Origin of the sequence: Nocardia acidivorans NBRC 108247, from assembly GCF_001625085.1 — a bacterium.
In the GTDB taxonomy this organism is placed as follows: Bacteria; Actinomycetota; Actinomycetes; order Mycobacteriales; family Mycobacteriaceae; genus Nocardia; species Nocardia acidivorans.
In genome coordinates, this window is record NZ_BDAW01000062.1 from 1 (window position 1) to 56988 (window position 56988).

Consider the following 56988-nt stretch of genomic DNA (forward strand, 5'->3'; position numbering starts at 1 on the left):
CCACCGTGCGGCGCAGCCGCGGGTCGGCGGCGACGAGATAGCGCAGACTGGGCGACAATTCGGGCCCGCCGAGCACGATGAGGCCGTCCCGGTCCAGATCCAGCGGACGCCCGGGCAGGAATCGCTGGACGGTCGCGGTGAAGCCGAGTTCGCGCAACAGCTCCACCAGCCGATGCGGCGCCGCGGCGTCCGGCGCACCCACCAGGGCGATGGCCCGGGTTGTGCTGCGCACGTCCGGGGTGAGAATTGTGAGCGGCCCGTGCCCGAAGAAGAGTCCCTCCGGCACCGGTCCCTGCGTGCTCACCTGATGGATGCGGGCCCGGGAAAGTCCGGCGGCCGCACCGATTCTGGCGAACGTCCAGCCCTCGGCGTGAAGTTCGCGAATTACGGCGCGGCGGATTCGCGTCAGCTCATTGATCTGCTGCTGCGCCGCCGCCACGCCGTCGGTGGCGGCTTTGAGGCGCTCGACCTTGTCTTCGATCGCGAACACCCGTGCCACCTCGTCGGCCGACATGAGCGCAGTCTAGATACCTGAACAGCCACGGGTGTCTAGACCGCTTGACGAAGCTGCTCTAGGTCGCGTCCGGATCGACCGGCGGACGTTCGTTGCGCTCCAGCGGTTTCTGCGGTTTCGGCATGGATAGATCCTCGAAACCGCTGCTCGCGGAGGTGATCGGCTTGTCGAAGCTACCGGTCAGAAATGAATCGTCGCCATTGAGAAGATGTTTGGTAACCAAAGATTTGGGATTCATACCGCGCAGTTCGTTCAACTGCTCCAGCGGCTTACGGATCTCGTCGAACTCCGGACCCAGCTCATCCTTCAACTGCTGGGTCGCCCCACTGGCGTAATCGCGCACCTGGCGCAGACTCTGCGTAGTCCAGCGCACGGCCCCGGGCAAACGCTCGGGACCGAGAATCACAAGGGCGGCGACGAGCAGAATAAGCAACTCGCCCCAGCTGATATTGCTGAACACGCTGTTTATTCTGCCCTACGCTTCGCTCCGGGCGGGTTTGCGGCCCCGAAGTCCCGCTTCTTCCGTCCCTCTGCTGCGCTCCTGGGCTCCACTCAGTCCAGAAGCGGGACGGCCGCAAACCATTGAGGTCATGTCTAATCCGATTCCAGAGTGACTGGGACATCGACTTCGCGGCCATCGCGGATAAGTCGCACATTCACGGTTCGGCCGATCTCGTTGGACTGCACCGCGACCGTCAATTCCTCCGGGCCCGATACATCGCGATCGCCGACCTTCACGATCACGTCGCCTTCCACGATGCCCGCCTTGGCGGCCGGGCTACCGGCCTGCACATCGGCTACCGCGGCACCGCTCATCACGTCATTGGCGACGATCTTGGTTTTGGCGCTCACGCCCAATCGGGGATGGTGCACCTGGCCGTCGTGGATCAGCGCCTGGGAAATCCGCTTCACCTGATCCACCGGAATCGCGAAGCCCAGACCCACCGAACCGCCGCTCTCGGACTTGATAGCGGAGTTGATGCCGATCAACCGGCCCTGCATATCCACGAGCGCGCCACCGGAGTTGCCGTGATTGATCGCGGCATCTGTCTGCACCGCGTCCAGGGTGGCATTGGTATCGGTGCCCTCACCGCCCACCTTCACCGGGCGATGCAGCGCCGAGACGATACCCGAGGTGACGGTCTTCTCCAGGCCCAGCGGCGAACCGATGGCCAGCACATCGTCGCCGACCTTCACCTCGTCGGAATTACCGAGCTGAATCACCGACAGGTTCTTCACATCGACCTTCAGCACCGCCAGATCGGATTTGATATCGCGACCGACAATGCTGGTCGGCACCCGGGTGCCGTCCGAGAAGACCACCTGCAGTTGGGCTTTGCCGCTCTTGTCATTCGCGGCCAGTGAGATCACGTGATTATTGGTGACGATGTACCCCGCGCCGTCGATCACCACACCCGAACCGGTGGAACCCGAATCGCCGACCCAGGCGCGCACGGTCACCATCGCGGGCATGACCGCGTCCACGACCTTGGAGATCTGGCCGTGCGCCACATTGGTGGAATCGGTCGACTGCAACGCCACCTTGCGCGAGGTCAGCGCGGAGGTGGATTCGGCGGTGAGCCGCCCCACCAAACCACCGGCCAGGCCGATCACCAGCGCCACACCGGCCAGGACCGCCAGCGCCTTGGGCGCGACCCGGCTGCCGAAGAGCACCTCGCGCGCGGAGAGCTGACGCCCCGGTGCGAGCGGCTGCGGCTGCGGGGTCTGCACGGCCGGGGTGCCAAGGCGGGCAGCGGAATTCGGATCCCGCCAGGGATCGGCAGGCGCGGCGCTCGCGGTGGCCTCGGCCTTGGCCTCGGGATCGCGCTGCAGAATCTCGTTCGAACCCGCCGGGCGACCGAACGCCTCGGCCAGCACCGCGTCGGGCGGGCGGTTCCGCACCAGCGGACCATCCTGCGCGGCGGCGGCAGCGGCGGCGGCCGTGCGCGGGGAGAATGAACCACTCTGCCCACCCGGGCGGCGGAAGGCGCGCGCGGTATGGGTGTCCACATGCGGCCGATAAACCGGTCGCGGCCCCAGGACCGGTGCGTCCGACGGCCTCAGGTTCCCCCGATCGGCCGCCGAATCCGAAGCCTGCGCAGAATTCGGCAGGTTGTTCGCCGCGGGCCCCTCACCCGGAACCGGGCCCGTGTTCTTCGATTCGGTGGTCACGCGATGAACTCTACTTGCGCCACCAGGATGTCCACCGTCTGCTGTCGAACGAATCTTGGCGCAGCCCGACGAAACTCGCGCCACGAGCGAGCGTGCCGCGCTCGGAATTCAGCGTTTCCGCTCCGGGGAGTTCCGAGAGCGGGATACGGCTGAGTGAATCGTGCAGGCGCAGGGGCGCGGAAATCTGATCGGAGGACTGCCGCAGCGCAATACGAGCCTGCTGCTGGGCGTCCACCTCCGCCGCGCATTCCGCGCAGACGGAGAGATGATGCGCGGCACGCAGATACGCGTTCATCCGCAATTCGCCGTCCACATAGGCGGCAATGGCCTCACTGGCCAGATGCTCGGTGGGGGCGAAACGAGGCGGACGCGGCGTTCTGTCCTCGCCACTCATAAGCTGCACACCCTTCCGGACCACCTCGGCTGCATCGGGATTGCCGGTGTACGGGCCCATTGCCCGCCCGCTCACCTGGCGTTCTCGGCGGCGGCGAAACGCCGCTCCACTCCATTATGCGCAAGGTGTTCTTTGAGTGCCTGACGTCCACGGTGGATCCGGCTGCGCACGGTGCCCAGTTTGACCCCGAGCGTCGCGCCGATCTCCTCGTAGGACAGACCCTCGATATCGCAGAGCACCACCGCGGCGCGGAACTCCGGGGCCAGCGAATCCAGTGCGGCCTGCAGCTCAGGGTCCAGATTGGCGTCGTGGTAGACCTGCTCGGGACCGGGACCCTCGGACGGCACCCGGTCGTAGTCCTCGGGCAGCGCCTCCATACGAATCCGATTGCGGCGCCGCACCATGTCCAGGAACAGATTCGTGGTGATGCGGTGCAGCCAGCCCTCGAAGGTGCCGGGCTGGTAGTTCTGCAGGGAGCGGAAGACCCGGATGAAGGTTTCCTGGGTCAGATCCTCGGCGTCCTGCTGATCGCCGGTGAGACGGTAGGCCAGGCGGTACACGCGGTCGGCGTGTTCCCGGACCAGTTCGTCCCAGCTGGGCATCATGGTGCGGTCACCGGTGGCATCGAAGGCAGCGGTGCCGCGCAGGGCATCCGCGTCGAGATCTTCGTCCGACACGGTGGTGCCGTCCAAAGAGATGTCCTGCACGGGCAGGATGGCGGGTTCACGCGCCTCGTCGACCATGTGGATGGGATTACCTCCTACTCGGGACCTCGATCCCGGTTTTCGTGTACAACCGACCTGGTGGGTCATGTTGTTCCCGATCGCCGCGGCCGAAGGTCGCTGGCCTGACTTGGCAATACTCTTGCCGGTCCCGATGTGGTGGTCATATGCACCGGCTGAGGGACACCTGAGAAAAATCGCCACACCGGCCGGTCACCGCCGGGCTTTCGGCGTCCCGCGCCATTAGCCTCATAGCCGTGAGCCAGACTCCCGCGGCATCGAACCTGCAGCGCAACCTCGCCTACGTGGAGGAATCCGTCGCCGAGGACGAGATTCTCCTCGGCGCGCGCGAACGCGCCCTCGAACTCGGCGCTGCCCCCGTACCCCCTTCGGTGGGGGCGCTGCTGAGCATGTACGCCCAATTGCTGGGCGCGCGGGCGGTGGTGGAGGTCGGCACCGGGGCCGGGGTGAGCGGACTGTGGCTGCTGGACGGTATGCGCGAAGACGGCACGCTCACCACCATCGACTCCGAACCCGAACATCAACGCGCCGCGCGCGAGGCGTTCCGCTCGGCCGAGATCGCGCCCGCGCGCACCCGGCTGATCAACGGCCGGGCGCTGGATGTGTTGCCGCGCTTGGCCGATGGGGCTTACGACCTGGTCTTCATCGATGCCGCGCCGCTCGAGCATCCGCAGTACGTGGCGCAGGCGGTGCGATTACTCCGCGAGGGCGGGGCAATCCTGCTGTACAACGCGCTGCTCGGCGGGCGGGTGCCCGATCCCGCGCAGCGCGATCCCCAGACCCAGGCCGTGCGTGCGGCAACCCGTGCCATCGCCGAGGATCCGGCGCTGACGAGTGTGCTGATTCCGGTCGGTGACGGGCTGCTCTGCGCCTCCAGGGGGTAGTTGATTCGCGGAATGTCCGCAGCGCGAATGCATTGCGGAATCAGCTTTCCGTGAGCGGAAAATCCGCGTAGGCGGCCGCGCGGAATTCGGCTATTTCTTTCTGCTTCTTTCGATGCGGGGTCTTGTCATTCGATTGAACGAGTGTTTAATCTGTTGAACATGCGTTCAACCTCGGAGGATCTGACCACCCGGGCCCGGATTCGCGATGCCGCGATAGCGACCTTCGGGGAGCAGGGTTTCGGGGTGGGGGTGCGGGCCATCGCCGCCGCAGCGGGAGTGTCGCCCGGTCTGGTCAACCACCACTTCGGTTCCAAGGAGGGGCTGCGCGCGGCCTGCGATGAGCATGTCCGGGAGGTGGTGCGGGCCGCGAAAGTCGAGTTCGCACAGCGCCCTTCGCCGAACAGCCTGCTGGAGCAGCTGGCCGAGATCGAGGACTTCGCACCGCATATGGCCTATCTGCTGCGCAGCTTCCAGGCCGGCGGCGCGCTGCTGACGAGCTTCTTCGAGCATATGGTCGAGGATGTCGAGCAGTACCTGCTGGCGGGGATCGCCTCCGGAACCTACCGCCCGCCAAGGGATTTGAAGGCCACCGCCAGATACATCGCCACCACCAACGGCGGCGGCATGGTGATGTTCCTGCAGCTGTACGCGGCCCAGCACGAGGGCCGGATCGACTATCGAAAAGCCTTGCGCGAGTACGCCGATCAAATGATGCTGCCCGCCCTGGAGATCTACACCAATGGGTTGCTCACCGACTCCATGATGTTGGACACCCTCACACAGGAGACTCCATGAACGCTCCGGCCAACCCGGCCATCTCGGTCCGGGATCTGCACAAGAACTTCGGCCAGGTGCACGCGCTCGACGGCCTCGACCTGGAGGTCGCGCAGGGGGAGGTGCACGGCTTCCTGGGTCCGAACGGCGCGGGGAAGTCGACCACCATTCGGATACTGCTCGGCATCCTGTCCCGCACCTCGGGCACGGCCCGGGTGCTCGGGCGCGATCCGTGGACCGATGCGGTCGCCCTGCATCGCGATATCGCCTATGTCCCAGGCGATGTCACTCTGTGGCCGTCACTGAGCGGCGGTGAGACCATCGATCTGCTGGCGCGGATGCGCGGCGGGCTGGACCAGCGGCGCCGCGCCGATCTGATCGAGCGGTTCGAGCTCGATCCGAAGAAGAAGGCGCGCACCTACTCCAAGGGCAATCGGCAGAAGGTCGCGCTGGTCTCGGCCTTCTCCTCCAATGCCTCGTTGTACCTGCTGGACGAACCCACCTCGGGCCTGGATCCGTTGATGGAGCAGACATTTCGCGAATGCGTGCACGAGGCGTCGCAGCGCGGCTGCACGATGCTGCTCTCCAGCCACATCCTCTCGGAGGTGGAGGCGCTGTGCCAGCGGGTCACCATCATCCGCGCGGGTCGCACGGTGGAGTCCGGCACGCTGGCCTCGATGCGGCATCTGAGCCGCACCTCCATCACCGCCGAAATGATCGGCGACCCGGGCGATCTCGGCCGGATTCCGGGTGTGGCCGATATCGGCTTCGAAGATCACACGCTGCACTGCCAGGTCGACAGCGAACATCTCGGCGAGCTCATCAAGGTGCTCGGTGATGCCGGGGTGCGCAGTCTGGTCAGTGCGCCGCCGACGTTGGAAGAGCTTTTCCTGCGCCACTATTCGATCAATGGCGAGGACGCCGCCGAGTCCGGCCGGGACGCCGCCGCGTTGCAGAAGGCCGCGAAATGACCGCCATCACCGCACCACGCGTGGTTGAAAAGCCGCTGCGCTCAACAGAATTCACCGGAACCCGGCAGATGCTCCGGCTGTATCTGCGGCGCGATCGCCTGGTGCTGCCGCTGTGGATACTGCTGCTGTCGCTGCCGCTGGGCAGCGTCTACGTCAACGGCATCGCCAGCGTGTACCCGAGCGAAGCCGACCGGGCGAGCTTCGCCGAATCCATCCTGGCCAGTCCGGCCCAACTGGCCATGTACGGGCCGGTGTACAACACCAGCGTCGGTGCGGTCGGGATCTGGAAGGCGGGGATGTTCTACACCCTCATCGCCATCGCCACGATCCTCACCCTGCTTCGGCACACCCGCGCCGAAGAGGAGACGGGCCGTGGGGAATTGGTGGCCGCCACCCGAGTCGGGCGGTACGCGGGGCTCATCGTCGGCTACGGCGGTGCGCTGGCCACCGGATTGATCGGCTTCCTGAGCCTGTCCGGGAGCAAACTCGGCGGTGACGACGCGCGCGCCGGATCGCTGGCCTTCGGCCTGGCGCTGGCCGGAGCGGGCGCGGTCTTCGCCGCCGTGGCCGCGGTCTGCGCGCAATTGACGACCGGTGCGCGGCTGGCCCGCGGTATCGCCTTCGCGGTGCTCGGCGTGACGTACACGCTGCGCGCCATCGGTGACGCCCGCGCGGGCGACGGGCCCATCAGCCCGCTGGTATGGCTCTCGCCGCAGGGCTGGTCGCTGCAGGTGCGGCCGTTCGCGGGAAATCATTTCGGAGTCCTGGGGCTTCATCTGGCCGCGGTCGTACTGCTCACCGTGCTCGCGTATTCGCTACTGCGACAACGGGATCTGGGTGCGGGCCAGATCGCCGAGCGGCCGGGTGCTGCCGTCGCCGGACCCGCACTGAGCGGTCCGTTCGGGCTCGCCTGGCGTTTGCAGCGCGGCACCCTGGTCGCCTGGACGGTGGGTCTGGGACTGTACGGGTTGATCCTGGGCAGCGTGGTGCACGGGATCGGCGATGAACTGGGCAGCAGTCGCTCCGTCAAGGATCTCATCACCCGGATGGGCGGTTCGGCCTCGCTGGAGAATTCGGTGATCACCTACGCCTTCACCATGATCGGCGTGGCCGCCGCCGCGTACTCGGTCTCGGCGGCGCTGGCGCTGCACTCGGAGGAGAGCACAGAGCACGCCGAGACGCTGCTCACCGGTGCGGTATCGCGAATCCGCTGGGCCGCTTCGCATTTGTTCTTTGCGCTCGCGGGACCGTCGCTGGCACTTCTGGTTTCGGGTCTGCTCGGCGGAATCGTGTACGGGCGGGCTGCAGGTGACGTCGGTGGCAAACTCCCCGATGTGCTCGGGGCCGCGCTCATCCAGCTGCCCGCGGTGTGGATCTTCACCGGAGTGACGGTGGCGCTCTTCGGTCTCGTCCCGCGCTGGACCCCGGTGGCGTGGGGTGTGCTGACCGCCGCCATCGCGGTCTTCCTGCTCGGTGCGATCTCCGGCGCCCCGCAATGGCTTCGCGACCTCCAACCGTTCGAACATCCGCCCAAGGTTCCCGGCCACGCGTTCGAGCTCGCACCCGTGCTGATTCTGCTGGTCATAGCCGCCGTGCTGATCGTGGTGGGGCTCATCGGATTCCGTCGGCGCGACCTGCGCTGAGCCATCCCCGCGGGGCCGCGAACCGTTGCGAACGGTTTGCGGCCCTTTTGTTTTCCGGCAAGGGGCAGTGCTGAGGCAGTCGCAGAGGTGGATTCGAGTCCCGGGCAGGTGGTAGACGAGAAGGGGGAACCGAAACAAAGGAGGCGGAGCATGGAAGGTTTGATGCTCGGCATACATCTGCCGGCAGGCTGGTTGTGGCCCGCGCTGATCATCTTCGGACTGGTCGTGTTCGGGGCGCTGCTGGTGCTGCTGCTCGTGAGCGGTGCCAGATTCGATGAATCGCATGTGGTGCCGTCCACCCCGGGGCCGTGCGAGCCATTCTGCATCGCGCGCACCGTGGCCCCGGCCTCTTCGAACTGAGCCCCGGCCTCTTCGAACTGAGCCCCGGCCTCTTCGAACTGAGCCCCGGCCTCTTCGAACTGAGCCCCGGCCTACTCGAACTGAACGGCACTGCGACACGGGAGGATTACAACGGGGCGACCGCGGATACTCCAGGGAAAAGTGCTATGAGCGAGGTTTTCCATGAGTCAGCGGACTCCGGCGGTGGTCGGTCTGTACCTGCGTGAGTCCGGACGATGGCGGCGCATTGCCGAATTCCGGCTGACCGCCGACGGGCACGCCGGTTTCCGCGTGGTCGATCCGGTCGAGGGGCTGGTGGCGCGGGTCTGGTACCACCGGGGCATCGACATCATCGGCCAGGAACGCACCGTGCTGCCCGAGGACGGTGCGGCGTATATGCGAGCGCTGTTGCAGCCCTTCGGATTCCGGGACTACCGGTTCCGGGACGACACGCATTCGCATCGGCATGCGGCAACGATGCTCCCGCACGGCGGGCACGGTGCCCGCCGCCCCTGCCGGCCCGCCTTGGACGCCAAGATCATTCGCTTCTGAGGGTTCTCCGCCATCGGGTGCTCCGTCGTCCCGGCGCGCTTGTGGCCGGGATCCATACCCGCATCGCTACAAACTATTGGCAAGCAGCATGTACTGTGCCGTCGCCTTTTTGCGCACCTCGCCCTGACTGTCGGCCGTCACCACGCCCACATAGCGCTTGTAGCCCACATAGCACCGGTACGACCCGCTGTGCTGGACGCATTTGGTGTCCGGCACCTTGTCCGGCGCACCGACCGCGGTCTCGCCCAGACTGCTGATCAGCCCGGCGGTGAGATCGATACTCGCGCGGGCATCGCGCGTGCGGAACAGATAGCCATCCTCGGTGAGCGCCATGGCGTCCATACCGGTGTCGTTCACCAACCGCTGGCGCAGCCCCTCGTCACCCGCCGGGTGGATGAACATATACGCGCCGTACACCGCGAATTTGTCCGGATCGGGTGTGTGTTTGTTCCTGTCGGACACCAGGATTCGTGCCAGCAGCCGATCCGGGTCCACGGGCAGCGAATCGATCTTGTCGGCGGGTGTGGGGGAGAACGCGTCCACCGCGGGCACCTCGGCGTCGAGGGATTTCTTCGCCCAGGCCAGCAGATCCGCCTGATCGGCCTTGGGTCGCGAGGCGAAGACCGAGATCACGAACTCCTTGCGCGCCATGACCACACCGATACTGCCCACGCCGGGACGCCAGTGCGAGAAGGCATCCGGATAGTCCGCCAGCGTCAGCTTCTTGTTCTGATCCAGCGCCACATTGAAATCGGCGTCCTCCAACTCCTTGGCCGCCAGCTTGGCATTGTCGGCGGAGGGGAAGCGCAGCAGTCGGATGGTGACCGTGGTACCGGCCGGATCCGGCGCGTTCGAACCCGCGGGATCGGGCAGATCCGAACCGCTCATGGCGAATCCGGCGATGAAGCCGCGATTCTGCAGCACCGGTTTGGCCGAGGAGGACAGGCGGCTGACGCTCACCACATCATTGAGCTCGGTCAGCACGATGCCGCCGCGGCCGATCTTCAGACTCGGATCCACATTCACCGTAGGCGTCACCGCCGAGGCCATCCGCATGGCCTCGAGCATCGGGCCCTTGCCATTGGAATTGGTGTCGTAGGTGAACCGATTCACCGGATAGGTCCCCGCGTCCAGGGTGCGCACATCCATCTCCCCGGCGACGGCCGTACCCTTCTGCGCGCACCCCGCCAGGGTGGCCGTCAGGGCCAGGCAGGTGACGGCGGTGACGACCCGCGTTGCGCGGTTCATGGTGTTCCCTCCCGCGCGGCCCGGTGGGGCAGCGCTGCACCCACCGATTTTCGGACCCGGAGAGTGCGCTGTCCACCGTTATCCGCGCGCCGCGGACCGGCTCACACCCAGATGCCCTTGCCGACGGTGACCACACCGCCATTGCTGAGCGCGAACCTGTCCCGGTCACGATCCAGATCCACGCCGATGATCTCGCCCTCGGAGACCACCACGTTCTTGTCCAGAATCGCGTGCCGCACCACCGCGCCGCGACCGATCCGCACGCCCGGCATGAGCACACTGCCCTCCACCGTCGCGCCGTCCTCCACCATCACATTGGAGAACAGCACCGAATTGCGGACCGTGGCCGCGGACAGGATGCTGCCCGCGCCGACGATCGACTCCTGTGCCAGCCCGCCGCGCCCGAATTTGGCGGGCGGCAGATTCTCGGCGGCACCGCGAATCGGCCAGTGCCGGTTGTAGAGATCGAAGACCGGATCCACCGACACCAGATCCATATGCGCCTCGTAGAAGGCGTCGATGGTGCCCACATCGCGCCAGTAGCCGCGACTGCGGTCGGTCGCGCCGGGCACGTCATTGCTGCCGAAGTCGTAGACCGAGGCCGCGCCCGCGCGCACCAGAGCGGGAATGATGTCGCCGCCCATATCGTGGTCCGAGTCGTTGTCGTCGGCGTCCGCGCGAATCGCGTCCACCAGCACCTTGGTGGTGAAGACGTAATTGCCCATCGAGGCGAAGGTGACATTCGGATCGTCGGGCGTGCCGGGCGGATGCGCGGGCTTCTCCAGAAAGCCGGTGATCCGGCCGGATTCATCGGTGTCGATACAGCCGAAGGCGCTGGCGGTACTGCGCGGCACCCGGATTCCGGCCACCGTGACCCCCGCACCGGATTCGATATGCGCCTGCACCATCTGCTCGGGATCCATCCGGTACACGTGGTCCGCGCCGAAGACCACGATGTACTCCGGGTCCTCGTCGTAGATGAGATTGAGCGACTGCATGATCGCGTCCGCGCTCCCGGTGTACCAGCGCGGACCGAGCCGCTGCTGCGCCGGAACCGGGGTGATGTACTCGCCGCCGAAACCCGAGAGCCGCCAGGTCTGTGAGATATGCCGGTCCAGCGAGTGCGATTTGTACTGGGTGAGGACACAGATCCGCAGATATCCCGCGTTCACCAGATTCGACAGCACGAAATCGATGAGCCGGTACGCTCCCCCGAACGGCACGGCGGGTTTGGCGCGGTCCTTGGTGAGCGGAAAGAGTCGCTTGCCCTCGCCACCGGCGAGCACGATCCCGAGTACGTGCGGCTGGCTCCTCACAACCGCCAAACTACAGTGTTTGTCCGCGCCGCCTGCGGCGTCGCGGTTCGCGGCCCTGCGAGCTCGGTTCTTCACTCCTCCGGTCGGTCGCTCCAGAACCGAGCCGGGCCGCGAACACCGGGGTGCTGTCCGACGGGGATTCGCGCGAGGCAGCGAGTGCGTCTCGCGGCGTATCGCATGTGGGTGTGGGCGTGTCCTGGTGAGTGTGCGGGGCTCGTGCCGCGGGCCGGCTGATTCGGCGTCAGGACTGAAGTGGGGGAGCGCAGGCTGTACTTTGGATCGGTGAGTTATGGCGTGGACGGCGGGCGCGAACTTCGAGTCGCGATGATGACCCGTGAGTACCCGCCGGAGGTGTATGGCGGGGCGGGAGTCCATGTCACCGAACTGGTTCCGCGATTGCGGCAGCTCTGCGATGTGACCGTGCACTGTATGGGGGTGCCGCGCGCGGACGCGGTGGTGCACCAGGCGGATCCGATGCTGTACGCCGCCAATTCCGCATTGCAGATGATGTCGGCGCAGCTGCGCATGGCCGATGCCGCGGGCGGGTCGGATGTGGTGCACTCGCATACCTGGTACGCCGGGCTCGCCGGACATCTCGCGGCCGAGCTGTACGGGATTCCGCATGTGCTGACCGCGCATTCGCTGGAACCGCGCCGGCCCTGGAAGGCCGAGCAGCTCGGCGGGGGCTATCGGCTCTCCTCGTGGTCCGAGCACAATGCCGTGACCTACGCCGATGCGGTGATCGCGGTGAGCGCGGGCATGCGCGCCGATGTGCTGGCCGCGTACCCGGATATCGATCCCGCGAAAGTTCATGTGGTGCACAACGGAATCGACGCGCAGGTGTGGCATCCCGGCGGCCCCGCGCCCGATACCCGCGACATTCTCGAGGAGCTCGGCGTCCAGCGGGACCGCCCGGTCGCCGCGTTCGTCGGGCGCATCACCCGGCAGAAGGGCGTCTCGCACCTGCTCGCCGCGGCCCGTCACCTGGATCCGGATATCCAATTGGTGCTGCTCGCGGGGGCCGCCGACACACCCGCCATGGAGGCCGAAGTGGCGGGTGCCGTACGGGAACTCGGCACCATCCGGGACGGTGTGCACTGGGTGCGCGAAATGCTACCCACCGAATTGGTGCGGCAGGTTCTCGCCGCCGCAACGGTTTTCGTCTGCCCCTCGGTGTACGAACCCCTCGGCATAGTCAATCTCGAGGCCATGGCCTGCGGCACCGCCGTGGTGGCCTCCGATGTCGGCGGCATTCCCGAGGTGATCGCCGAGGGCGAGACCGGACGCCTGGTGCACTACGACGAGCACGCCCCCGACGCTTTCGAGCGCGGCCTGGCCCGCGCGATCAACCGGGTCGCCGCCGATCCCGAGACCGCGGCGGCCATGGGTGCGGCGGGGCGGGCGCGCGCCATCGCCGAATTCGACTGGAATCAGATCGCCGCGCACACCGCCCGGATCTACGACGAGGTCCGCAAGACCTAGCGCTCGAGTCTCCGACGAGGTCCGCGAGACCCAGCGCTCACGCGATCGGGAAGTCGTAGCGCATGAAGACATCGGCGCGCGAGTACGGGGTCGGGCGCAATTCGGCGGGCGGGACGTGCACGAAGCCGAGGGCCTCGTACAGGTGCACGGCCGGGACGAGGGTGGCATTGCTCTCCAGGAAAACCGAGGTCGCGCCGAGTTCGCGGGCGTGGTCCAGGGCGGCCCGCACCAGCGCCCGGCCGATGCCGCGACCCTGAAAACGCGGTGACACAGCCATTTTCGAGAGTTCGAAGAGTCCGTGTCCCTCGGCGACCACCGCGACGCAGCCGACCGCCGCATCGCCCGCGCGGGCGATGAGCACCTGCCCGCCCCGCTCCACGATCCGCCGCGGATGGTCCAGGAGGGCCAGATCCGCCGGTTCGACGGTGAAGAGTGCGGAGATCCACTCCAGATTGAGGTCCTTGAAGGCGCGCGCGTCGGCATCGGAGCCCATGGGCGCGATCGTGATCGAGTGCTGTTCGGGGGCGAGGGAATTCGTCGGCTGAGTCACCCGATCAGCATCTCCCGCCCGGACCCATAGCGTCCAATACTTGATAGCTCGCATTGATACGCTGAACTTATGGTTGATGGGGTGGAGCTGCGGCATCTGCGGTACTTTCGCGCCGTGGCGCAGGAGTTGCATTTCGGCCGCGCCGCCGCCCGGCTGCATATCGCGCAGCCCGCGCTCACCCAGCAGATCCAGCGGCTCGAGACCCTGCTGGGCACCAGGCTTTTCGACCGCACCTCCCGCACCGTCGCGCTCACCCCCGCCGGAACGGTGCTGCTGGAACGCGCGACCGCGCTACTCGGACATGCCGAACGCGATCTCGCGGAGGTCATCCGGATCGGCGAGGGCAGTCAGGGCACGCTGTATCTGGGTTTCGTGCCCTCGGTGCTGCCGCTGGAACCGCTGCGCGGGGTGCGCACCTTCCGAGATCGATTCCCGCTGGTCGAGGTGGATCTGGTGGAGGGGTTCACCAGCCATCTCATGGAACGGCTCGCCAACGGCGGACTGGATCTGGCGATTGTCCGCGATCCCGACGATCTGCCCGGCATCGTCACCACACCGCTGATCACCGAACCATTCGTGGCGATTCTGCCCGCCGATCACCCGGACGCGGACCGCGCGAGCATTACCGGCGCCCGGCTCGTCACCAATCCGATGGTGTTCTTTCCGCGGGTGGCGGGCAATCGGGCCTACGACAAGAACCTCTCACCGCTGCTGGAATCCGGCCATCGGCCGCGCATCGTGCAGGAGGCCACCAATTGGACGATCCTGCTCTATCTGGTCGCGGCCGGGCTCGGGGTCACCATCGCACCGCGCAGCGCCACCTTCACCGCGCCGGAGTCGGTGCGCATCATTCCGCTCGCCGGAACCGCCGCGGTCACCACGATCTACACCGCGCACCGCGAGGGCGACGATCGGCCGCTGGTGCGCAATCTGCTGGATCTGCTACCGAATCAGCCGCGCGGGCGGTAGACCGACACGATTACCGAGGCGGTCACCCCGAAGGGTTCCGGCAGGGCCGCGATGCGCGCGGCGCGTTGCTCGGCGGCGTGGAAAGCCGAGGGGCCCATGGCGGCGACATTCGCGATATCGGTGTGCGTCAATGACATTCGATACTCGATGGTGGATCGATCCACCAGTTCGAAGCGATCTCCCAGCGAATCGGCGAGTCGATCGGTTTTGCTCGCATCCACGCTCACCATGTCGAGCGGTTCGATCAGCTCGCCCAAATGGCGGGTGGTGGGTGTGACAACAAGAAACCGCCCAGCCGGATTCAGTACCCGCGCGACCTCTCGCGCATTGCGCGGCGCGAAAACCGACAGCACCGCGGTCACCGATTCATCCCGCACGGGCAGTCCGCGCCAGGCGTCCGCGAGCACCGCGCCCGCCCGGGGATGGGCGCGGGCGCTCCGGCGCGCAGCGGGTTTGGAGACGTCCAGGGCCAGTCCGCGGGCGCTCGGCACGGCGTCCAGCGCGGCTGCCAGGTAGTAGCCGGTGCCCGCGCCGATTTCCAGCAGTGCGGGTCCCGCGAACTCCGGAACGGCCCTTCGCTCCGGCAGGAAGGCGGCCGCGAGGCGGGCCGCCGAGACCCCGGCCATGGTGCTGCCAGGGCGTGTCAGGCCACCGCGCTCCGGCGTCGACGCGCGCGGGGCCGGGTTTCGCACGGGCCGGGTGGTTTCGGCCGCGGGGGCGGTGGGGTGCGCCGCGGTGTCGGCGAGGCCGGTGCCGATCGCCCCCGAGAGCGCCTCGGCGATGGGTTGGAAATGTCCTGCCAGCTGGAAGGACGCTCGGGCGTCGAGCATGGCCGGGGTGTCGCCGGTCATCTTGGTGGCGGCGCCTGTCAGCAGACTGACATAGCCCTGTTTGGCGATGTCGAAGCTGTGACCGCGGGGGCAGCACAGGCTGCGGTCGCGGGCGGCGAGGTCTCGGCCGCACTCCGGACAGGACAGTAGGTCGGCGCAGCCGATCAGAGGATCGACCGGGCCGAGAGGGTGTCCGGTAGGGACCGATGTGCCGGTGAGGCGTTCCCCGGGAACGGGGTTGCTCACCGGCACTGGCAAGTCTGGCAACTAGCTGGTGACACTCTTGAGTTCGTCACCCAGTGCCGCAGCTTCCTCCGGTGTGAGCTCGACGACCAAACGCCCGCCACCCTCGAGTGGAACCCGCATGACGATTCCACGCCCTTCCTTGGTTGCCTCGAGGGGACCGTCCCCGGTGCGGGGCTTCATGGCCGCCATCCTCTGCTCCCTCCAGATCTGCGCGGATTTCTGCGCACTTTCATGGAACTCCAGTTGTCACCAACCAGGCAGCCCGCCGACATGTGGCGGGCTACACCATGACCATTCTTCCCTATCGCGGATCGGGGCGGGTACCTGAGTTCCAAAAACCGACCGTTGTGGCGTTCAGGGAGTCCTGACATTCACCCAGCAATCGGCGATGTGATCGTCTACCATCCCGGTCGCCTGCATGAGTGCGTACGCAGTCGTGGGTCCCACGAACTTGAATCCGCGCCGCTTCAGTTCTTTTGCGAGAGCGGTGGATTCGACCGTGACGGCGGGCACATCCGCCAGGGTGCGCGGCCGCTTTCCGGTGGTCGGGGCGAAGGACCAGAGCAGCTGGTCCAGGGATTCGGGCAGGTCCAGGGCGACCCGCGCGTTATGGATGCTGGCGTGGATTTTGGCGCTATTGCGAACTATGCCCGGATCGGCCATGAGGCGCCGCACATCCTTTTCGCCGAAGCGCGCCACCCGCTCGATCACGAAGCCGTCGAAGGCCGCGCGGAAGGCCGGGCGTTTCCGCAGGATCGTGATCCACGACAGACCCGACTGGAACGCCTCCAGACACACCCGCTCGAACAGCGCGTCGTCCCCGTGCAGCGGGCGGCCCCACTCCTGATCGTGATAGTCCCGGTACAGCTGTGAGCCCTCGGCCCAGCCGCAGCGGTTACGACCGTCCCCGGATTCGGTCACAGCGCACCCGGCTCGGTGCCCGGCCGGCCCGGCGTCCCGGGGTGGATCGGCATGCCCGACACACCCGGGGGACCCGGCTGGCTCGGTATGCCCGAGCGATCAGGGGTACCCGGCTGGCTCGGTATGCCCGAGTGATCAGGGGCGCTCGGCTGGCTAGGTGTGCCCGAGTGATTAGGGGTGCTCGGCTGGCTAGGTGTGCCCGAGTGATCAGGGGCACTCGGCTGGCTCGGTATGCCCGAGTGATCGCGGGTGCCCGGCTGGCTAGGTGTGCCCGAGTGATCAGGGGCACCCGGCTGGCTCGGTATGCCCGAATGGTCGAGGGTGCCCGGCTGGCTCGTCGCGCCCGGGAGCGGTTGATCCGGGGGGCTCGGGAGTACCTCGGGTAGCGGGGCCGCGCCGTCGGCGTCGGGGTCGGCGGTGACGCGGCGCGGTGCGGGCGGCTCGGCCGGGACGGCCATACCGTTCGTGGCCGAGTACGCGAGCGGGGTCGCCGCCACCTCATCACCGGAGCGCGCGTGCGCCAGCTGTGTCTCGAGTTCGTCGATGCGCGCGGCGAGACGCGTCAGCGCCCAATCCACCTCACCGGCCTTGTAGCCGCGCACCACCTGCTGGAAGCGCAGCGCCCGCACATCCGCGCCGCTGATGCCTTCGGCGGGCAGCACGGTGGCCGTGGTCCCCTCCGGTAGCGGACCCAGCTCCTCCGACCGTCCGAACAGCGCGCTGACGACCAGGAACAGCAGCGCGGCCACCAGACCGACGATCAGCACGTAGAGAAGCAGCGTGAGCATGGCTCCGAGCTTAGGGGGAGCGCCGGGCTCGGACACAGCTCGGCCCGGCGGAATTCAGCCGTCGAATTCGCCCGCCGCCGAGCATCTCTCGCGGAGCGCCCTGTCATCCCGGCGCGGAAAACCCGCTATTCCGGCGCGGAAACCTGCCGTCCCACTGCGGAGTTCCTTCGTCATGCCGCTACGGAAGTCCTTGGCCGTGCCGCTACGGAAGTCCGGGGCGGGTTTCCCGCGTCTGCCTCGCTACAGGTGGCGGGTGGTGTCGATGTTCAGGGACATGCCCGCCAGGCCGCGGCGGCGGACGGCGAGCTTGTCGGCGATCTCCAGCAGGACCTTGCCGGAGGCGCTCTCCGGGGCGCTGAGCACGATGGGGGTGCCCTCGTCGCCGGCTTCGCGGAGTTCCTGCTCGATCGGGATCTGGCCCAGCAGCGGCACATTGGCGCCGACCGCGCGAGTCAGGTTGTCGGCCACGGTCTGTCCGCCACCGGAGCCGTAGAGCTCCATGCGTGAACCGTCGGGCAGATCCAGCCAGGACATGTTCTCCACCACGCCCGCGATGCGCTGACGGGTCTGCAGCGCAATGGAACCCGCGCGCTCGGCCACCTCGGCGGCGGCCAGCTGCGGGGTGGTGACGACCAGGATCTCGGCGTTCGGGATCAACTGGGCCAGCGAGATGGCGACGTCACCGGTGCCCGGCGGCAGATCCAGCAGCAGGATGTCCAGATCGCCCCAGAACACGTCCGCCAGGAACTGCTGCAGCGCGCGGTGCAGCATCGGTCCGCGCCACACCACGGGCGTATTGCCCTGGGTGAACATGGAGATCGAGATGACCTTCACATCGTGCGCGATGGGCGGCATGATCATTCGCTCCACCTGGGTGGGGCGCTGCTCGGTGCCCAGCATGCGCGGTACCGAATGACCGTAGATATCGGCGTCCAGCACGCCCACCGAAAGCCCCTTGGCGGCCATGGCGGCCGCGAGATTCACGGTGACACTGGACTTTCCGACGCCACCCTTACCGGAGGCGACCGCGTACACGCGGGTCAGCGAACCGGGCTGGGCGAACGGGATGACCGGTTCGGCATTGTCACCGCGCAACTTCTTGCGCAGTTCGGTGCGCTGCTCGTCGTTCATCACATCGAGGGTCACGGTGATCGCGCCCACCCCGGGCACGTCATTGACGGCCTTGGTGACGCGCTCGGTGATCGCGCCCTTCATCGGGCATGCGGAGGTGGTCAGGTAGACCACCACGTCGACCTTGCCGTCCGGCCCGATCTCGACACTTTTCACCATGCCCAATTCGGTGATCGGTTTCCGGATCTCCGGGTCGTTCACCTTCGCGAGCGCGCCCCGCACATCCGATTCCGTTACCACTGGCATACGGAAAGGATAGGAGTCACGGCATACCGGGCCGTCACGGGGACCGGCTCGGGCGGCGCGGCGGGGATCCGCTCGGCGATTACGCCACCCGCCGACCGCGTTGCGGACTCGATACGCACGAGATCAAGGGGCGGGAGCCCGCATTGCGCCGCGCGGAAACGTATCGGTCGGAATGGTGAGCGGAATGGCGGTGACGGGCTGAGCGCGAGTCGTCGGCCCTCCCGGCGCGTTTTGGCCGGGATCCGCCGCCGCAGCAGTTCTTCGCCGGTGTGGATCCCGGCCAAAAGCATGCCGGGATGACGGGGTATGTCATGCCGATGATGGGTGAGGCACGCCGTGGGATGACACGGGTGTGCCTTGCCGATGATGGTGTGGCATGCCGGGATGACGGCGGGGACACGGCATGCCGATGACAGGCTGGCCGGTGCGACGGTGCGACGGTGCGACGGTGCGACGGTGCGACGGTGCGACGGTGCGACGGTGCGACGGTTGGCACGCTGGTGACGGTGCGACGGTTGGCACGCTGGTGACGGTGCGGCGGTTGGCACGCTGGTGACGGTGCGACGGTGGGACGCTGGTGACGGGGTGGCCGGTGCGACGGTGGGACGCTGGTGACAGGCTGGCCGGTGCGACGGGTGGGCTGTCAGCTCAGATACGGGGCAGGGCCGAGGCGCCGGGGGCGATGCCGCTGGAGTAGGCGGTTTCCCATGCCATCACGTTCGCCACATAGGCCATGGAGTTGTTGTAGCGCAGGATGGCGCGGGTCTGCTGGGCCGGATCGCGCATATCGAGATTGCCGGAGCAGAGGTATTTGCCCGCGGTGAGGGCGGCGTCGAAGAGGTTCTGCGGATCCGCGATACCGTCGCCATTGCCGTCGGCGGCGTACTTGCGCCAGGTCTGCGGGAGGAACTGCATGGGGCCGATGGCGCGATCGTAGGAGGCCAGGCCGTCGAGTTCACCGCCGTCGGTGTCGTGCACGACATTGTTGCCCCACAGGCTGCCGTCCAGGACGGGTCCGTAGACCGGATCGATGGGGTTGCCGTCGGCATCGGCTTTACCGCCGAAGGCGTGGGTGGATTCGACGCGGCCGATACCGGCGAGCAGTGACCACGGCATGGCGCAGGCCGGATTCTCCACGGCCAGAATACGTTCGGCGTTCTGATAGGCGTGCTCGGCGATGCCCGGCATGCCGATCGGGCCGGCGGGCAGGGCCGCGGGCACGCGCCCGTCGGGGAGCGCGACCGTCTTCACGACCGGGGGACCAACGGGGACAACCTGTTTGGCCTCGCGAAGCATGGGTTCCGGGGCGGCGACCGGCGCGGCGGCCGCCTCGGGTCTGGGTAGGGCGGCGTCGGCTTCCGGCGAAAACTCGTGCTGGAGTGCGGAAGTGAGGCTGCCGACGAGATTGCCGTCGGAGGCGCCGGTGACGGTGGCCAGGCCCGCGGGCACGAGACCGGTGAGGGCTATCACCGATCCGCGGCGAATCGTCGGAACCGGGGGCTTGCGGTGACGTCCCACTTGGTGCTGACCCTTCATTGCCGGCGGTTCTTGCGAAACCGATTGACGCAGTGCGGGCCACGCTACCTTATTCGAGACCGTTCCGTTACTGCTTCGTAATCAATCTTGATGATTCGACCACGCGGAGATGGTTATAGCGAACCCGGCAAAAGCGGATCAAAGGCGCATCTGAAACAACTGTAACCCCTTAAGTCATGGACTCAAGGGGCAACGGCGGCAATGGATTACGGGACGGCGGGGGCCACCGGGGCGGGCAGCGGGATGGTGATGCCGAACGGCAGGGTGATACCGGGGGCCGGGGTGGTCGGATCGATCGATTCCGGCGCCGGTTCGACCGGCGCGGCGGGCACCGGCTCATCGGTCTTGGCGGGCTGTGCCGGTTCGTTGTTCGGCTGCTGCCCCTGCGGCTGCACCGCCGGATCCTGCTGCTGCGGCTGGGTGCAGGTGGTGGTCTTCTCGATCGGCTTGCCGTCGGGGCCGAACTGCTGGATCTGATCCTGATTCGCCCGGTCCTGCTCGCCCGTCCGCAACCCGTCCTCGGGTTTGGCCTCCGGCTTCACCTCGGTGGCCGGAAGCTGCACGGACTCACAGGGATTCGCGGGTACGGCGGGCGCGGGGCAGAAGATGCCGCAGGGGATGGGCGGCAGGCCGGGGATGGTGATCATCACCTGCGTCTGCGTCGCCTGGGTGCTGCTCGGCGGTGCGGTGGTGGTGGTGGTGGTCGTGGTGGCCGGGATATTGACCGAGGCGGCCGTCATATCCGGTCCGGCGGTGAGCGCCCCCGGCGGAATCATCTCCGCGGAGATGTTGACCGGCGCGGGCGTGCCGCCGCTCTTGTACGCGTTCGACCAGCTGAGCACATTTGCCGCGTACGACATGGAGTTGTTGTAGCGCAGCACCGCGCGCAGCTGCTGGGCCGGATCGCGCAGATCCAGACCACCCGAGCAGAGGTACTTGCCCGCGGCGAGCGCGGCGTCGAAGACGTTGTTCGGATCGGCGACACCGTCACCATTGCCGTCCGAGGCGTAGTTCGCCCAGGTGCTGGGCAGGAACTGCATGGGTCCCACGGCGCGCACATAGCTGCCGTTGGTGGCCTTGATGACCTCGTTGCCCGGGAGCGTCCCGTCCAGCGCCGGACCGTAGATCGGCGAGATGGTGGTGCCCGCGGCGTCGGTGTGACCGCCGTTGGCGTGCAGCGATTCGATGCGCCCGATCCCGGCGAGCAGATTCCACGGCAGCCCGCATCCGGGCATCGAGGACTCCAGCGCCAGTTCGGCATTGCGGTAGGCGGCCAGTACCAGTTCCGGAATGCCGAGCGCACCGGTGCCGCCCGGTAGCGCGATGTTCTGCAGCTGCACGGTGCCGCCGAGCGCGCCGTCGGCGGGCGGGGTCATGGCGCTGAGTTTGCGGGGGGCCTCGGGTGCGGCGGGCACCAGGCCAACGGTCTGATCCGAGGCGGTTTCCACCGATTTGCCACCGGAGGTATCGGAGGCCGCGGCGGCCAGCAGCGCCTCGGGCGCGGCCTGCGGGGCCTCGGTATGCACCGGGGTGGTGGCCGAACCGGCGGTGACCAGGCCCGCTATCAGCAGCGCCGACGCTGTCACCGGTGCAGATATTCTCTTCGCCACCACACAATCCCCTCGGTCGTGCGGCCGGTTCCCGGTGACGACGGCCGCTTCTCGCGGGTGTCTGGGTCGGTCGCTCGGAACAACGTGATCCAGGTTACCCATCCGTAAGCTTGTTGGGTACAGCTTGCGCGGTCAGTCGCCATCTTTCTGTGGTGAAATTGCGACCTCCGCCCTCTTTCGATCACTGGTCTTCTTGGTTTTCCGCTCCTTGGCGACCTCCCCGTCGGTCAGGAGTTTCTCCAACCTGACCAGGGCATCCTTGACATCATCCAACTCGCGGCGCAGATAGTCACGAGTTGCCACCTCGCCGACGGCGAGTCGCAGCGAAGCCAGCTCGCGCGCCAGGAATTCGGTGTCGGCTTTTGTCTGAGCAGCTCGGGTCCGATCCTCCTCGAGTGCTACGCGGTCGCGGTTGTCCTGCCGGTTCTGTGCCAGCAGGATGAGCGGCGCGGCGTAGGCGGCCTGGGTGGAGAAGGCGAGGTTCAACAGGATGAACGGATACGGATCCCACTGCAGCCGAATCGCGAAGACATTGAGCGCGATCCAGACGATCACGATCGCCGTCTGGATCACCAGATAGCGGCCGGTGCCGAGGAAGCGCGCGACCCTCTCGCTGCTGCGCGCGAGTGCTTCGGCGTCCCAATCGAACCCGCGGAAACGAGTCTCCATGGGCGATTCCAGGCGCTGGCGTGCGTTGGACTTGTCCATCCGTTCGGTCATGCGCGGCCTCCGGTGCCGTCGATCAGCGGAATGCCGTGCACGTCGTGGTTGTCCTCATCCTGTTCGCGCCAATCCTCGGGCAGCAGATGGTCGAGGACGTCGTCGACGGTCACGGCTCCGAGAAGATGATTCTCCGCGTCCACCACCGGCCCGCACACCAGGTTGTAGGTGGCGAAATAGCGGGTCACGGCGGTGAGCGGGGCGTCGGGCCGCAGCTGCACCAGATCGTCGTCGACAATGCCGCCGACCAGGTTCGCCGGAGGTTCGCGCAGCAATTGCTGGAAATGCACACAGCCGAGATAGCGACCGGTCGGTGTGGCGGTCGGCGGGCGCACCACGAAGGCCATGGTGGCCAGTGCGGGCGTCAATTCCGGATCCCGGATGCGCGCGAGCGCCTCGGCCACCGTGGTGGCCGGGGTGAGCGCCACCGGCTTGGAGGTCATCAGACCACCGGCGGTGTACGGGGCGTGTTCGAGCAGTCGCCGGACCGGTTCGGAATCCTCCGGATCCATCAGCGCCAGAAGCGATTCCGCCTCACCCTCGGGCAGTTCGCCCAGCAGGTCGGCGGCATCGTCGGGGTCCATCGCCTCGAGCAGATCCGCGGCGCGCTCCACGCCGAGCTGCTCCAGCAGTTCGAGCTGATCGTTCTCCGGCAACTCCTGCACCACATCGGCGAGTCGCTCGTCGTCGAAGGCGGCGGCCACCTCGATACGGCGCTTGCGCGGTAATTCGCGCAGCATATGCGCGACATCGGCGGGTCGCATGCCCTCGAATTGGGTGAGCAGCTGGGTCACATCCTGACCGGGCAGATTCAATTCGGTCTGGGTGAGCCCGCGCACCTGCGCCCAATCCACCACGTGCACCGCGCCGCGCCGCCCGAATCCGACCCCGAGCCTTCGGCGTTCGCGCACCGCGACCCGGGAGACCAGATAGTCGCGGGTGCGGGACTGTTCGATGCCGATATCGACCACCACCACATCGGTATCGGCCAGCTGCGGCAGCTCCGGATCGTCGACCCGCACCGTGGAGTCGAGAATCTGTGCGATGGCGAGCATCTCGCCGGCCCGTCGCTCGAAACGCCGCACGCTGATGGTGCCGGTGGTCAGGGTCACCGCGCCCGGATCGATGGCCTGCACGCGCAGCATCGGCACGAAAATCCGTTTGCGCGTGGGCAGTTCGACGAGGATGCCGAGTACGCGCGGTTGCTGCCGGTCATAGCGGATGGAAATCACCAGGTCGCGGACGCGGCCGATAGACTCCCCGTCCGGTCCCAATACCACCAAGCCCGCGAGCCGGGCGGCGAAAACTCTCGTCGCTGCCATGAGTGTCAGGTTAGTGGGTCCGGGCTGCCCGAAATGTCGCGCCACGAGCGCGGACGTAGAAGGAGTGATTCATGACATCGCGCCGTACGGTGCTCGCCGTCCCCGGCAGCAACCCCCGCATGATCGAGAAGGCCAAGGGGTTGGCCGCCGACGAGGTGTTCCTCGACCTCGAGGACGCGGTCGCGCCCGCCGCCAAGGCGCAGGCGCGCGCCACTATCGTGGCCGCGCTGAACTCGGACGGCTGGGGTGAGCAGATTCGCGTTGTGCGCGTCAATGATTGGACCACCGAACACACCTACGCCGATGTCATCGCCGTGGTGGACGGCGCGGGCGACCGCATCGACGCGCTGCTGCTGCCCAAGGTCACCGATGCCGGGCAGGTGCGGGCTCTGGACCTGCTGCTGACCCAGTTGGAGAAGGCCAACGGCCTGCCGGTCGGGCGGATCGGAATCGAACCGCAGATCGAGAACGCGCTGGGGCTGCGCAATATCGACGCCATCGCCACCGCGAGCCCGCGGGTGCAGACCCTGGTCTTCGGTCCGGCCGATTTCATGGCCTCGATCAATATGCGCACCCTGGTCGTCGGCGAACAGCCCGAGGGCTATGAACCCGGTGACGCGTATCACCACATCTATATGACGATCCTGCTCGCGGCGCGGGCGCATGGCTTGCAGGCCATCGATGGGCCGTACCTCGCGGTGCGCGATATCGACGGCTTCCGGCGCAACGCATCACGCACCGCCGCACTGGGTTTCGACGGCAAGTGGGTATTGCATCCGGATCAGATCGCGGCGGGCAATGAGATCTTCAGTCCGCGTCAGGCCGACTACGACCGCGCCGAGGAAATTCTGGACGCGTACGCTTTTCACACGTCGGCCGCGGGCGGTGCGCGCGGCGCGGTCATGCTCGGCGACGAGATGATCGACGAGGCCAGTGCCAAGATGGCGCAGGTGATCGCTGATAAAGGACGAGCGGCGAAAATGACGCGTACCACGCGATTCGAACCCCCGTCCGCAGACGAGAAATAGCATGATGGAGCTATGACGAATCCCCTGGGGAACTCGAGCCGGAACCGTCCGGGCCTGCCGACGCCACCGTCGGGGTGGCCGGTCGGGTCCTACCCGACCTACGCCGAGGCGCAGCGCGCGGTCGACTATCTGGCCGACAATTCCTTCCCGGTGGAGAACGTGACCATCGTCGGCGTCGACCTCATGCAGGTCGAGCGGGTGCTCTACCGCTTGACCTGGGGCAAGGTCATCGGCGGCGGCGTGGTGTCGGGTGCGTGGCTGGGCCTGTTCATCGGCCTGCTGCTGAGCCTGTTCTCCTCCAGCGGCGCGATTCTGGTCGGCCTGATCGGCGGCATCGTCTTCGGCGTCATCTCCACCTCCATCCCGTACGCCGCCACGCGTGGGCAGCGGGATTTCGCCTCCACCATGCAGTTGGTGGCCGGGCGCTATGACGTGCTGTGCGATCCCAAGGCCGCCGAACAGGCGCGTGACATGCTGGCGCGGTTGGCCATCTAGCGCATGGACGTGATCGACAGGGTCCGGGCCGGGGTGCTCGGACATTTCGGAGTGGAGTCCGCGGACGCGGCCTCGGTGACCTTTCTCGGGCTCGAGCCCATCGAGATCCTGCGGATTCCCGATGGCGATCTGGTGCACTATGTGACGCTCGGCGGTTCGCGGCACCCCATGACGGATCCGACTGCGGCGCTGGCGGATCCGGTGCGCGGACCGCGCGCGGAACTGGTGCTGACACTGCGCGGCGGGGTCGGCGCGGGCGCCGGGCTGACGCGTGCGCTGGCGGTATTGGTGGCCTCGCCCTCGGTGGAAGGCATTGTGCTGCAAGCCGATGCGCTGCTGGATCTGGGAGAACCGCTGTGGCTCAACGCGCCTTTCACGGCGGTACTGCTCGACGACGGTGCCATCGCCGCGGTGGAATTGCCCGAACCCGCTGAGCCCGTGCGCTTTCTGACCGCCACGCCGATCACCGCGACCGAGGCGGCCTGGGTGCGGATTCGCGGCGCGGCGGCGCTGCGCGATGCCTGGACCGAGGCGAAAATCGATGTGCGCGACGCGGATCGCGGTGCGGCCTCGCTCTGAACCGCTCGCAGGCTCGGAACTACAGCCAGTTGTTGCGGTGGAAGTTGGCGTAGAGCAGGCCGCACAGCACCACCATGAGGGCGACGACGACGGGATAGCCCAGGGTCCAGCGTAGTTCGGGCATATGGTCGAAGTTCATCCCGTAGATGCCCGCGATCATGGTCGGCACCGCCGCCATGGCCGCGTACGCGGAGATCTTGCGCATATCGGTGTTCTGCTGCACGCTCACCTTGGCCAGGGCGGCATTGATGAGGGCGCTGAGCGATTCGTTGAAGTCGATGATCTGTTCGGTGACCGCCGTGTGATGGTCGGTGACATCGCGCATATAGCGCCGAATCTCTTCCGGCACCGGCAATTTCGGGTCGTGGGTGAGCAGTTGCAGCGGCAGCGTCAGCGGTTTCACCGCCCGGCGCAGCTCGACGACCTCGCGCTTGAGCTGGTAGATGGCCTCGATGACGATATCGGCGGTGGGGGTGAAGACCGCCTCCTCCATGGCGTCCACATCCTCCTCGATGGCGGCGGTGACCTCCACGTAGGCGTCCACCACATTGTCGGTGATGGCGTGCAGGACAGCGCTCGGGCCGAGCGCCAGCTGACGCGGGTCGGACTCCAATTCCTTTCGCACACCGGCCAATCCGCTGTGATCGCCGTGGCGCACGGTGATGACGAAGTCGGGGCCGAGGAAGATCATGATCTCGCCGGTGTCCACGATCTCGCTGACCGAATTGAGTTCGTGGACGTGATAGGTGACCGTGCGCAGCACCAGGAACAGGATGTCGTCGTAGCGTTCGAGTTTGGGCCGCTGATGCGCGTGCACCGCGTCCTCGACGGCCAGTGCGTGCAGGCCGAAGGATTTCGCCACATCGGTCATGAGCGAGGTGCTCGGCTCCAGCAGTCCGAGCCAGACGAAGCCCTCCCCGCGCTTGCGCACCTCGGCGAGCGCCTGGGTGTAGGTGCAGTGCGCCAGCACGCGGGTGCCGTCCACGTAGACCGCGCAGTCGACCACCACATTCGCGCCGTGCTTCGGCGTGGCCGGATGCGGGTGCGCCTGCGCCCGATTCGGCCAGCGGAAGGACGGTAGCTGCGGTATCGAGGACACCTGCCGGAGTCTAGTTCGCGGCGATTGCCGCAGTCGTGAGCAGCGCTGTCCGAGGTTGGGGGAGAGTGCGGTGCGACCGGCTGCCCGGAGCGGTCGCCGGGGCGCGGGCAAGATAGAACCCGTGCGCATCGATCTCCACACTCATTCCACCGCCTCCGACGGCACCGACACTCCGGCCGAGCTGATCCGCAATGCCGCGGCCGCCGGGCTGGACGTGGTCGCCCTGACCGATCACGACACCACCGCGGGCTGGGCGGAGGCGGTCGAGGCGCTACCGCCGGGCCTGACGCTGGTGCGGGGGATGGAGATGTCCTGCGAGGGCCGGGGCGAGGACGGCTGGCCGGTGGCGGTGCATCTGCTGGCCTACCTGTTCGATCCGGCCGACGACGCCTTCGCGCAGGAGCGGGAACGTCTGCGCGGTGAGCGGACCGTGCGCCTGCGGGCGATCGCCGAGCATATGGCGGCCGATGGACTGCCGGTGGATCCGGACGCGGTCATGGCGTCGGCGGGTCCGTCGGCCGGGCGGCCGCATCTGGCGCGGGCATTGGTCGAGGCGGGTGTGGTGCCGACCGTGGACGCGGCGTTCCAGGATCTGCTGGCCCCGCACGGCAAGTACTACGTGGAGAAGGCCGATACGCCGTTGCCGCGCGCCGTGGAGATGGTCCGGTCGGCGGGCGGGGTGACGGTGGTGGCGCACGCCCGCGCCCGCAAACGCGGCCGGTTGCTGGCCCTGGATCATATTCGGGAATTGGCCGAGCTGGGTTTGGGCGGGCTGGAACTCGATCATCCCGATCACAGCGCCGCCGATCGGGAGGTGCTGGCCGGGCTGGCGGGTGAGTTGGGCCTGTTCACCACCGGTTCCTCGGACTACCACGGCAGTAACAAGACCATTCGGCTCGGTGAATTCACCACCGAGCCAACGCAATTCGAGATACTGGTGGGCAAGTCCAGTGGGGTTCCGGTGATCTCGGCATGACCGGGCGGGGCACGCGGGAGGAAGCTCGCGTAACCACGGAGTGCTCCGGGTCCTGTCGTATGGATGCGGCGTGAGGGTGCTCCGGGGCTTGAGTGGGATCGTGGCGGGCGGGACGGTGGTTTTGGTGGCGACGGTGGTCGGCGCGGCGATCATGGGTGCCCGGCGCGATTTTCCGGGCCCCGGGGTAGCCGATGTGGCGTGGCATATCGGTGCGGGATTGTTGGTGGTGGGAGCACAGGTATTTGCTGACAGACGTCAGGGAATTGCTTCTCTTTTCGGATGCGCGGTTGTTTTCGTGATTGCCGGATCGCTGCTGTGGGCGCAGTGGTGGAATTGAGATACGCATAACGGTTGCGAGTAGTTGAACGGTCCGCGAATATTTGTCGTTATGACCGAATTCGAGACCGATGTGCTCGTGCTGGGAGGCGGTCCGGCCGGTGCCTGGACCGCGCTCGCCGCGGCGGCGGCCGGTGCTCGGGTTCTGCTGGTCGACAAGGCCCGCTGCGGAGCCAGCGGCCCGACCGCGCGGGCGGGGGCGACGCTCTGGAACATTCCGCCCGGGCGCTTGCGCGATGCGGCGGTCGCCGAGGGCTTCGAGCACGGCGGCGGCCTCGGCGATCCGGAGTGGATGTACCGGGTGCTCGAGGAGACGCACCGGCGGGTCGCGCAACTCGTGCACGGCGGCCTGCGGGCGCACGGCGACCAGGCCGGACCGCCCACCCGAATTCGGCTGGACGGGCCGAGATATCTGGGCCGGCTGCGCCGCAGCATGGTGGTGGCCGGGGTGCGAATTCTGGACCACCATCCGGCATTACAGCTGATCACCGATGCCGACGGGGTGGTCTCGGGGGCGGCGGGGGTCGCCCTGGAGGGCGAGTTCCGGAGTTGGACCGCGCGCGCCAAAGCGGTGGTCATCGCCACCGGAGGCTGCGCCTTCCTCTCCGGTGGCGCGGGCACCGATGTGGACACCGGCGAAGGGTTGCTCATGGGCGCCGAGGCCGGGGCCGAACTCTCGGGCATGGAGTTCTCCAATGCGTATTCGCTGCTCCCGGTGGGTGTTTCGGGCCCGGCCTCGGTCTCCGGTCAGCGGCCGCCCGGGGCTTTTTCCGCCGATCAGCTCCGGCATTTCGCGACGCTGTACGACGAATCCCGTGCGGTGCTCTGCGATGCGGACTCGGGTTCGCGGGCGCGGGCCTTCGCCGCCATCGCCGACGGCCGCCGCGTCTTCGCCGCCCTCGACGAGGATTCCGAAGAACTGCTGCGACAGGAGGATTCGCGGCGGGTGCCGGTGCGCGCGGTGCTGGAGGGCACCGTGCGCGGCACCGGCGGGCTGCGGCTGGCCGGACCCGATTGCGCCACTACGGTTCCCGGGCTCTACGGTGCGGGCGATGTGACCACGCGCGAACCCGTGACCGGCGCGGTCTCCGGATTCGGCGGGCAGAACGGGGCCTGGGCGGTGTCCTCCGGGGTTTGGGCCGGGCAGGCCGCGGCGCGCTTCGCGGGGACCCGGCGCAAGATCGGCAAGACCCGTCCGGTGCCGGGGGTGGGGCTCGGGGCGCGGGCGCGCATCGATCCGCGCGCGGTGGTCGGGCTGGTGCAGGAGCACACGCTGCCGCTGCGGCGCAGCTACTGGCGCAGCGACGGGAGTCTGCGCGACAGCATCGGTGAACTCGACGGTATGTGGCCCGGCGTCGAATTCGACCTCGGCGGTAAGGGAGCCGAGCGTCTGCACGCCAGGCGGGCGGCGGCGCTGCTGGCGGTGGCGCGCTGGACCAAATACAGCGCGCTGGCTCGCACCGAGACCCGCGGTATGCACCGCCGCACCGATCACCCCGGTGTGGCGAGCGATTGGCGCGTCCGGTTGCTCACCGGTGGTCTGGACAGCGTCTGGGTGCGCCCGGAGCGCACGGCCGCGCCCCGCACCATGCGCGGCCCGATCGAGAGCGCGGCCCCGGAAGCCTCCTGATCGCCCCGCGGCCTTCTGATCGCACCGGGTTCCTGCCAACCGGGCACGACAGCTCACGGCGACCGCCGCGGCGGTGTTGGGACAGTTCGCCGCGGTCGCGGCCGGAGGTGCGAGTTTCCCTTAACCTGCGGGTGATTCGACTCACCTAGGCTTCGTTGATGGTGAGCGCGCGCGATGGGCCGGACCCGATTTGGCGCGTCGTCGACGCTACTGGCAGAATGTGACGACCCCCGGCCGCAGCCGACCGCCCGGCCCGGGGACACTCGGTGATTACCGTCCGCGACGCGCGGATTGACTCTTGATCACCCCGGCAGCATCGCGGACCCACCCGTCCGGTTCCAGCTCGACGATCTGTGCAGCGCTGTGTTGTCTCCTTCCGAGACACGCTTCCCGCGATCGGTAATACTTTGTGCGCGTTGCCACGGTGTGGTGGCAAGGTTTTCGAAGTGGCCCGCGGTGATGACCGACGCGCCCGAAAAACGAGTTCCGAAACCCCTATTACCTATTACCGAACGGTAACCGTCAAACGGTTGAGTCCGCACCGAGATGGAGTGAAATCGTGTCACCCGTGACTGAAGCAGTGAATGCCACCACGGCAAGCCCCGCGACCAATGCTGCGAACCTTTCCGACATCACCACGGAAGAAATTTTCGCGGGCCACCTGGGCGGCAAGCTCTCGGTCGCACTCACCGCACCGCTGGACACCCAGCGCGACCTCTCGATCGCCTACACCCCGGGCGTGGCGCAGGTCTGCCGTGGCATCCACGCCGACGAATCGCTGTCCAAGACCTACACCTGGGCCGAGCGCCTGGTCGTGGTCGTCTCCGACGGCACCGCGGTGCTGGGCCTGGGCGATATCGGCCCGCGCGCCTCGCTGCCGGTGATGGAGGGCAAGGCGGCGCTGTTCAAGAAGTTCGCCGGCCTGGACTCGATTCCGATCGTGCTCGACACCAAGGATGTCGACAAGATCGTCGAGACGCTCATCCTGCTGCGCCCGAGCTTCGGCGCGGTGAACCTGGAGGACATCTCCGCCCCGCGCTGCTTCGAGATCGAGAAGCGGGTCATCGAGGCGCTGGACTGCCCGGTCATGCATGACGATCAGCACGGCACCGCGATTGTGGTGCTGGCCGCGCTCAAGGGCGCCGCCGCGGTGCAGGGTCGCGATATGTCCGCCCTCAAGGTGGTCGTCTCGGGTGCGGGCGCGGCCGGTGTGGCGTGCACGAATATCCTGCTGGCGGCCGGTGTTTCGGACATCGTCGTGCTCGACTCCAAGGGCATCATCAGCAGTGACCGCGGCGATTTGAACGATGTGAAAGCCGAACTGGCGCAGCGCAGCAATCCGCGCAAGGTCACCGGCGGTCCGGCCGAGGCGCTCGCGGGCGCCGATGTGTTCCTGGGACTTTCCGCGGGCACCATCGCCGAGGAGCTCATCGCCTCCATGGCGCCCGAATCCATTGTGTTCGCCATGTCGAACCCGGATCCGGAGATCCACCCGGAGGTGGCCGCCAAGTACGCCGCCATCGTGGCGACCGGTCGTTCGGACTTCCCGAACCAGATCAACAATGTGCTCGCGTTCCCGGGCGTCTTCAAGGGTGCGCTGGATGTGGGCGCGCGCCGCATCACCGAGGGTATGAAGGTGGCCGCCGCCGATGCCATCTTCGCGGTGGTCGCGGATGAGCTGGCTGTGGACAAGATCATCCCCAGCCCGCTGGACCCGCGCGTGGCTCCCGCCGTCGCCGAGGCCGTGGGCGCCGCCGCCCGCGCCGAGGGCGTCGCGTAGGCATTGCGTGAAGACCGAAGGGGCGCTTCGTCATCAGACGAAGCGCCCCTTCGCTGTCTTCAGATTGTGGCGGGGGTCCGCACCGGTTCGAGCTGTTCGGCCGGGTGCTCGGACCAGCCGGGCGGGCCGAAAATGTAGCCGAGGCGGCCCTTCCAGGTATCCGCGTGGCGGACATCGCGGACCAGGTTCATGAGTTCGGCGTAGTTGACCTTGACCGGGTTGTCGGTGCCGATGTTCTTGGTCAGCCCGTACCGGATGGGCTCGGAGACGGCGGCGAAGCTGCCGAACATCCGGTCCCAAATGATGAATACGCCACCGTAATTCGTATCCAGGTACGGCTGATTCGAACCGTGGTGGATGCGGTGATGTGCGGGGGTGTTGAAGAGGAACTCGATCGGCTGCCACAGCGTGTCCACCCGCTGGGTGTGGATCGGGAACTGGTAGAGCAGGCCGATGGTCTGCAACAGGAAGATCATCCATACCGGAAAACCCATGAGCGCGGCCGGAATCCAGCACATTCCGCGCAGCTGCGCGGCGATCGGATGGGCCCACGGCAGCCGGATGGCGGTGGAGAAATTGAAGAAGCGGCTGGAGTGGTGCACGCTGTGCGAGGTCCACAGCAGCCGGATGCGGTGATCGGCGCGGTGCGCCCAGTAATAGCAGAAATCGGTCACCACCAGGCCCAGCACCCAGACCCACCAGTCCCGCGGGGACAGGTGCAATGGGGTGAGCTGCGCGGCCAGCACCACCGTGGAAAACGGAATGATCTGCGCTACAAAGGGTTTCACGAAACGCCCGATGGCGTAGGTGGCGATGTTGGCGGCGCTGTCCCGGCCGGTCATCCCATTGGCGGGGCGGTCCGGGTCGCGCCGATCGGCGATCCACTCGACCAGCATGAGGAGCGAGAACGCCGGGACGGCGTAGATGAACAGATCTGGAATCACACGGTCTCCTGGGCGGAAGAAGTCTGCGCGGAAGGGTATACCTCGACGGTAGTGAGCCGAGTCCGGCGAATCGTCGCGCCGACGGGGGATTTCGCGTCCCCCACACGGGGGATGGACTCCCGTCCGGGTACCGTCGCGCACGACGGTGGGACCGGTTTCGGTGCGCCCCCCGGTGGCGGTGCGCGTCCGCGCGGTCGCGAGGACGAAGGTGGTGTCGGTGGATGTGAGCAGGGCGCTGGCCCGGCAATCACTGCTGGTCGCGGTCGTCGCGGCGGTGGTGGACAGTGCGCAACTGGTGCTGTGCGGTGCGTTCGGGGCCGCACCGCTGGCGGCCTCGTTGCTCGCGGCCGGGTTCATCGCGGCCGATCTGTCGCTGGCCGCCGCCCCCACCACCCGATCGGTGGTGGTGACCGCGCTCGCGCAGGTCGCGGTGAAGTTCGCGGCGGCGCTCTTCGTGCACCACCACGGCGGCACGACGCGGGTCTCCGATATCGGATTCCTCGTTGCCGGGTATCGAGCGGGCGCATGGCTGAACGGGACCGCTTCGGTGGCCACCGTGCTGGTACTCGCCCTCGGCGCGGGTATTACGAATGTCGCTGCGACGGAGTCGTTGTCGAGGAACTGGCGACTGCTGCTGGTCATGGTCGGGGCCGGGTTCGTGCCGTGGTTGGTGGGCCGGTACACCACCGCGCGGGGGGCGTACATCGCCGAGTTGGAGCAGCGGGAACGGTTGCGGCGGCAGGAGCAGCGGGCGGCGCTGGATCGGGCGCTCTCCGAGGAGCGGGCCGCCATCGCCCGGGACCTGCACGATGTGATCTCACATCATGTGAGCGCCATCGGAATTCATGCCGGAGTCGCGCGAATAGCGCTGTCCCGCACCGATGCCGAGGCGGCGACCCGCTCGCTGACGGCGGTGGAGTCCAGCAGCCGCTCGGCCATGGTGGATCTGCGGCGGCAATTGGATCTGCTGCACGGTCGGGACGAGGACGGGCAGCGTCAGCCCGGCCTGGCCGATATCGACGAGCTGATCGAGCGCGTGCGAGCGGCGGGACTCGAGGTGCGCGTGGAGATTTCGGGGGAGCCACCGGTCTTGCCCGGATCGCTGGACATCATGCTGTACCGGGTGGTGCAGGAGATTCTCACCAATGCGCTGCGGCACGGGCGCGACCCCGCCCGGCTGGAGATCGGGTACCGGCCGACCCGGGTGGAGATCCGTGAGACCAACCCGATCGCCACCGCTCCGGCGCTCGACGCGGGCGTACGACGCGGGCTGGACGGCATCCGGCGGCGGGTGGAGCTGTTCGGCGGCACCATCGACTCCGGGCCGGATCGGGCCGGAAGCCATTGGGAAATAATGGTTTCGGTGCCGATCGGGGCGGCATGACCGGCCCGGATACCGAGGAGAATCCCATGGCGGGCCCACCACCGGTTCGGATATTGATCGCCGATGATCACACCATGTTCCGGTCCGGGCTGCGTGCGGTGGTGGATGGGCAGCCCGATCTGGAATGCGTGTCCGAGGTGGGGGACGGCCGCGCGGCCATCGCGGCGGCGGCACGGTTGCGACCGGAAGTGGCGATCCTGGACGTGCGTATGCCCAAACTGGACGGGCTGGCCGCCACGGAAGCCATTGTGGCGGCGGGTGGTACGCGGGTGCTGGTGCTCACCACCTACGACAGTGAGGCCAACCTGTCCCGGGCGCTGGCCGCCGGGGCCAGCGGATTCCTGCTCAAGAGCCTGCCCCCGGAGGATCTGGTGGCGGCCATCCGGGTCGCGGTGCGCGGTGACGCGGTCATAGACCCGTCCATGACTCGAAGGCTGGCAACACGTTTCGCAGCGGAACTCGCCCCACCGGCCGAGCCCCCGGAGCTGGCGCAGTTGACCGCCCGCGAGCGTGAAGTCCTGCTGCTCGTCGCCGATGCTCGAAGCAATTATGAGATCGCGGCCGAGCTGGGGGTCGGTGAGGAGACGGTGAAGACCCACGTCTCGCGCATCCTCGCGAAACTCGGTGTGCGCGACCGCATTCACGCGGTGGTCTACGCCTACCGCAATGGCCTGGTCCGTGGGTGACCGGCGGGGGTAGCCGAGGCGCCCGCACGCCGCGCGGCTCGGCGGACGGCGATCGGCGGCCACTGACCCGCTGAGTCGGTGTCCGTCGATCGGTTTCCGTATGCGCCGCGCCACCAGGGCAGTCGCGTGCTGACCGGTGAACTATGACAAGGATTCGTCCCGGTTGCACGGGTCATTCTGCGACCGGCGGCTGAGAGACGGCTGACTAATGCGGTACCGAGACCGCGGCCACGAATTCGGCGAGCTGAGTATCGCTGACGTTCTTGGCCAGATCCGATTCGCAGATCATGCCGATGAGCCGTTTTCCGCCCTTGACGTCGATGACGGGCAGGCGCTTGATCTGGTTCTGCTCCATCATTTCCAGCACCGCGGAGACATCGGTGTCGGCGTCGACCCAGCGCGGTGTGCCCTGGGCGAGGTCGCCGCATCGCACGCGGGACGGGTCATGGCCTTCGGCAATGCAGCGCACCACGATGTCACGATCGGTGAGCATGCCTATCAAGCGGTCGTTATTGCAGATCGGAAGGGCGCCGACATCCATATTGCGCATCATTTGCGCGGCGCGGTCCAGGGTTTCATCCGCCGGAACGCACTCCGCCGTGCGGTGCATGATGTCGCGGGCTTTCATGGCTTTCACGCAGACCTCCTACTGATGGATGGTGCTTCTGGCCATCTGCCATCGTGTCCCAGATCACAGTGGAGGTCAATGCGCGATGGGTCAGCCGATCGGCTGTGCGGCCTGCGCGACGGGCGGGGGCGTGCGGCGCAGGCGGCCCGCGCCGGGTGCGGACAGCCAGACCGCGAAGGCCAGGAAGGCGTCCAGGGCCAGGGCGAGCGCGGCCACCAGAATGGCTCCGACCAGCACGCGATCGTATTTGTAGAGCCCGATGCCGTCGAAGATGTAGCGGCCCAGCCCGCCCAGGTTCACGTACGCGGCGATGGTGGCGGTGGCGACCACCTGGAGCGTGGCCGCGCGCAGGCCGGTGAGCAGCACCGGGAGCGCATTGGGCAATTCGACCCGGAACAGCACCTGGCGTTCCTTCATGCCCATGGCGCGCGAGGCATCCACCACGCCCGGATCGACATTCGCGATACCGGCGTAGGTACCGGCCAGCAGCGGCGGAATGCCGACGGTAACCAGAGCGAGAATCGGCGGGAACAGGCCCAGGCCCATGAGCAGGACCACGAAGGTGAGCACGCCCAGGGTGGGCAGGGCGCGCATGGCATTGGCGAAGCCGACGATCGCCGCCGCGCCGCGGTGCGAATGCCCGACCAGCAGGCCGATGGGCAGCGCGATGACGGCGGACAGGCCGATGGCCAGCAGGCTGTACCACAGGTGCTGGCCGATACGGGTTTCGATACCGGTGGGCCCGCCCCAGTTCGCGCCGTCGGTGAGGTAGTGCCAGGCGTCGAGGAAAAGGTTCATGCCGCAATCCCTTTCGCCCGGCGTCCGTGCCGGCCACCGGTGCGCAGCCACGGGGTGGCGAGTCGTCCGAACAGGTACAGCAGGCGGTCCATGACCAGGGCGAGCACCAGCACCACGATGATGCCCGCGATGATCTCGTCCGGATAGTCGCGCTGATAGCCCTGGGTGAAGAGTTTGCCGAGTCCGCCCACGCCGATCAGCGCGCCGACGGTCACCATGGAGATATTGGTGACGGCCACCACGCGCAGATTGGCGACGAAAACCGGTAGGGCGAGCGGGAAGTCGACGGTGAGGGTGCGGCGCAGGCGGGTGTAGCCGATGGCGTCGGCGGCGTCGAGCACCTCGGTGGGCACCGAATCAAGGGCGGCGGGGACCGCGGTCACCAGCAGCGCTACCGAGTAGATGGTCAGTGCGATAACGACATTCAGCGGATCAATGACGGCGATGCCGAGCAGCGGCGGAATGATCACGAACAGCGCCAGCGACGGAATCGTATAGGCGATACCCGCCGCGGTGGTGGTGATGCGGCGCAGCCAGCGGGCTCGATGCGCGAGGGCCCCGGCGGGTATCGCGATGACCAGACCGATGAGCAGCGGTAGCAGCGCCAGGTACAGATGGGTGCGCGCGTATCCGGTGATCTCCGTGAAATTGTCCAGGAGATACCTCACTTGGCCGTCTCCTCCTCGAAGAAGACGCGGTTGCGCTCGGCGTCCTCGGCGGTGCGCTGGCGCGAGAGTTGTTCCAGCACATCCTTGGCCAGGATGGCACCGCGGACCGCGCCCGAATCCTCGATCGCCACACCGATTTCCGAGGGTGAGGAGATGGCCGAGTCCAGGGCCTGGCGCAGATCGCCGTTCGGCGGATACAGCGAGCCGCCCGCCGCCACACTGTTCGCGAGCGGTCGCCCGGCGCGCACACCCTCCACGCCGGTGGTGTCGATCCAGCCGACCGGACGCCGGTCGGCATCGATGACGAGTCGCCATTCGCCCTTGCGCAGCCGCACCCCGGTGACCTCCTCGGGGGTGATGGTGGCGAGTTCGCGCAGCGGCACCTCGGCGGCGCTGCGGAAGGACAGCTCTCGATAGCCGCGATCGCGGCCGACGAATTCGGCCACGAAATCGGTTGCGGGCTGGGCGAGTACACGCTGCGGCTGGTCGTACTGCTGGAGTTTTCCGCCCGCACCGAAGACGGCGACGCGGTCCCCGAGTTTGATGGCCTCGTCGATATCGTGCGTGACGAACACGATGGTCTTGTGCAGTTCGGCCTGCAACCGCCGCATCTCGGCCTGGAGTTCGGTCCGCACCACCGGGTCGACGGCGCTGAACGGCTCATCCATGAGCAGGATGGGCGGATCGGCGGCGAGCGCGCGGGCCACGCCGACGCGCTGCTGCTGCCCGCCCGAGAGTTGCGCCGGATATCGCTGTGCCAGTGCGCGATCCAGACCGACCCGGTCCAGCACATCCAGCGCGGCCCGCCGGGCCGCGCGGCGGGATTCGCCGCGCAGCACCGGGACGGTGGCCACATTGTCGAGCACCGTGCGGTGCGGCAGCAGTCCGGCATTCTGGATGACGTAGCCGATGCCGAGTCGCAGCTGTACCGGGTTCAGCGTCGAAATATCCTGTCCGGCAATGGTGATGGTGCCGGTGCTGGGGGTGATCATGCGGTTGATCATTCGCATGGCGGTGGTCTTGCCACCGCCGGACGGACCGACGAACACGGTGAACGAACCGGATTCGATGCGCAGGTCGAAATCGTGGACGGCGACCGTACCGCCCGGGTAGGTCTTGCTGACTCCGCTGAATTCGATGTCGGACACCGTATTTCCCCTCCTAGCCGACGGGCTTGTCGAGCCCCTGCGCCTGCACCCACGCCTTGGCCGCGGCGGCGGGTTCGGTCTTGGCGCTACCCGAGACGGCGGTATTGAGCGAAATCAGTTCGGCGGTGGTCAGTTTCGCCGAGACCGCATTGAGCACGGCGATCAGCTTGTCGCTCTTCTTGGCGGTGTTGAACAGCGGCACCACATTCTGCGGGGCGAAGTTGTGCTGCGGATCGGCCAGCGCCACCAGGTTATTGGCGGCGATGGCGGGTGAGGTGGTGAAAATGTCGGCGGCGGTCACCTGGCCCTCGGTGAGCGCGCGCACGGTGGCCGGGCCGCCGCCGTCGGCGATCGGCACGAACTTGGCGGCGCTGATATCGAGGTTGTAGACCTTCTTCAGACCGGGCAGACCGCCTGGGCGCTCGGCGAATTCGGCCGGCGCGGCAAAGCTGACCTCGGCCGAGTGCGGGGCCAGATCGGCGATGGTCTTCAGATTCCACTTGTCGGCGGTGGCCTTGGTGACCACCACGGTGTCGGAATCCTCGCCGGGCGCGGGGGTGGCGACGCCGAGCTGATCGCCGAGCGCCTTGGTGAGCGCGGCGTTCACGTCGGCGGGCGTGGTGGCGGTGGCCGATTTGTCCAGATACTGGAGCAGGTTGCCGGTGTAGTCCGGGATCAGGCTGATGGCGCACTGCCGCAGCGCGGGCACATACGCCTCGCGGCTGCCGATATTCAGCTTGGTGGTGATCTGGAAGCCGTTGGCGCGCAGCGCTTCCGCGTACACGTCGGCGACCGTCTCGGATTCGGGGAAGTTGGCGGAGCCGACGGTGAGGCTGTCGGTGCCGCCACCGCAGTCGCTCTTACCGCCGAGGGGATTGTCGGAGTTGTCGCCGCAGGCGGAGGCGGCCATGGCCGCGGCCAGCGCTACCGCGGCGGCGAGGATGCGTAGTACGGTGCGGGCGGTGCGCCTGCCGTCGGCGCGCGTGGTGATGAGCGAATGCACTGTCGTCCTTCCGAGCGGGGGCATGCGGTTTCCCGGTGCGCTATCGCTTCGGGAGAACCGACTTGGTTGTCCATACTGCCCGGTTTGCCCCGAGAACGTTGCCTACACCGGGTTGGTTTTGCGGGTGTGCCGCGGTGTATGGATGCCGCGCGCCCGCGCTGCGGTCGGGCAATTCGCTGGTGAGACACGCTCGGGGGCACCCGATCCGGGGTTCGGCGCTCCGGCGCGGCAGACTGTTGCGAATGTTCGGCAGCACAGATTCCCGCGCCCCCCGGCGAGCCCTGCTGTCCACCGCGCTGGCGGTCACCCTCGCGCTGGCAACCCTGGCGTGCGGCGGCGATGACGCGCCCGCGCTCACCCTCGGCGCGGGTGATTCCACCCAGTCGAGGTTGCTCGCCGAGATCTACGCGGGCGCGCTGGCGCGCACCGGTGCGCAGACTCGGGTGCGCGGTGGACTGGGCGCGCGGTCCGCGCGACTGGCCGCCCTCGATGCCGATACCGTCGTCGTCGTGGCCGATGCGACCGGTGATCTGCTCACCGCACTCGACTCCACCTCGACGGCGCGCACGCCCGACGATGTGAACAAGGCGCTCAATGGCGCTCTCCCGGAAGGACTCACGGTCGGCGATCCAGCCGACGGCACCGATCTGCGCCCCGTGGTGGTGGCCGCCGCGGCCACCGCGCTGCCCGCCTCGCTGAAGGATCTGGCCCCGCTCTGCCCCGAACTCACGATCGGCGTGGCGACCGGGCACACCCTCGATCCCATGCACGCGCCACTGGATCCACAGCGCGATGTGATCACCCCGCTGCAATCGGTCTACGGCTGCGCGGTCACCCACGCGGTTTCCTTCCCCGGTGCGGAGGAGGCCCGAAAAGCCTTGTCCACCGGCGAGATCCAACTCGCGGTGCTCTCGGGCCCGGCCTCCTACCTCCCGGACGGCGGAACCGATCTGACCTCGCTGGCCGACCCCGCCTACCTCTTCCGGGCCGCCATGGTGCTGCCCGTTCTGCGCAAGGCCGCCCTGTCCGACACCCAGCTCCGCAAACTCAACTATGTGGCGGGCGAGCTCACCACCACCGATCTCGCCGATATGCTCCGCCAAATCCGTGACAACCAGGCCGATCCCGCCGACCTGGCCCGCGCCTGGCTGGACGCCCACGCCCTGTAGGCATCGAAAAGCGGTGTCCGGCGCGATTATCGGCCGGTCCACCGCGGATCACGGTTCGGCGGTCCAGCGTGGATCGCGCCCGGTGCGGCCGAGCACCCGGTCGAAGAGCGGACTGTCGCTCCCGGTGGGGACCGCCGGGCCGAACAATCCGGGCGTGCCCGCATCCGGGGTGTGCCGCACCATCTCCCACAGCACCGCCAGGTCATCCTCATTCGGCTGGTACTCCTGCGCGGTGGCGCGAGCCAGATCCCACCCGTGGATCACCACCTCGTCCAACGCGAACACCGCCATCTGCGCCGCGGCCCCGCGCACGCCGCCCACCTCGGTCTCACCCTCCCAGGCCCCCGGCTCCCGCCACGCCGCGACCAATGCCTCGAGCTGCGCGGGAATCAGCTCCCGCCACCCCTGCTCGAGCACGAGATCCGCATCACTCGGAGGCTGTGACTTCCCGATGCCCTCCTTGGTGGCCGCCTCCCGAAACGCCGTGCTGAAACCGGCGATATGCGCGAGCAACATCCCCACCGTCCGCTCCGGACTCGGCGTGGGCAGCTCCAATTGATCGTCCCGAACCCCGGCGACCACCGCCGCCAGCGCCCCTGCGGCCGACTTCATATCGAATTGCGGACCGTTCATATGCACTCCCGAGAATTCGCGTGCGGCAACCCCGGCGGCGACCGCCCACCAATGCTGACGCTGCCCGCTCCCGGAATTCATCGCTTCCACGAAAACAATCGCAGCGTGCGCTGACACCGAATTCGGTGCGGTCGGCCACCGCGACCGTCCGCCCGAGCGGGAGTGCGGATGGACCCCGGCCGAGCAGCTGTACCGCACCCTGACCCGCGCGCACACCCGGCTCGCCGCCGCGCTCATGACGGCGGCGGTCACCGGGTAGTGGCCCGAAACAGCTTGCCGCCCAACGGATAAGCGCGCACTGGCGGAGGTGCTGGATCTCGGGGTCAGTCGCGCAGGGCGGCGGCGAGAGTGGAGTTGAGCGCCAGCGCGGGCAGCGAATCGACCAGGAGATCGATGAGCGCCGCGCGCGGAATGGGGGCCTCGCGCAGCCAGGTGAGGGTGGTCTCCTCCACGAAGGCGATCCAGCCCCGGATCGCCAGGGTGAGCCGGGGCATATCCGAATCCTGCACCGGGATGGGGGCTTCGGCGAGAATGCGCTGCACCTGGGCGAGCCGATGGGCGTTCACCATGGTCACCAGTTCGGGGCTGGCGCTGGCCGGACCGCGCAGCAGCGCCAGATACGGCGTGCGGTTCTCCTCGACGTAATCGACATAGCGCTCGATCGAGTCGCGCAGCATATCCGCCAGTGGCAGTTCGGGATTGGGGGTGGTGCGGGCCAGTAGTTCGGCATTGGCATGCGCGATGATCGCCAGGTGGAAGTCCCCCAGGGTGGGGAAGTAGTGGAAGAGCAGGCCGCGGGAGATGCCCGCCTGTTCGGCGATCTCGCTCACCGACACGTCCTCCAGCGAACGTTCGCGCAGCATCTGGGCGCCCAGGGTGATCAGCTGCTGGCGGCGTTCGTCAGGGCTGAGCCGGGTGCGCTTGGCTCCGGCGTCGGGCTTGCTCACGCTGGCTCCTTCGGTCACTGCACAACCTTACTGAACGTGAGTCAATACTATTGACTCGAACTCAATAAGACCCTACGCTCGGATACATGAGTCGCAAGGTTACAGACAAAGCTGTCGGCAACCGGCCCGTCCGGCATTCCCGCATCATCATCGTCGGCAGCGGGTTCTCCGGACTCGGCCTGGCGATCCGGCTGAGCCAGCAGGGTCGCACCGACTATCTCGTGCTCGAGCGCGGCAATGATGTCGGCGGCACCTGGCGCGACAACACCTATCCCGGCGCGGCCTGCGATGTGCCCTCGCAGCTGTACTCGTACTCCTTCGCGCTGAACCCGGAATGGTCGCGCTCGTTCTCCAAGCAGCCGGAGATCCAGCGCTATATCCAATCCGTCGCCGACAAGTACGACGTGCGCGACAAGCACATCTTCGACTGCGATATGACCGGCGCGCAGTGGAACAACGACACCGCGCGCTGGGAGATCCAGACCTCACAGGGCGACTTCACCGCCGATATCCTGGTCTCCGCCGTCGGCGCGCTGTGTGAGCCGAACCTGCCGGATATCAAGGGCATCAACGACTTCCAGGGCGAGATCTTCCACTCCGCGCGCTGGAACCACGACTCCGATCTGACCGGTAAGCGCGTGGCCGTGATCGGCACCGGCGCCTCCGCCATCCAGATCGTGCCGAGCATCGCCAAGCAGGTCGCACACCTGGACGTGTACCAGCGCACCGCGCCCTGGCTGCTGCCGCGCTCGGACCGGCCCTACCTGCTGCCGGAAAAGCTTGCCTTCAAATACATTCCGGGCGTGCAGGCGCTCTCCCGCGCCGCCATCTACGCCGCCCGCGAGACCCAGGTGGTCGGCCTGGCCAAATTCCCGCCCGCCATGAAGATCCTGGAGACCGTGGCGCGCGCCAAGCTGCGCATCGAGGTCAAGGATCCGGAGCTGCGCGCCAAGGTCACCCCGAACTTCCGCATCGGCTGCAAGCGCATGCTCATCTCGAACGAGTACTACCCGGCGCTGGGCCGCGACAATGTCGACCTGGTGACCGATGGCATTCGGGAGATCCGCGGCAATTCGATCGTCACCAAGGACGGCACCGAGCGCGAGGTGGACGCCATCATCGTGGCCACCGGCTTCCACGTCACCGATTCCCCGGCGTACGAGACCATTTCGGGTCGTGACGGCCGCACCCTGTCCGAGGTCTTCGACGCCATCGGCCAGCAGGGCTACAAGGGTTCGGCCATCAACAACTATCCGAACATGTTCTTCATGCTCGGCCCGAACGTCGGCCTGGGCCACACCTCGATGGTGTACATGATCGAATCGCAGATCAACTACATCGCGGACGGCATCGCCACCATCGACCGACTGGGCCTGCGCACGGTCGAGGTGCGCAAGGATGTACAGGACGAGTACAACGCCGAACTGCAGCGCAAGCTGAGCGGCGCGGTCTGGAACACCGGCGGCTGCGCCTCCTGGTATCTGGACAAGCACGGCAACAACACCACGCTCTGGCCGGACTTCACCTTCCGGTTCCGCAGTCTGCTCGAGAAATTCGACGTATCCGCGTACGAGACTTCACCTTCCGCCCGGCCCGCCGCGTAATCGCGGTACGGCCCGAACAATCGAAAGTGGTAACCGTGAGCAACGACGCTTACTTCAGGGACAAGGTCTGCGTCATCACCGGCGCGGGCTCCGGCATCGGCCGCGCGCTGGCGCTGAACCTGGCCCGCCGCGGCGCCCAGCTGGCGCTCTCCGATATCGACACCGACGGCCTGGCCGAGACGGTGCGGCTGTGCGAGAAGTACGGCGTACAGATCAAATCCGATCGCCTGAACGTCGCCGAACGCGAAGCCGTACTGCTCTACGCCGATGAGGTGAACAAGCATTTCGGCAAGGTCAACCAGATCTACAACAACGCCGGTATCGCACACCACGGCGATGTGCTGGACACCGCGTTCAAGGACATCGACCGCATCATGGATGTCGACTTCTACGGAGTCGTCAACGGCACCAAGGCTTTCCTGCCGTACCTGATCGAATCCGGTGCGGGCCACGTCGTGAACATCTCCAGCCTGTTCGGCCTGATCGCGGTCCCCGGCCAGAGCGCCTACAACGCAGCCAAATTCGCGGTGCGCGGCTTCACCGAGGCGCTGCGCCAGGAAATGATCATGAGCGGCAAGCCCGTCAAGGTCACCTGCGTGCACCCCGGCGGCATCCAGACCGCGGTGGCCCGCAATGCCACCGTCTCCGAGGGCCTCAACCAGCAGAACCTGGCCAGCCTCTTCGACAAGAAGCTGGCCATGCACACCCCCGAGATGGCCGCCCAGACCATTACCGAGGGTGTGGCCCGCGGTCACGGCCGCGTGCTGATCGGCTGGGAGGCGAAACTCCTCGACCTGTTCGTGCGCAGCACCGGTTCGTACTATCAGCGCATCTCCGCCGTGGTGCAGAAGCGCTTCCTGCCGTAGGGAATTCAGTCATGCCACAGGTGAATCTGCCGCTGCCCGTCGCGCGGGCGGTGCTGCATCCGATGTTCCGGCTCATGCTCAACAAGCGACTGCCCTTCGCGGTGCAGCGCACGCTGATGGATCTGGGCGCACCCGCGCAGGGCGCGCTGCGCGGTACACACGCCGAGCGGGTTCGCCTCGGCGGTCGTCCGGCCGAGCGGGTCACGCTCGGCCCGGCGATCGACAGCGCCACCGTGCTGTATCTGCACGGCGGCGGTTACACCGTCGGCTCGCCCGCGACCCATCGCCCGCTGGCCGGCTATCTGGCCCGCGAAACCGGTTGCCCCATCCAGGTGCTGGATTACCGCCTGGCTCCCGAACATCCCTTCCCGGCGGCTCTCGATGACGCCGAGGCGGCGTTCCTGGAACTGATCGCCTTCGGCTATCAGCCCGAACGCATTGCGCTGGCCGGTGATTCGGCCGGTGGCGGACTCGCCCTGGCCCTTGCCATCCGCCTGCGGGACAAGCACGGTATCACCCCGGCCGCGCTGGGACTGATCGCACCGTGGGGCGATCCGAACGAGATTCCGGAGCGCACCCGCGATCTGGTGATCAACAAGCCGTGGTCCCGCGCCTGCGCGGCGGCCTACCTGGGCGATGGTGACGGCCTCGACCCCGGGTACGCGCCCATGCTCGCCGATCTGCACGGGCTGCCGCCCACCTATGTGCAGGCCGACAAGGGCGAACTGCTGCACGACCAGTGCACCCGGCTCACCGCCAAGCTCCGCGCGGCGGGGGTGGACACCCGATTCACCGAGACCGAGGGTCTCTGGCATGTGGCGCAGTTGCAGGCCGCGCTGGTTGCCCCGGCCGCCGCGATAACCCGCGAACTCGGCGAGTTCCTGCGGCAAGCCCTTCGACCTGCGCAAACCCGATCCATAGGATAGGGGAGACACGGTTCCCGAAGCCCGGTCGAACAGGCGATGAGAACCTGTTCGACCGGGCTGCCGGGTGTGACATGTAAGCGTGGCGTAAATTACCCGCGAGTAAACCCACTGTGGAAGGGCAGCGATGCGAGAGTTCGAAGTCCCGGCTACCTACACCATCCCCGAGAACGCCAATATGTCGGACGGTGCGTTCCGGCATGCGGAGAAGACCCCTGACCTGGTCGTCTTCAATACCCCGGATGGTAAGGGCGGCTGGAACGACGTCACGGCGGTCGAGTTCGCGAAGACCGTGACCGATGTGGCCAAGGGCTTGGTCGCCTCGGGAATCGAACTCGGAGACCGGGTCGCCATCATGGCCGCCACCTCCTACGAGTGGGTTGTGCTGGACTTCGCCATCTGGGCCGCCGGTGGCTGCACCGTCGCCATCTTCGACAGCTCCTCGGCCGAGCAGATCCGCTGGATCCTGTCCGACTCCGCCACCAAGGCGATCGTCGTGCAGAACGAGAAGCAGCGCGCCACCATCGCCGAAATCGAAGGCGGACTGGGTGATCTGCGCGAGGTGCTGCAGATCGAGAGCGGTGCGATCGCCGAACTGACCACGCGCGGCGCGGAATTGGACGACAGCGTCGTGCACGACCGCCGCGCCCAGGTGAAGGCCGCCTCGCCCGCGACCCTCATCTACACCTCGGGCACCACCGGTAAGCCCAAGGGCGTCATGCTCTCGCACTCCAACCTCTACGCCGAATCGGCCGCGGACCGCTACGCCATGAGCGAATTCCTGCAGCCCGGGCGCAAATCCCTGCTGTTCCTGCCGCTGGCGCACGTCTTCGCGCGCGCGGTCGCACTCGCCGCGTTCGACGCCGGCGTCACCGTCGCGCACACCTCGGACTGGTCCACGCTGGTCGAGCAGTTCGGCGAATACAAGCCGAACTTCATCCTCTCGGTACCGCGCGTCTTCGAGAAGGTGTTCAACGGCGCCAAGCAGAAGGCGCACGACGGCGGTAAGGGCAAGATCTTCGACTACGCCACCGAGGTGGCCATCGACTACAGCAAATCGCTGCAGAACGGCGGCCCCGGACTGGTCCTCAAGCTCAAGCACGCCGTACTGGACAAGCTGGTCTTCAGCAAGCTGCGCGAGGCCATGGGCGGCCAGTGCGACTCCGCGGTCTCCGGCGGCGGCCCGCTCGGCGCGCGCCTGGGCCACTACTTCCGCGGCGCGGGCGTCACCATCTACGAGGGCTACGGTCTGACCGAATCCACCGCGGCCGTCAGCGTCAACACCCCCAAGCACATCAAGGTCGGCTCGGTCGGCCAGCCGCTGCCGGGGCACGGCGCCAAGGTCGCCGAGGACGGCGAACTGCTCATTCGCGGACCCGTGGTGTTCGGCGGCTACTGGAACAATCCGGAGGCTTCCGCCGACGCCTTCGAGGCCGACGGCTGGTTCAAGACCGGTGACCTCGGCGCCATCGACGAGCAGGGCTTCATCTCCATCGTCGGGCGCAAGAAGGAAATCCTGGTCACCGCGGGTGGAAAGAACGTCTCCCCGGCCATGCTCGAGGATTCGCTGCGCCAGCACCCGCTGATCAGTCAGGTCATGGTGGTCGGCGACGGGCAGCCGTTCATCGGCGCGCTGATCACCCTGGACCAGGAAACGCTGCCGAAGTGGCGCGAGCGCAACAACATTCCACCCGAGACCACCATCGAGCATCTGATCGAGAACCCGGCGCTGGTCGCGGAGATCAACGAGGCCGTGGCCGCCACCAACAAGCTGGTGTCGCATGCCGAGGCCATCAAGAAGATTCGCATCCTGCCGGTCGACTGGACCCAGGAGGGCGGCGAGCTCACCCCGAAGCTCTCGCTCAAGCGCAATGTGGTCATGAAGCAGTACGCCGCGGACGTGGACGCGATCTACTCCTAGTTCGCGCCGAGCGCCGATTACTTCGGCGAGGCCGGGAAGTCTTTCCCTGTGGATGGCGGATCGTCCATCCACAGGGAAAGTCGATCGAGGAGGCAGATATGCCGTCCGTGAACCCGTGCGTCGTATTCAATGGCAATGCCGAAGAGGCGTTCACCTTCTATCAGTCGGTCTTCGGCGGTGAATTGCGGCTGTCCCGCTTCGGCGAGATGCAGGGCAGCGAGAACGTGCCCGAGCAGGTCAAGAACTGGATCGCCTACGCCTCGCTGCCGATTGCCGGGAGCGAGCTCACCGGAATGGATTCCCCAGCGCAGCCGGTCGATTCGCAGAACCGGGCCCAGATGGTGAATCTGACGGTGGACTCGGCGGCCGAGGCCGAGCGCGTCTACAACGAGTTCTGCGCCGGCGGCCAGGTCTCCATGCCGCTCGGCAAGACCGAATGGGCCGAGGCGTTCGCCATGGTCACCGATAAATTCTCGGTGCCGTGGATGATCAGCTACACCCCGCGCTGAACCCGCTCGAGCGGTAGGAATCCGGCGTCATCGGAATGTCATTGTTCGCACCGGCGCACGGGCCGATTCCGGCAGTAGGGTCGAATCCGTGGCCGGTCGTGAACTTCGAATAGCCGGTGGTATCGCCGCCGCCGCGGTGACCCTCGGGGTCGCCGAAATCGTCGCGGTGTTCATCAGCCTCGACAGCACACCCCTGCAGGCGATCGGATCGACGATTGTCGATCACACCCCGGATGGGTTGCGCGAGTGGGTGATTCAGCGATTCGGCACCAAAGACAAACTGGTGCTGTTCGTTTCGATGGGTGTGGTGGCGCTGCTCGTCGCCGGACTGGCCGGACTCGTCGAGCGGGTACGCCGCCCGGTCGGTTCGGCACTGTTCGCGGTCCTCGGACTGGTCGCGCTCATCGCGGCGGTCTCCCGGCCGCATGCCCCCTGGACCTGGGCGCTGCCCTCGCTGATCGGCGCGTGGGCGGGAATCATGGTGCTGCGCACCTTGATTCGACGCATCGTTGATTTCGACGCGGCGACCGCGGCGGTTGCCGTCACCGCCACCGACATCACCGGCGATGCGGAAAAGGCTGCGGCGGAAGCGGATTCGGGAATCGCGCTGGAGCGGCGACTCGTCATGCGCGGTATCGGGATCGCACTCGCCGCCGGCGCGGCCGCCGGTGTCGTGGGACGGGTGCTCGGGGCGCGACGGCACGATGTCTCGGGGGAGCGGGCGGAGGTTCGACTACCGCCCCCGGCGAGTCCGCAGGTCGAGGTGGACCCCGCCGCCGATCTCCGAATCCCTGGTCTGCCCTCCTATCTCACGCCGAACAGCGACTTCTACCGCATAGACACGGCTTTGACCGTTCCCCAGGTCAGCAAGGACGACTGGTCACTGCGCATCCACGGCATGGTGGATCGCGAAATCCGCATCAACTACACAGATCTCGGCTCCCGACAGGCCATCGAGAGGCTGGTGACGCTCACCTGCGTCTCCAATCCGGTCGGCGGCGATCTCATCGGCAATGCCAGCTGGCTCGGGTACCGCCTGGACGAGCTGCTGGCGGAGGCCGGTCCGCATCCCGATGCCGATATGGTGTTGTCCCGCAGTATCGACGGCTTCACCGCGGGCAGTCCCCTCGCGGCGCTCACCGACGGTCGCGATGCCATGCTCGCGGTCGGCATGAACGGTGAACCACTGCCCACCGCCCACGGTTATCCGGCGCGCCTGGTGGTGCCCGGACTCTACGGCTACGTCTCGGCGACCAAATGGGTGACCGAACTGGAGATCACCAGATTCGATCGCGCACAGGCGTATTGGACCCGGCGCGGCTGGTCCGAACGCGGGCCGATCAAGACCGGAACGCGAATCGACACGCCCGGCAGCGGCAAACTCGCGGCGGGCCGGATTACCGTGGCGGGCGTCGCCTGGGCCCAGCATCGCGGCATTCGCGCCGTGGAAGTGCGCGTAGACAACGGCGAGTGGCAGCCCGCGCGGCTCGCCGCCGAACCCTCGATCGACACCTGGCGGCAATGGGCCTTCGACTGGGATGCCACCCCCGGCCCGCACACCCTCTGGGCGCGCAGCACCGACGGCGACGGCGTCGTGCAGACCGCGGATATCGCGGGTGAGGTGCCCGACGGCGCGACCGGATACGCCTCGCGATTCGTGCGAATCGGCTGAGTTAAGCCACAGCTACGGTCTTTGATGGCAAGGTGACACCTGATTTCGTGAGGTGCGGGTAACTCATCGGTACGCCCGAAATTGTTTTTGCACACGACCGGCGGCACGCGTGCGCAACGGTCAGCGGCTGGCGAGCTGTGCGCCGAAGTCACGGAGAGGCGGAACCGTATGACCGGAGTACTGGAGTGGGCGCGGGCGGAGAACCTGCAGCCCGAACCGATCACCCTCGAGGTCTGGAAGCAGTTGCCGCGCGACTTCTGCCGCCTGGTCGAAGTGGTGAACGGTGATGTGGTGCGGGCGGATTCGGCCTCGCACCGGCACCACAATGCCGCGCGCCGCATCGCCGCCATGATCGAGGTCGCCGCCGCATCGCATATGGCCCGGTACGGCGACGGACCGCTGTACGTCGGCCTCGAACGGGACGTTCTGCTGTGGGAGCTGCCGCGGTTCACGCTGCGGCGACCCGATATCGCGCTGTTCACCTGCGCGCCAACGGGTTCCGGCGCACTACCCGCGGCCCGGGTGAAGATCGCGGTGGAGGTGGTGTCACCGCTGACCGAGCGCATCGACACCACCGATAAGCAGGCGGAGTACGCGCAGGCCGGAATCCCCTGGTACTGGCTGGTTTACCTGGACGGCGACCATGTGACCACCATCCAGACCCATGTGCTGGTGCTCGGCCACTATCGGCCGCACCGCCGGCTCACCCCGACCTGCGGCGAAACCCTGATAGATATGCCGATCGAGATCGGCATCGACTGGCCGCGGCTGTACGGACTGGTGTACTGAGCCCGAACACGCGGGCCCGCTGCGCCATCGCGCAGCGGGCCCGTTCGCCGGTTCGAGGGTCTAGCCCGCGATATCCGCCTTCTCGAATGTCGGCGCCTTGTCCTCGGCCTTACCGTGCCCGACGAACAGCGCGGACGCCACCACGCCGATCAGCAGAATGCAGCCCGGCAGGATCATGGACTCGCTCAGCGCGGTGCTGATCTTGTCCAGCACCGGGGCCGGAATCTTGGCCGCACCGCTGCCGCCGCCCTCCATGACCGGTCCACCGGGCAGGTGCTGCGCAGCCAGCCGCGACGACATCAGCGCCGCGATGGCCGCGGACCCGAGTACCGAACCCACCTGGCGGGTGGTGTTGTAGACGCCCGCGCCCGCACCGGCCTGCTGGATCGGCAGGTTGTGCGTGGCCGTGGTGGCCAGCGGAGCCCAGATGCAGGCATTGGCGATACCGGCGATACCGCCGATGACCAGGAACAGCGGAATCGAGGTGTCCGGCTTCATGAGCGCGGAGAAACCGAAGATGGTCGCGGCGAAGACCGCGAAACCGATGGTCGGCAGTACGCGCGGCGGCATCCGATCGGAGATCTTGCCGATGATCGGCGCGAAGACGCCGGTCAGAATCGCCATCGGCGCGAGCACCAGCGCCGACCTGGTCGGCGACATCCCGTGCACCTGCTGCAGGAAGAAGTAGAACGGGACGAAGGTCGCGGTGATCGCCGCGCCCATGGCCGCGATGGCCAGGCTCGACAGCGAGAAGTTGCGATCCTTGAACAAGCTCATCGGCACCAGCGGCTCACCGGTATTGCGCGACTGATTGACCACGAACAGCGCCAGCACGATCAGACCACCGGCGATCATCAGCCAGATCAGCGCGTCCCAATCGCGGGTACCGCCCTCCTGGATGCCGAAGACCAGCAGGAACATGCCGATCGCGGAGAGCGCGACGCCCACGAAGTCGAACTTGTGCTGATGGGTCTCCAGCGACGGCACCAGCCAGGCCGCCAGCACGAACGCCACGATGCCGATCGGGACGTTCACATAGAAGATCCACTCCCAGCCCTTCCAGTCGACCAGCACGCCGCCCAGGATCGGGCCGACGAGCGTGGCCAGCCCGGCGACGCCGCCCCACAGGCCCATGGCCGCGCCGCGCTTGTCCGGCGGGAAGGTGCGGGTGATGACCGCCATGGTCTGCGGGGTCATCAGCGCCGCGCCCAGGCCCTGCACCGCGCGGGCCGCGATCAGCATCTCGATACTCCTCGACATGGCGCACCACAGCGAGGCGAGGGTGAAGACGGTCAGACCGATCAGATAGATGTTCTTGGGCCCGAAGCGGTCACCGAGCCGGCCGGTCACCAGCAGCGGCACCGCGTAGGCGAGCAGGTACGCGGAGGTCACCCAGATGACCTTGTTGATATCGGCGTTCAGATCCTCTTTGATCACCGGATTGGCCACCGCGACGATGGTCATGTCCAGCAGGATCATGAAGAACCCGACGACCAGCGCGTATAGCGCCAGCCACGGATTGCGGGGAGCGGGCATGGAAGTGGTTTCCTATCTCGTGGTGAAAGTCTGTGTGCGGAAAGGTTTTTCGCGGTTGGTCAGGGGGTCACGCCCTTTCGGACGGCGGCCATGTCCGCCCCGCTGAGGCCCGCGCCCCAATCCGCGCCGGGGCGATCCTGGTCGTCGTCATCCGGAATGCGCGCGCCGGTCTGCGGGTCGAAGTCGGTCCACACCAGCTCCCCGCTCTCCAGGTCGGCGATCAGGGTGCTCAGCCAGCGGGATTCGGTGACGTTCATGGCGTGCAGGTATTCGATGACCATCCAGTAGCGCCGTGGCACCCGGCGGGAACGGGTCCACTCCCGCAACGCCTCGAATTCGGCGATATGCCCGTCCACCCAGGTGGCGCGTTCGCGCAGCAGAGCGATCACGTCGTGCACCGGCAAATTGTGCGCCTCGGCCAGAGCGAGCGGAAAAAGCGGGTACTCCTTTACGGGAGTTCGGAGGATTTCCGTAATGCGCAGGCGCAGCGTCGCCAGGCCCAGCGGCTGGATCCGATAGGTGGTGCGTTCGGGGCGATTACCGGCGCGATCGGTGCCCTCGGCCACCACCAGTTCCTGCTCCGCCAGTCGCGCCACCGTGTGATAGAGCGAGCCGGGTTTGATCTTCACCAACTCGTCCTCGTGCCGGGTCATCAGGAGTTGATACATCTCGTACGGATGCATCGGCTTCTCCTCGAGCAGTGCGAGGACCGCGATCGCCAATGGCGTCAGCGCTACACCCGCCTGCTTGCCCGTCATATCGGTCTCCCTCTTCCGCTCCAAATATTCCACGTGGAATATACGACGTGGAACATCTTGGGGGCAAGTCCGCGCCCGGGGCGCACCGAAACCCTTGGCATACCGGAGGATTCAGGGGCAGACGGACAGCAAACCGCTCGATAGGCTGACGCGGTGGTTAGGGATTCTGTGGCCTCGCATGTGATGCGGTTGTTGTTGGGGGTTGCGGAGCAATCGGGGGTGCCTGAGCACGAGCTGGCCTTCATCGACGGGGTGCGCGGTCCGGCCCTGGACGATGATCTGATGCGGTTCCCCACCTCCTCGCTGCTGCGGGTGTGGGAGCTGATTCGGGCGGCGGATCCGGTGGGCGGGGGACCGCGGGCCATCGCCGCGGCCGATCGCGGGCGGCTGCACGTCTGGGACTACCTGGTCACCGCGGGGCCTACGCTGGCATCGGGTTTCGCCGACGCGGGGGAGTACCTGAGCGTCATCTGCGATCCGACGGCCCGGATCTCGGTGGTCGAGGACGGACCGCGGCTGACGGTCGGACATGACAACCTGCACACCGGCACCGAGGTCGACGGCACCATCAACGAGTACGCGCTCGGCCTGGTGCTGCGCCGGGCGCGCGATGCCAAGGGCGACGGATTACGGCCCGTACGAGTCGATTTCGCGCATGCCGCGCCGCAGCGCCACGATCATCTCGGCGAGGTGTTCGGCACCGGCAATATCCACTTCGGGCAGAGCGGGAATCGGCTCACCTTCCTCGATCCCGAATCCGAGCCCGCCGCAAGACCTTTCGATCCGGAGCTACAGCGCGTCATGCGCATGTACGCGCGCTCGATCCTCGACAGCGCCCGCCCCGTGCCGGATTGGCGCGAGAGCTTCCGCACCGCCATCGGCGAGGCCCTGGCCGACAGCCACGGCCGCGGCACCTCCCTCGAAGAGGTCGCGCACCGGCTCGCCATGAGCCCGCGCACCCTGCAGCGCCGCCTCGCCGAATACGACACCACCTGGCGAGAAGAGTTGGAGGCGGTGCGTTTCGACCGCGCCACCCGCCTGCTGCGCGACACCCGACTGTCGCTGCAATCCATCGCGGGGCGGCTCGGCTATACCGACCACCGCACCCTGCGGCGCGCCTTCCAGCGCTGGACCGGGCAGACCCCGGACGCCTTCCGGCGCGCCGCCTGAACCGGGCGTCACCGCGCGTTCGAGGCCGCCTTCACCGCGTTCAGGGTGACCGCGGCGGCATTCCAGATGGCGTACAGGCTCACCGCGTAGGGCACCCAGGTCGGCTGGCCTACGGCGAGCAGAACGACGGTCGCCACCGCCAGCGCCAGCGCCCGATGCACGATTCCGTTGTGCAGCAGGCTCTTCAGGACGGTCGCGTTGATCGAAGGCTGAATCGTGGTCACTGTTCCACCCGCTTCTTCAAGGCCGCGTTCAGCAGCTCGAAACTCGCTATCGTGCCGGTGATGGTACTGCCCAGGAACGGGGTCAGCAGTCCGCCGAAATCCTCGGCCTGCGTGAAATAGGTGCCGCCGTCCCGAGCTTCCATGGTGAACTTGTGTGTGCCGTCGAACAGGCCGGGCACCAGCACGATGCCCTTCCAGGTGACCGCCCGCCCCGGTTCGGCCACCAGCACAACGGGTTTGAACGTCATCGGCCGCCCGCTCACCGGGTACAGCCGCAAATTCAGCCGTTCGCCCACGGCCAACGTGCCCTGCGCCTCGCGGATGAAGGGGTTCCACTCACCGTAGGCGGGGAAATCGCTGAACACCTTCCACACCTGCTCGGGCGGGGCGTCCAGCTGAATCCCGGTACTGATCGATCTCATGAATTCGACTCTAGGAGTGCCGGATTCACGCGGACGGGACTCGACGCGCCAGCGAGGGGACAAACGACGCCGGGCCGGACTCCCGCGAGGGAATCCGGCCCGGCGTCGTGGCAGGTTCGACCTAGACGGTCGGGGCGAAAGCCTCGCCGATGATCTCGGCCTGCTCCACCGCGTGCACCTTCGACGAACCCGAGGACGGGGCCGACATGGCGCGACGCGAGATGCGGCGCAGCTTGGCGAAGCGGGCGGGCAGGATTTCCGGCAGGTTCAGGCCGAAGAACGGCCATGCGCCCTGGTTGGCCGGTTCCTCCTGCACCCACACCAGATCGGTGGCGTTGGGGTAGCCCTCCAGCGCCTCGTTCAGGCGGAACTTCGGGATCGGGTACAGCTGCTCGACGCGCACGATGGCGACATCGTCACGCTTGTTCTTGTTCTTCTCCGCGACCAGCTCGTAGTAGATCTTGCCGGAGGTCAGCAGCACGCGCTTGACCTTCGAACGATCACCGTCGCCGCTCTCGTAGGTGGGCTCCTCGAGCACCGAACGGAACTTGTTGTCGGTGAAGTCCTCGACCTCGGACACCACGGCCTTGTTGCGCAGCATGGACTTCGGGGTGAAGACCACCAGCGGACGGCGGATGCCGTCCAGGGCGTGCCGGCGCAGCAGGTGGAAGTAGTTCGACGGGGTGGAGGGCACCGCCACCGTCATCGAACCCTCGGCGCACAGCTGCAGGAAGCGCTCGATACGGCCGGAGGTGTGGTCCGGGCCCTGGCCCTCGTGACCGTGCGGCAGCAGCAGCACTACCTCGGACAGCTGGCCCCACTTGGCCTCACCGGAGGAGATGAACTCGTCGATGATGGTCTGCGCGCCGTTGACGAAGTCACCGAACTGCGCCTCCCACAACACCAGTGCGTCGGTGTTGCCGAGCGAGTAGCCGTATTCGAAACCGACGGCGGCGTATTCGGACAGCGCCGAATCGTGCACCGCGAACCAGCCCGGATTCTTCGACCCGATGTTGTGCAGCGGGGTGTACTCGCCACCGGTCTTGCGGTCGATGATCACCGAATGCCGCTGCGAGAAGGTGCCGCGACGCGAATCCTGACCGGTCAGACGGACGGCCTTGCCCTCGTCGATAAGCGTGCCGAAGGCGAGCAACTCGGCCATGGCCCAGTCGATCTTGCCCTCGTACGCCATTTCGCGGCGCTTCTCCATGACCGGCTTGACGCGCGGATGCACATTGAAGCCCTCGGGCACGTTCACGAACGAATCGCCGATGCGCTGCAGCACGGTCTTGTCGACCGCGGTGACCAGCGTGGTCGGCATCTTCTGCTCGTCCTCGACCGACGGGGACGGCTCCGGAACGTACTTCTCCAGCTCGCGCACCTCGTTGAAGATCCGCTCCAGCTGTCCCTGGTAATCGCGCAGGGCGTCTTCGGCTTCCTTCATGGAGATATCGCCACGGCCGATCAGGCTCTCGGTGTACGCCTTGCGGACCGAGCGCTTGGTGTCGATGGCGTCGTACATGTTCGGCTGCGTCATCGAGGGGTCGTCGCCCTCGTTGTGGCCGCGGCGGCGGTAGCAGATCATATCGATGACCACGTCGCGGTTGAACCGCTGACGGTAGTCCACGGCCAGCTTGGCAACCCACACACAGGCTTCCGGGTCATCGCCGTTGACGTGGAACACCGGCGCGCCGATGAACTTCGCGATATCGGTGGAGTATTCGGTGGAACGCGAGTACTCCGGCGCGGTGGTGAAGCCGATCTGGTTGTTCACCACGATGTGCACGGTGCCGCCGGTGCGGTAGCCTCGCAGACCCGAGAGGTTCAGCGTCTCGGCGACCACACCCTGGCCCGCGAACGCCGCGTCACCGTGCAGCATGAGCGGCACGACCGAGAAGCTGCGCGCCTCTTCGCCCTTGGTGACGAGGTCTTCCTTGGTGAGCAGATCCTGCTTGGCGCGAACCAGACCCTCCAGCACCGGGTCGACGGCCTCGAGGTGGGACGGGTTGGCCGTCAGCGAGACCTCGATGTCGTTGTCGCCGAACATCTGGATGTAGGTGCCGCGCGCGCCCAGGTGGTACTTCACATCGCCCGAGCCGTGCGTGGCGGCCGGGTTCATATTGCCCTCGAACTCGGTGAAGATCTTCGAGTACGGCTTGCCGACGATATTCGCCAGCACGTTCAGGCGACCGCGGTGCGGCATGCCGATGACGACCTCGTCGAGCCCGTGCTCGGCGCACTGGTCGATGACACCGTCCATCATCGGAATGACGGACTCCGCGCCTTCGAGCGAGAAGCGCTTCTGGCCAACGTATTTGGTGGCCAGGAAGGTTTCGAACGCCTCGGCGGCATTGAGCCGGGACATGATGTACTTCTGCTCGGCGACAGAGGGCTTCTCATGCTTCTGCTCGACGCGCTCCTGAATCCAGTGCAGCTGTTCGGGATCCAGGATGTGGGTGTACTCCACACCCACGTGTCGGCAGTAGGCATCGCGCAGGATGGACAGCACATCGCGCAGCTTCATGCGCTCCTGGCCGTGGAAGCCCGCGACATTGAATTCGCGATCCAGATCCCACAGGGTCAGGCCGTGCTGGGTGACATCCAGATCCGGATGCGAGCGGAACTTGTCGTGCACCAACCGCAGCGGATCGGTATCGGCCATGAGGTGACCGCGGTTGCGGTACGCGGTGATCATCTCCTGGACGCGGGTCGACTTGTCGATACCGCGTTCCTTGATGTCCTTGCGCCAGCGCACCGGCTCG

General features: G+C 67.1%; 55 protein-coding genes and 2 pseudogenes (1 of these 57 only partly in view). 26 read left to right on the forward strand and 31 right to left on the reverse strand.

Annotation, left to right across the window (positions count from 1 at the left end):
* The 5 genes and pseudogenes from NA10_RS27280 to sigE form a co-directional block, all read right to left on the reverse strand.
* A pseudogene (locus NA10_RS27280) lies at positions 1-514 on the reverse strand (hypothetical protein); the annotation flags it as partial.
* A gap of 58 nt (positions 515-572) precedes the next feature.
* Positions 573-974 (reverse strand): Sec-independent protein translocase protein TatB, encoded by a 402-nt coding sequence (gene tatB / locus NA10_RS27285; RefSeq protein WP_067572968.1) that lies wholly within the window; start codon positions 972-974, stop codon positions 573-575.
* Positions 975-1108: 134 nt separating this feature from the next.
* Positions 1109-2686, reverse strand: coding sequence for a S1C family serine protease (locus NA10_RS27290; protein WP_067572970.1), 1578 nt, complete (start codon positions 2684-2686; stop codon positions 1109-1111).
* A gap of 10 nt (positions 2687-2696) precedes the next feature.
* Positions 2697-3080, reverse strand: a complete 384-nt coding sequence (locus NA10_RS27295; RefSeq protein ID WP_067573052.1) for a hypothetical protein — start codon at positions 3078-3080, stop codon at positions 2697-2699.
* A 71-nt stretch (positions 3081-3151) separates the two neighbouring features.
* Complete coding sequence (gene sigE / locus NA10_RS27300; protein WP_067572972.1) at positions 3152-3823, reverse strand: RNA polymerase sigma factor SigE; 672 nt, start codon at positions 3821-3823, stop codon at positions 3152-3154.
* A gap of 236 nt (positions 3824-4059) precedes the next feature.
* Between sigE and NA10_RS27305 the strand changes: the two genes are divergently transcribed.
* The 6 genes from NA10_RS27305 (at position 4060) to NA10_RS27330 (ending at position 8986) form a co-directional block, all read left to right on the forward strand.
* A complete protein-coding gene (locus NA10_RS27305) occupies positions 4060-4707 on the forward strand; it encodes an O-methyltransferase (protein WP_067572975.1) in 648 nt (215 codons plus the stop codon).
* Positions 4708-4866: 159 nt separating this feature from the next.
* Complete coding sequence (locus NA10_RS27310) at positions 4867-5502, forward strand: TetR/AcrR family transcriptional regulator (protein WP_067572976.1); 636 nt, start codon at positions 4867-4869, stop codon at positions 5500-5502.
* Positions 5499-6452, forward strand: a complete 954-nt coding sequence (locus NA10_RS27315; RefSeq protein ID WP_067572979.1) for an ABC transporter ATP-binding protein — start codon at positions 5499-5501, stop codon at positions 6450-6452. Before NA10_RS27310 ends, NA10_RS27315 begins: the two co-directional genes overlap by 4 nt.
* Positions 6449-8095, forward strand: coding sequence for an ABC transporter permease (locus NA10_RS27320; RefSeq protein ID WP_067572981.1), 1647 nt, complete (start codon positions 6449-6451; stop codon positions 8093-8095). Before NA10_RS27315 ends, NA10_RS27320 begins: the two co-directional genes overlap by 4 nt.
* A 150-nt stretch (positions 8096-8245) precedes the next feature.
* Positions 8246-8455 (forward strand): hypothetical protein, encoded by a 210-nt coding sequence (locus tag NA10_RS27325; protein WP_067572982.1) that lies wholly within the window; start codon positions 8246-8248, stop codon positions 8453-8455.
* Between the two features lie 162 nt (positions 8456-8617).
* A complete protein-coding gene (locus NA10_RS27330; protein ID WP_157556768.1) occupies positions 8618-8986 on the forward strand; it encodes a hypothetical protein in 369 nt (122 codons plus the stop codon).
* 66 nt (positions 8987-9052) lie between these two features.
* On the opposite strand, the gene NA10_RS27335 is transcribed toward NA10_RS27330, so the two are convergent.
* Both NA10_RS27335 and glgC read right to left on the reverse strand, forming a co-directional pair.
* Entirely contained in the window at positions 9053-10234 is a 1182-nt protein-coding gene (locus NA10_RS27335) for a DUF7373 family lipoprotein (protein WP_067572986.1), read from the reverse strand.
* Positions 10235-10335: 101 nt separating this feature from the next.
* The gene (gene glgC / locus NA10_RS27340; protein WP_067572988.1) at positions 10336-11550 is read right to left on the reverse strand and encodes a glucose-1-phosphate adenylyltransferase; all 1215 of its coding nucleotides are present in this window, start codon (positions 11548-11550) and stop codon (positions 10336-10338) included.
* Between the two features lie 324 nt (positions 11551-11874).
* Here glgC and glgA point away from each other — a divergent pair, with 324 nt between their 5' ends.
* Entirely contained in the window at positions 11875-13032 is a 1158-nt protein-coding gene (gene glgA / locus NA10_RS27345) for a glycogen synthase (protein WP_067573054.1), read from the forward strand.
* Between the two features lie 37 nt (positions 13033-13069).
* Here the strand turns inward: glgA and NA10_RS27350 are convergent, their stop codons facing one another.
* Positions 13070-13582, reverse strand: a complete 513-nt coding sequence (locus NA10_RS27350; RefSeq protein ID WP_218021597.1) for a GNAT family N-acetyltransferase — start codon at positions 13580-13582, stop codon at positions 13070-13072.
* Positions 13583-13651: 69 nt separating this feature from the next.
* Here NA10_RS27350 and NA10_RS27355 point away from each other — a divergent pair, with 69 nt between their 5' ends.
* On the forward strand, positions 13652-14551 hold the full coding sequence (locus NA10_RS27355) for a LysR family transcriptional regulator (RefSeq protein ID WP_067572990.1): 900 nt from the start codon (positions 13652-13654) through the stop codon (positions 14549-14551).
* Here the strand turns inward: NA10_RS27355 and NA10_RS38930 are convergent.
* The 9 genes and pseudogenes from NA10_RS38930 to NA10_RS27395 form a co-directional block, all read right to left on the reverse strand.
* Positions 14533-15627: a putative RNA methyltransferase gene (locus NA10_RS38930; protein ID WP_245677930.1), complete on the reverse strand. Its 1095-nt coding sequence runs from the start codon at positions 15625-15627 to the stop codon at positions 14533-14535. The genes NA10_RS27355 and NA10_RS38930 overlap by 19 nt on opposite strands.
* Positions 15628-15648: 21 nt before the next feature.
* Positions 15649-15816 (reverse strand): DUF3117 domain-containing protein, encoded by a 168-nt coding sequence (locus NA10_RS36065; RefSeq protein WP_006554284.1) that lies wholly within the window; start codon positions 15814-15816, stop codon positions 15649-15651.
* A 165-nt stretch (positions 15817-15981) separates the two neighbouring features.
* Positions 15982-16548, reverse strand: a complete 567-nt coding sequence (locus tag NA10_RS27365; protein ID WP_067572994.1) for a DNA-3-methyladenine glycosylase I — start codon at positions 16546-16548, stop codon at positions 15982-15984.
* Positions 16549-17051: 503 nt separating this feature from the next.
* Positions 17052-17336, reverse strand: a pseudogene (locus NA10_RS27370) (DivIVA domain-containing protein); the annotation flags it as partial.
* 240 nt (positions 17337-17576) lie between these two features.
* Entirely contained in the window at positions 17577-18713 is a 1137-nt protein-coding gene (locus tag NA10_RS27375; RefSeq protein ID WP_067572996.1) for an Mrp/NBP35 family ATP-binding protein, read from the reverse strand.
* A 648-nt stretch (positions 18714-19361) separates the two neighbouring features.
* The gene (locus NA10_RS27380) at positions 19362-20231 is read right to left on the reverse strand and encodes a lytic transglycosylase domain-containing protein (protein ID WP_067573058.1); all 870 of its coding nucleotides are present in this window, start codon (positions 20229-20231) and stop codon (positions 19362-19364) included.
* Between the two features lie 224 nt (positions 20232-20455).
* On the reverse strand, positions 20456-21835 hold the full coding sequence (locus NA10_RS27385; RefSeq protein ID WP_245677931.1) for a lytic transglycosylase domain-containing protein: 1380 nt from the start codon (positions 21833-21835) through the stop codon (positions 20456-20458).
* A gap of 156 nt (positions 21836-21991) precedes the next feature.
* On the reverse strand, positions 21992-22579 hold the full coding sequence (locus NA10_RS27390) for a DUF1003 domain-containing protein (RefSeq protein WP_067572998.1): 588 nt from the start codon (positions 22577-22579) through the stop codon (positions 21992-21994).
* On the reverse strand, positions 22576-23901 hold the full coding sequence (locus tag NA10_RS27395; protein ID WP_067573000.1) for a magnesium transporter MgtE N-terminal domain-containing protein: 1326 nt from the start codon (positions 23899-23901) through the stop codon (positions 22576-22578). Before NA10_RS27395 ends, NA10_RS27390 begins: the two co-directional genes overlap by 4 nt.
* A gap of 71 nt (positions 23902-23972) precedes the next feature.
* Here NA10_RS27395 and NA10_RS27400 point away from each other — a divergent pair, with 71 nt between their 5' ends.
* Genes NA10_RS27400 through NA10_RS27410 form a run of 3 tightly spaced genes read left to right on the forward strand, consistent with a single transcriptional unit; the run spans position 23973 to position 26003 of the window.
* The gene (locus NA10_RS27400) at positions 23973-24929 is read left to right on the forward strand and encodes an HpcH/HpaI aldolase/citrate lyase family protein (protein ID WP_067573002.1); all 957 of its coding nucleotides are present in this window, start codon (positions 23973-23975) and stop codon (positions 24927-24929) included.
* A 12-nt stretch (positions 24930-24941) separates the two neighbouring features.
* Positions 24942-25424 carry a YflT domain-containing protein gene (locus NA10_RS27405; RefSeq protein ID WP_067573004.1) on the forward strand — a complete coding sequence of 161 codons (483 nt, stop codon included), beginning with the start codon at positions 24942-24944 and terminating at the stop codon, positions 25422-25424.
* A gap of 3 nt (positions 25425-25427) precedes the next feature.
* Positions 25428-26003, forward strand: coding sequence for a suppressor of fused domain protein (locus NA10_RS27410; protein ID WP_067573005.1), 576 nt, complete (start codon positions 25428-25430; stop codon positions 26001-26003).
* A 19-nt stretch (positions 26004-26022) separates the two neighbouring features.
* On the opposite strand, the gene corA is transcribed toward NA10_RS27410, so the two are convergent.
* Complete coding sequence (corA, locus tag NA10_RS27415; RefSeq protein WP_373862431.1) at positions 26023-27102, reverse strand: magnesium/cobalt transporter CorA; 1080 nt, start codon at positions 27100-27102, stop codon at positions 26023-26025.
* 121 nt (positions 27103-27223) lie between these two features.
* Here corA and NA10_RS27420 point away from each other — a divergent pair, with 121 nt between their 5' ends.
* From NA10_RS27420 to NA10_RS27430, 4 genes are all read left to right on the forward strand, one after another.
* Positions 27224-28078, forward strand: coding sequence for a PHP domain-containing protein (locus NA10_RS27420; protein ID WP_084515298.1), 855 nt, complete (start codon positions 27224-27226; stop codon positions 28076-28078).
* 88 nt (positions 28079-28166) lie between these two features.
* Positions 28167-28415, forward strand: coding sequence for a hypothetical protein (locus NA10_RS36070; protein WP_245677932.1), 249 nt, complete (start codon positions 28167-28169; stop codon positions 28413-28415).
* A 51-nt stretch (positions 28416-28466) separates the two neighbouring features.
* Positions 28467-30044: an FAD-dependent oxidoreductase gene (locus NA10_RS27425; RefSeq protein WP_067573009.1), complete on the forward strand. Its 1578-nt coding sequence runs from the start codon at positions 28467-28469 to the stop codon at positions 30042-30044.
* 559 nt (positions 30045-30603) lie between these two features.
* Entirely contained in the window at positions 30604-31824 is a 1221-nt protein-coding gene (locus tag NA10_RS27430; RefSeq protein WP_067573011.1) for an NAD(P)-dependent malic enzyme, read from the forward strand.
* A gap of 59 nt (positions 31825-31883) precedes the next feature.
* Here NA10_RS27430 and NA10_RS27435 read toward each other — a convergent pair whose 3' ends face one another.
* A complete protein-coding gene (locus NA10_RS27435) occupies positions 31884-32768 on the reverse strand; it encodes a sterol desaturase family protein (protein ID WP_067573014.1) in 885 nt (294 codons plus the stop codon).
* 217 nt (positions 32769-32985) lie between these two features.
* Between NA10_RS27435 and NA10_RS27440 the strand changes: the two genes are divergently transcribed.
* Positions 32986-34152, forward strand: a complete 1167-nt coding sequence (locus NA10_RS27440) for a sensor histidine kinase (protein WP_245677933.1) — start codon at positions 32986-32988, stop codon at positions 34150-34152.
* A gap of 26 nt (positions 34153-34178) precedes the next feature.
* Positions 34179-34838 carry a response regulator gene (locus tag NA10_RS27445; RefSeq protein ID WP_067573065.1) on the forward strand — a complete coding sequence of 220 codons (660 nt, stop codon included), beginning with the start codon at positions 34179-34181 and terminating at the stop codon, positions 34836-34838.
* 205 nt (positions 34839-35043) lie between these two features.
* Here the strand turns inward: NA10_RS27445 and NA10_RS27450 are convergent, their stop codons facing one another.
* The 5 genes from NA10_RS27450 to NA10_RS27470 form a co-directional block, all read right to left on the reverse strand.
* The gene (locus NA10_RS27450; RefSeq protein WP_067573016.1) at positions 35044-35466 is read right to left on the reverse strand and encodes a CBS domain-containing protein; all 423 of its coding nucleotides are present in this window, start codon (positions 35464-35466) and stop codon (positions 35044-35046) included.
* Between the two features lie 90 nt (positions 35467-35556).
* Positions 35557-36264 (reverse strand): ABC transporter permease, encoded by a 708-nt coding sequence (locus NA10_RS27455; protein WP_067573018.1) that lies wholly within the window; start codon positions 36262-36264, stop codon positions 35557-35559.
* Complete coding sequence (locus tag NA10_RS27460; protein ID WP_067573020.1) at positions 36261-36932, reverse strand: ABC transporter permease; 672 nt, start codon at positions 36930-36932, stop codon at positions 36261-36263. Before NA10_RS27460 ends, NA10_RS27455 begins: the two co-directional genes overlap by 4 nt.
* Positions 36929-38080: an ABC transporter ATP-binding protein gene (locus NA10_RS27465; RefSeq protein WP_067573022.1), complete on the reverse strand. Its 1152-nt coding sequence runs from the start codon at positions 38078-38080 to the stop codon at positions 36929-36931. The genes NA10_RS27460 and NA10_RS27465 overlap by 4 nt, the downstream gene beginning before the upstream one ends.
* A gap of 13 nt (positions 38081-38093) precedes the next feature.
* Positions 38094-38990: an ABC transporter substrate-binding protein gene (locus NA10_RS27470; protein ID WP_157556772.1), complete on the reverse strand. Its 897-nt coding sequence runs from the start codon at positions 38988-38990 to the stop codon at positions 38094-38096.
* Positions 38991-39325: 335 nt separating this feature from the next.
* Here NA10_RS27470 and NA10_RS27475 point away from each other — a divergent pair, with 335 nt between their 5' ends.
* Complete coding sequence (locus NA10_RS27475) at positions 39326-40252, forward strand: glycine betaine ABC transporter substrate-binding protein (protein ID WP_067573026.1); 927 nt, start codon at positions 39326-39328, stop codon at positions 40250-40252.
* Between the two features lie 48 nt (positions 40253-40300).
* Here the strand turns inward: NA10_RS27475 and NA10_RS27480 are convergent, their stop codons facing one another.
* Together NA10_RS27480 and NA10_RS27485 are read right to left on the reverse strand one after the other, a co-directional pair.
* Positions 40301-40966 (reverse strand): TIGR03086 family metal-binding protein, encoded by a 666-nt coding sequence (locus NA10_RS27480; protein ID WP_307188417.1) that lies wholly within the window; start codon positions 40964-40966, stop codon positions 40301-40303.
* A gap of 242 nt (positions 40967-41208) precedes the next feature.
* Positions 41209-41832 (reverse strand): TetR/AcrR family transcriptional regulator, encoded by a 624-nt coding sequence (locus tag NA10_RS27485; RefSeq protein WP_067573028.1) that lies wholly within the window; start codon positions 41830-41832, stop codon positions 41209-41211.
* A gap of 86 nt (positions 41833-41918) precedes the next feature.
* Here NA10_RS27485 and NA10_RS27490 point away from each other — a divergent pair, with 86 nt between their 5' ends.
* From NA10_RS27490 to NA10_RS27520, 7 genes are all read left to right on the forward strand, one after another.
* The gene (locus NA10_RS27490; RefSeq protein WP_067573030.1) at positions 41919-43436 is read left to right on the forward strand and encodes a flavin-containing monooxygenase; all 1518 of its coding nucleotides are present in this window, start codon (positions 41919-41921) and stop codon (positions 43434-43436) included.
* Positions 43437-43471: 35 nt separating this feature from the next.
* Positions 43472-44302, forward strand: coding sequence for an SDR family NAD(P)-dependent oxidoreductase (locus tag NA10_RS27495; protein WP_067573032.1), 831 nt, complete (start codon positions 43472-43474; stop codon positions 44300-44302).
* Between the two features lie 11 nt (positions 44303-44313).
* Positions 44314-45228 carry an alpha/beta hydrolase gene (locus NA10_RS27500; RefSeq protein WP_067573034.1) on the forward strand — a complete coding sequence of 305 codons (915 nt, stop codon included), beginning with the start codon at positions 44314-44316 and terminating at the stop codon, positions 45226-45228.
* A gap of 124 nt (positions 45229-45352) precedes the next feature.
* On the forward strand, positions 45353-47146 hold the full coding sequence (locus NA10_RS27505) for an AMP-dependent synthetase/ligase (protein ID WP_067573036.1): 1794 nt from the start codon (positions 45353-45355) through the stop codon (positions 47144-47146).
* A 98-nt stretch (positions 47147-47244) separates the two neighbouring features.
* Complete coding sequence (locus NA10_RS27510; protein WP_067573038.1) at positions 47245-47655, forward strand: VOC family protein; 411 nt, start codon at positions 47245-47247, stop codon at positions 47653-47655.
* 88 nt (positions 47656-47743) lie between these two features.
* Positions 47744-49327 (forward strand): molybdopterin-dependent oxidoreductase, encoded by a 1584-nt coding sequence (locus NA10_RS27515; protein ID WP_084515300.1) that lies wholly within the window; start codon positions 47744-47746, stop codon positions 49325-49327.
* Positions 49328-49495: 168 nt separating this feature from the next.
* Positions 49496-50116 (forward strand): Uma2 family endonuclease, encoded by a 621-nt coding sequence (locus NA10_RS27520; RefSeq protein WP_067573040.1) that lies wholly within the window; start codon positions 49496-49498, stop codon positions 50114-50116.
* 60 nt (positions 50117-50176) lie between these two features.
* Here the strand turns inward: NA10_RS27520 and NA10_RS27525 are convergent, their stop codons facing one another.
* Both NA10_RS27525 and NA10_RS27530 read right to left on the reverse strand, forming a co-directional pair.
* Positions 50177-51652, reverse strand: a complete 1476-nt coding sequence (locus NA10_RS27525) for a DHA2 family efflux MFS transporter permease subunit (RefSeq protein WP_067573042.1) — start codon at positions 51650-51652, stop codon at positions 50177-50179.
* Between the two features lie 59 nt (positions 51653-51711).
* Complete coding sequence (locus NA10_RS27530; RefSeq protein WP_067573043.1) at positions 51712-52410, reverse strand: PadR family transcriptional regulator; 699 nt, start codon at positions 52408-52410, stop codon at positions 51712-51714.
* A gap of 219 nt (positions 52411-52629) precedes the next feature.
* On the opposite strand from NA10_RS27530, the gene NA10_RS27535 reads away from it, so the two are divergent.
* Positions 52630-53580 carry a helix-turn-helix transcriptional regulator gene (locus tag NA10_RS27535; RefSeq protein WP_169812654.1) on the forward strand — a complete coding sequence of 317 codons (951 nt, stop codon included), beginning with the start codon at positions 52630-52632 and terminating at the stop codon, positions 53578-53580.
* An 8-nt stretch (positions 53581-53588) separates the two neighbouring features.
* Here the strand turns inward: NA10_RS27535 and NA10_RS27540 are convergent, their stop codons facing one another.
* From NA10_RS27540 to NA10_RS27550, 3 genes are all read right to left on the reverse strand, one after another.
* Positions 53589-53804 (reverse strand): hypothetical protein, encoded by a 216-nt coding sequence (locus NA10_RS27540; RefSeq protein ID WP_067573048.1) that lies wholly within the window; start codon positions 53802-53804, stop codon positions 53589-53591.
* Positions 53801-54226 carry an SRPBCC domain-containing protein gene (locus tag NA10_RS27545; RefSeq protein WP_067573050.1) on the reverse strand — a complete coding sequence of 142 codons (426 nt, stop codon included), beginning with the start codon at positions 54224-54226 and terminating at the stop codon, positions 53801-53803. Before NA10_RS27545 ends, NA10_RS27540 begins: the two co-directional genes overlap by 4 nt.
* A 121-nt stretch (positions 54227-54347) precedes the next feature.
* Positions 54348-56988: part of a multifunctional oxoglutarate decarboxylase/oxoglutarate dehydrogenase thiamine pyrophosphate-binding subunit/dihydrolipoyllysine-residue succinyltransferase subunit coding region (locus NA10_RS27550; protein WP_084515305.1), annotated on the reverse strand (this coding region is incomplete at its 5' end). The annotated region continues 874 nt past the right edge of the window; the window shows 2641 of its 3515 annotated nt.

What these genes read in the sequence shown, in the direction of transcription:
- NA10_RS27295 (WP_067573052.1), bottom strand. Translation starts at nt 3,080, where the DNA reads ATGAGTGGCGAGGACAGAACGCCGCGTCCGCCTCGTTTCGCCCCCACC.
- sigE (WP_067572972.1), bottom strand. Translation starts at nt 3,823, where the DNA reads ATGGTCGACGAGGCGCGTGAACCCGCCATCCTGCCCGTGCAGGACATC.
- NA10_RS27310 (WP_067572976.1), top strand. Translation starts at nt 4,867, where the DNA reads ATGCGTTCAACCTCGGAGGATCTGACCACCCGGGCCCGGATTCGCGAT.
- NA10_RS27315 (WP_067572979.1), top strand. Translation starts at nt 5,499, where the DNA reads ATGAACGCTCCGGCCAACCCGGCCATCTCGGTCCGGGATCTGCACAAG.
- NA10_RS27320 (WP_067572981.1), top strand. Translation starts at nt 6,449, where the DNA reads ATGACCGCCATCACCGCACCACGCGTGGTTGAAAAGCCGCTGCGCTCA.
- NA10_RS27325 (WP_067572982.1), top strand. Translation starts at nt 8,246, where the DNA reads ATGGAAGGTTTGATGCTCGGCATACATCTGCCGGCAGGCTGGTTGTGG.
- NA10_RS27330 (WP_157556768.1), top strand. Translation starts at nt 8,618, where the DNA reads ATGAGTCAGCGGACTCCGGCGGTGGTCGGTCTGTACCTGCGTGAGTCC.
- NA10_RS27335 (WP_067572986.1), bottom strand. Translation starts at nt 10,234, where the DNA reads ATGAACCGCGCAACGCGGGTCGTCACCGCCGTCACCTGCCTGGCCCTG.
- glgA (WP_067573054.1), top strand. Translation starts at nt 11,875, where the DNA reads ATGATGACCCGTGAGTACCCGCCGGAGGTGTATGGCGGGGCGGGAGTC.
- NA10_RS27355 (WP_067572990.1), top strand. Translation starts at nt 13,652, where the DNA reads ATGGTTGATGGGGTGGAGCTGCGGCATCTGCGGTACTTTCGCGCCGTG.
- NA10_RS36065 (WP_006554284.1), bottom strand. Translation starts at nt 15,816, where the DNA reads ATGGCGGCCATGAAGCCCCGCACCGGGGACGGTCCCCTCGAGGCAACC.
- NA10_RS27375 (WP_067572996.1), bottom strand. Translation starts at nt 18,713, where the DNA reads ATGCCAGTGGTAACGGAATCGGATGTGCGGGGCGCGCTCGCGAAGGTG.
- NA10_RS27390 (WP_067572998.1), bottom strand. Translation starts at nt 22,579, where the DNA reads ATGACCGAACGGATGGACAAGTCCAACGCACGCCAGCGCCTGGAATCG.
- NA10_RS27395 (WP_067573000.1), bottom strand. Translation starts at nt 23,901, where the DNA reads ATGGCAGCGACGAGAGTTTTCGCCGCCCGGCTCGCGGGCTTGGTGGTA.
- NA10_RS27400 (WP_067573002.1), top strand. Translation starts at nt 23,973, where the DNA reads ATGACATCGCGCCGTACGGTGCTCGCCGTCCCCGGCAGCAACCCCCGC.
- NA10_RS27405 (WP_067573004.1), top strand. Translation starts at nt 24,942, where the DNA reads ATGACGAATCCCCTGGGGAACTCGAGCCGGAACCGTCCGGGCCTGCCG.
- NA10_RS27410 (WP_067573005.1), top strand. Translation starts at nt 25,428, where the DNA reads ATGGACGTGATCGACAGGGTCCGGGCCGGGGTGCTCGGACATTTCGGA.
- NA10_RS27425 (WP_067573009.1), top strand. Translation starts at nt 28,467, where the DNA reads ATGACCGAATTCGAGACCGATGTGCTCGTGCTGGGAGGCGGTCCGGCC.
- NA10_RS27445 (WP_067573065.1), top strand. Translation starts at nt 34,179, where the DNA reads ATGGCGGGCCCACCACCGGTTCGGATATTGATCGCCGATGATCACACC.
- NA10_RS27450 (WP_067573016.1), bottom strand. Translation starts at nt 35,466, where the DNA reads ATGAAAGCCCGCGACATCATGCACCGCACGGCGGAGTGCGTTCCGGCG.
- NA10_RS27455 (WP_067573018.1), bottom strand. Translation starts at nt 36,264, where the DNA reads ATGAACCTTTTCCTCGACGCCTGGCACTACCTCACCGACGGCGCGAAC.
- NA10_RS27470 (WP_157556772.1), bottom strand. Translation starts at nt 38,990, where the DNA reads ATGGCCGCCTCCGCCTGCGGCGACAACTCCGACAATCCCCTCGGCGGT.
- NA10_RS27475 (WP_067573026.1), top strand. Translation starts at nt 39,326, where the DNA reads ATGTTCGGCAGCACAGATTCCCGCGCCCCCCGGCGAGCCCTGCTGTCC.
- NA10_RS27480 (WP_307188417.1), bottom strand. Translation starts at nt 40,966, where the DNA reads ATGAATTCCGGGAGCGGGCAGCGTCAGCATTGGTGGGCGGTCGCCGCC.
- NA10_RS27490 (WP_067573030.1), top strand. Translation starts at nt 41,919, where the DNA reads ATGAGTCGCAAGGTTACAGACAAAGCTGTCGGCAACCGGCCCGTCCGG.
- NA10_RS27500 (WP_067573034.1), top strand. Translation starts at nt 44,314, where the DNA reads ATGCCACAGGTGAATCTGCCGCTGCCCGTCGCGCGGGCGGTGCTGCAT.
- NA10_RS27505 (WP_067573036.1), top strand. Translation starts at nt 45,353, where the DNA reads ATGCGAGAGTTCGAAGTCCCGGCTACCTACACCATCCCCGAGAACGCC.
- NA10_RS27510 (WP_067573038.1), top strand. Translation starts at nt 47,245, where the DNA reads ATGCCGTCCGTGAACCCGTGCGTCGTATTCAATGGCAATGCCGAAGAG.
- NA10_RS27520 (WP_067573040.1), top strand. Translation starts at nt 49,496, where the DNA reads ATGACCGGAGTACTGGAGTGGGCGCGGGCGGAGAACCTGCAGCCCGAA.
- NA10_RS27525 (WP_067573042.1), bottom strand. Translation starts at nt 51,652, where the DNA reads ATGCCCGCTCCCCGCAATCCGTGGCTGGCGCTATACGCGCTGGTCGTC.
- NA10_RS27530 (WP_067573043.1), bottom strand. Translation starts at nt 52,410, where the DNA reads ATGACGGGCAAGCAGGCGGGTGTAGCGCTGACGCCATTGGCGATCGCG.
- NA10_RS27545 (WP_067573050.1), bottom strand. Translation starts at nt 54,226, where the DNA reads ATGAGATCGATCAGTACCGGGATTCAGCTGGACGCCCCGCCCGAGCAG.